At 70.1% G+C, this 55,373-nt stretch carries 55 protein-coding genes (2 of these 55 only partly in view); 19 read left to right on the top strand and 36 right to left on the bottom strand.

The genetic code is table 11. The features are described from left to right. A protein-coding gene (locus tag EV670_RS04645; RefSeq protein WP_130430612.1) for an FKBP-type peptidyl-prolyl cis-trans isomerase crosses the window boundary here: on the bottom strand, window positions 1-352 show its 5' portion. The gene continues 101 nt to the left of window position 1, outside the view; only the first 352 of its 453 coding nucleotides appear in the window; it begins with the start codon at window positions 350-352; its stop codon lies off the left edge, out of view. Window positions 353-599: 247 nt separating this feature from the next. Here EV670_RS04645 and radC point away from each other — a divergent pair, with 247 nt between their 5' ends. Further along, a complete protein-coding gene (gene radC, locus EV670_RS04640; RefSeq protein ID WP_130430611.1) occupies window positions 600-1,274 on the top strand; it encodes a RadC family protein in 675 nt (224 codons plus the stop codon). Next, window positions 1,271-1,921: a Smr/MutS family protein gene (locus tag EV670_RS04635; RefSeq protein ID WP_207224994.1), complete on the top strand. Its 651-nt coding sequence runs from the start codon at window positions 1,271-1,273 to the stop codon at window positions 1,919-1,921. Before radC ends, EV670_RS04635 begins: the two co-directional genes overlap by 4 nt. Here EV670_RS04635 and EV670_RS04630 read toward each other — a convergent pair. The 6 genes from EV670_RS04630 to EV670_RS04605 all read right to left on the bottom strand — a co-directional run bounded on the left by EV670_RS04630 (window position 1,918) and on the right by EV670_RS04605 (window position 7,070). Next, the gene (locus EV670_RS04630; protein ID WP_130430609.1) at window positions 1,918-2,325 is read right to left on the bottom strand and encodes a group II truncated hemoglobin; all 408 of its coding nucleotides are present in this window, start codon (window positions 2,323-2,325) and stop codon (window positions 1,918-1,920) included. The two genes, EV670_RS04635 and EV670_RS04630, sit on opposite strands and share 4 nt — an antisense overlap. Beyond that, a complete protein-coding gene (hemW, locus tag EV670_RS04625) occupies window positions 2,322-3,563 on the bottom strand; it encodes a radical SAM family heme chaperone HemW (RefSeq protein WP_130430608.1) in 1,242 nt (413 codons plus the stop codon). The genes EV670_RS04630 and hemW overlap by 4 nt, the downstream gene beginning before the upstream one ends. Further along, window positions 3,553-4,200, bottom strand: coding sequence for an RdgB/HAM1 family non-canonical purine NTP pyrophosphatase (gene rdgB, locus EV670_RS04620; RefSeq protein WP_130430607.1), 648 nt, complete (start codon window positions 4,198-4,200; stop codon window positions 3,553-3,555). The genes hemW and rdgB overlap by 11 nt, the downstream gene beginning before the upstream one ends. Window positions 4,201-4,214: 14 nt before the next feature. After that, window positions 4,215-4,940, bottom strand: a complete 726-nt coding sequence (gene rph, locus EV670_RS04615) for a ribonuclease PH (RefSeq protein ID WP_130430606.1) — start codon at window positions 4,938-4,940, stop codon at window positions 4,215-4,217. Between the two features lie 160 nt (window positions 4,941-5,100). Continuing rightward, window positions 5,101-6,021, bottom strand: a complete 921-nt coding sequence (locus EV670_RS04610; protein WP_130430605.1) for a PP2C family protein-serine/threonine phosphatase — start codon at window positions 6,019-6,021, stop codon at window positions 5,101-5,103. An 80-nt stretch (window positions 6,022-6,101) separates the two neighbouring features. Continuing rightward, window positions 6,102-7,070, bottom strand: coding sequence for a serine/threonine protein kinase (locus EV670_RS04605; RefSeq protein WP_130430604.1), 969 nt, complete (start codon window positions 7,068-7,070; stop codon window positions 6,102-6,104). Between the two features lie 25 nt (window positions 7,071-7,095). Between EV670_RS04605 and EV670_RS04600 the strand changes: the two genes are divergently transcribed. Then, window positions 7,096-8,016, top strand: a complete 921-nt coding sequence (locus tag EV670_RS04600) for a YicC/YloC family endoribonuclease (protein ID WP_130430603.1) — start codon at window positions 7,096-7,098, stop codon at window positions 8,014-8,016. 1 nt (window position 8,017) lies between these two features. Here EV670_RS04600 and EV670_RS04595 read toward each other — a convergent pair whose 3' ends face one another. From EV670_RS04595 to EV670_RS04565, 7 genes are all read right to left on the bottom strand, one after another. Continuing rightward, a complete protein-coding gene (locus EV670_RS04595; protein WP_130430602.1) occupies window positions 8,018-8,278 on the bottom strand; it encodes a hypothetical protein in 261 nt (86 codons plus the stop codon). Next, window positions 8,275-8,760 (bottom strand): TspO/MBR family protein, encoded by a 486-nt coding sequence (locus EV670_RS04590; RefSeq protein ID WP_130430601.1) that lies wholly within the window; start codon window positions 8,758-8,760, stop codon window positions 8,275-8,277. The genes EV670_RS04595 and EV670_RS04590 overlap by 4 nt, the downstream gene beginning before the upstream one ends. Window positions 8,761-8,814: 54 nt before the next feature. Next, a complete protein-coding gene (locus tag EV670_RS04585) occupies window positions 8,815-10,008 on the bottom strand; it encodes a geranylgeranyl diphosphate reductase (protein WP_130430600.1) in 1,194 nt (397 codons plus the stop codon). Next, window positions 10,005-11,375, bottom strand: coding sequence for a BCD family MFS transporter (locus EV670_RS04580; protein ID WP_130430599.1), 1,371 nt, complete (start codon window positions 11,373-11,375; stop codon window positions 10,005-10,007). Before EV670_RS04580 ends, EV670_RS04585 begins: the two co-directional genes overlap by 4 nt. Beyond that, window positions 11,372-12,259: a chlorophyll synthase ChlG gene (chlG, locus tag EV670_RS04575; protein ID WP_130430598.1), complete on the bottom strand. Its 888-nt coding sequence runs from the start codon at window positions 12,257-12,259 to the stop codon at window positions 11,372-11,374. Before chlG ends, EV670_RS04580 begins: the two co-directional genes overlap by 4 nt. 88 nt (window positions 12,260-12,347) lie before the next feature. After that, a complete protein-coding gene (gene ppsR / locus EV670_RS04570; RefSeq protein ID WP_130430597.1) occupies window positions 12,348-13,766 on the bottom strand; it encodes a transcriptional regulator PpsR in 1,419 nt (472 codons plus the stop codon). Window positions 13,767-13,843: 77 nt separating this feature from the next. Next, window positions 13,844-14,773, bottom strand: a complete 930-nt coding sequence (locus EV670_RS04565; RefSeq protein ID WP_130430596.1) for a cobalamin B12-binding domain-containing protein — start codon at window positions 14,771-14,773, stop codon at window positions 13,844-13,846. A gap of 322 nt (window positions 14,774-15,095) precedes the next feature. Here EV670_RS04565 and bchF point away from each other — a divergent pair, with 322 nt between their 5' ends. From bchF to EV670_RS04500, 13 genes are all read left to right on the top strand, one after another. Beyond that, entirely contained in the window at window positions 15,096-15,599 is a 504-nt protein-coding gene (bchF, locus tag EV670_RS04560; RefSeq protein WP_242616835.1) for a 2-vinyl bacteriochlorophyllide hydratase, read from the top strand. Further along, entirely contained in the window at window positions 15,596-16,876 is a 1,281-nt protein-coding gene (locus EV670_RS04555) for a ferredoxin:protochlorophyllide reductase (ATP-dependent) subunit N (protein ID WP_130430594.1), read from the top strand. Before bchF ends, EV670_RS04555 begins: the two co-directional genes overlap by 4 nt. A 23-nt stretch (window positions 16,877-16,899) precedes the next feature. Beyond that, complete coding sequence (bchB, locus tag EV670_RS04550) at window positions 16,900-18,528, top strand: ferredoxin:protochlorophyllide reductase (ATP-dependent) subunit B (protein WP_130430593.1); 1,629 nt, start codon at window positions 16,900-16,902, stop codon at window positions 18,526-18,528. 19 nt (window positions 18,529-18,547) lie between these two features. Continuing rightward, window positions 18,548-22,357 (top strand): magnesium chelatase subunit H, encoded by a 3,810-nt coding sequence (locus EV670_RS04545; protein WP_242616834.1) that lies wholly within the window; start codon window positions 18,548-18,550, stop codon window positions 22,355-22,357. Window positions 22,358-22,544: 187 nt separating this feature from the next. Next, window positions 22,545-23,468 carry a ferredoxin:protochlorophyllide reductase (ATP-dependent) iron-sulfur ATP-binding protein gene (gene bchL, locus EV670_RS04540; protein WP_130430591.1) on the top strand — a complete coding sequence of 308 codons (924 nt, stop codon included), beginning with the start codon at window positions 22,545-22,547 and terminating at the stop codon, window positions 23,466-23,468. Between the two features lie 17 nt (window positions 23,469-23,485). Further along, entirely contained in the window at window positions 23,486-24,187 is a 702-nt protein-coding gene (bchM, locus tag EV670_RS04535; RefSeq protein WP_130430590.1) for a magnesium protoporphyrin IX methyltransferase, read from the top strand. Then, complete coding sequence (locus EV670_RS04530; RefSeq protein WP_130430589.1) at window positions 24,184-25,656, top strand: BCD family MFS transporter; 1,473 nt, start codon at window positions 24,184-24,186, stop codon at window positions 25,654-25,656. The genes bchM and EV670_RS04530 overlap by 4 nt, the downstream gene beginning before the upstream one ends. A gap of 53 nt (window positions 25,657-25,709) precedes the next feature. Continuing rightward, window positions 25,710-26,489, top strand: coding sequence for a photosynthetic reaction center subunit H (gene puhA, locus EV670_RS04525; RefSeq protein WP_130430588.1), 780 nt, complete (start codon window positions 25,710-25,712; stop codon window positions 26,487-26,489). After that, window positions 26,486-27,172 carry a photosynthetic complex putative assembly protein PuhB gene (gene puhB, locus EV670_RS04520; protein WP_130430587.1) on the top strand — a complete coding sequence of 229 codons (687 nt, stop codon included), beginning with the start codon at window positions 26,486-26,488 and terminating at the stop codon, window positions 27,170-27,172. The genes puhA and puhB overlap by 4 nt, the downstream gene beginning before the upstream one ends. Window positions 27,173-27,186: 14 nt before the next feature. Beyond that, entirely contained in the window at window positions 27,187-27,636 is a 450-nt protein-coding gene (puhC, locus tag EV670_RS04515; RefSeq protein ID WP_130430586.1) for a photosynthetic complex assembly protein PuhC, read from the top strand. A gap of 19 nt (window positions 27,637-27,655) precedes the next feature. Beyond that, window positions 27,656-28,753, top strand: coding sequence for a magnesium-protoporphyrin IX monomethyl ester (oxidative) cyclase (acsF, locus tag EV670_RS04510; protein ID WP_130430585.1), 1,098 nt, complete (start codon window positions 27,656-27,658; stop codon window positions 28,751-28,753). Between the two features lie 39 nt (window positions 28,754-28,792). Further along, window positions 28,793-29,566, top strand: coding sequence for a putative photosynthetic complex assembly protein PuhE (puhE, locus tag EV670_RS04505; RefSeq protein ID WP_130430584.1), 774 nt, complete (start codon window positions 28,793-28,795; stop codon window positions 29,564-29,566). A gap of 132 nt (window positions 29,567-29,698) precedes the next feature. Further along, window positions 29,699-30,976: a DEAD/DEAH box helicase gene (locus EV670_RS04500; RefSeq protein WP_130430583.1), complete on the top strand. Its 1,278-nt coding sequence runs from the start codon at window positions 29,699-29,701 to the stop codon at window positions 30,974-30,976. On the opposite strand, the gene EV670_RS04495 is transcribed toward EV670_RS04500, so the two are convergent. From EV670_RS04495 to EV670_RS04430, 14 genes are all read right to left on the bottom strand, one after another. Beyond that, the gene (locus EV670_RS04495; RefSeq protein ID WP_130430582.1) at window positions 30,955-32,043 is read right to left on the bottom strand and encodes a WD40/YVTN/BNR-like repeat-containing protein; all 1,089 of its coding nucleotides are present in this window, start codon (window positions 32,041-32,043) and stop codon (window positions 30,955-30,957) included. The two genes, EV670_RS04500 and EV670_RS04495, sit on opposite strands and share 22 nt — an antisense overlap. A 3-nt stretch (window positions 32,044-32,046) precedes the next feature. Further along, on the bottom strand, window positions 32,047-32,316 hold the full coding sequence (locus EV670_RS04490) for a MoaD/ThiS family protein (protein ID WP_130430581.1): 270 nt from the start codon (window positions 32,314-32,316) through the stop codon (window positions 32,047-32,049). A gap of 129 nt (window positions 32,317-32,445) precedes the next feature. Then, window positions 32,446-33,828, bottom strand: a complete 1,383-nt coding sequence (pufC, locus tag EV670_RS04485) for a photosynthetic reaction center cytochrome PufC (RefSeq protein ID WP_165393235.1) — start codon at window positions 33,826-33,828, stop codon at window positions 32,446-32,448. A gap of 29 nt (window positions 33,829-33,857) precedes the next feature. After that, window positions 33,858-34,838 carry a photosynthetic reaction center subunit M gene (pufM, locus tag EV670_RS04480; RefSeq protein WP_130430580.1) on the bottom strand — a complete coding sequence of 327 codons (981 nt, stop codon included), beginning with the start codon at window positions 34,836-34,838 and terminating at the stop codon, window positions 33,858-33,860. 51 nt (window positions 34,839-34,889) lie between these two features. Beyond that, a complete protein-coding gene (gene pufL / locus EV670_RS04475; RefSeq protein WP_242616833.1) occupies window positions 34,890-35,708 on the bottom strand; it encodes a photosynthetic reaction center subunit L in 819 nt (272 codons plus the stop codon). A 117-nt stretch (window positions 35,709-35,825) separates the two neighbouring features. After that, window positions 35,826-36,020 carry a light-harvesting antenna LH1, alpha subunit gene (gene pufA / locus EV670_RS04470; protein ID WP_130430578.1) on the bottom strand — a complete coding sequence of 65 codons (195 nt, stop codon included), beginning with the start codon at window positions 36,018-36,020 and terminating at the stop codon, window positions 35,826-35,828. 12 nt (window positions 36,021-36,032) lie between these two features. Beyond that, on the bottom strand, window positions 36,033-36,257 hold the full coding sequence (locus EV670_RS04465) for a light-harvesting protein (RefSeq protein WP_242616832.1): 225 nt from the start codon (window positions 36,255-36,257) through the stop codon (window positions 36,033-36,035). Between the two features lie 18 nt (window positions 36,258-36,275). Beyond that, complete coding sequence (gene pufB, locus EV670_RS04460; RefSeq protein WP_130430577.1) at window positions 36,276-36,425, bottom strand: light-harvesting antenna LH1, beta subunit; 150 nt, start codon at window positions 36,423-36,425, stop codon at window positions 36,276-36,278. A 137-nt stretch (window positions 36,426-36,562) separates the two neighbouring features. Then, complete coding sequence (gene bchZ, locus EV670_RS04455) at window positions 36,563-38,020, bottom strand: chlorophyllide a reductase subunit Z (RefSeq protein WP_130430576.1); 1,458 nt, start codon at window positions 38,018-38,020, stop codon at window positions 36,563-36,565. A 73-nt stretch (window positions 38,021-38,093) separates the two neighbouring features. Further along, window positions 38,094-39,653 carry a chlorophyllide a reductase subunit Y gene (gene bchY, locus EV670_RS04450; protein ID WP_130430575.1) on the bottom strand — a complete coding sequence of 520 codons (1,560 nt, stop codon included), beginning with the start codon at window positions 39,651-39,653 and terminating at the stop codon, window positions 38,094-38,096. Window positions 39,654-39,672: 19 nt separating this feature from the next. Next, entirely contained in the window at window positions 39,673-40,698 is a 1,026-nt protein-coding gene (locus tag EV670_RS04445; RefSeq protein ID WP_242616831.1) for a chlorophyllide a reductase iron protein subunit X, read from the bottom strand. Continuing rightward, window positions 40,695-41,648, bottom strand: a complete 954-nt coding sequence (gene bchC, locus EV670_RS04440) for a chlorophyll synthesis pathway protein BchC (RefSeq protein WP_130430574.1) — start codon at window positions 41,646-41,648, stop codon at window positions 40,695-40,697. The genes EV670_RS04445 and bchC overlap by 4 nt, the downstream gene beginning before the upstream one ends. Before the next feature lie 128 nt (window positions 41,649-41,776). Further along, the gene (locus EV670_RS04435; protein ID WP_130430573.1) at window positions 41,777-42,961 is read right to left on the bottom strand and encodes a methyltransferase; all 1,185 of its coding nucleotides are present in this window, start codon (window positions 42,959-42,961) and stop codon (window positions 41,777-41,779) included. A gap of 26 nt (window positions 42,962-42,987) precedes the next feature. After that, window positions 42,988-43,866: a polyprenyl synthetase family protein gene (locus EV670_RS04430; RefSeq protein WP_130430572.1), complete on the bottom strand. Its 879-nt coding sequence runs from the start codon at window positions 43,864-43,866 to the stop codon at window positions 42,988-42,990. A 135-nt stretch (window positions 43,867-44,001) separates the two neighbouring features. Between EV670_RS04430 and crtD the strand changes: the two genes are divergently transcribed. Together crtD and EV670_RS04420 are read left to right on the top strand one after the other, a co-directional pair. After that, a complete protein-coding gene (gene crtD, locus EV670_RS04425; protein WP_130430571.1) occupies window positions 44,002-45,564 on the top strand; it encodes a 1-hydroxycarotenoid 3,4-desaturase CrtD in 1,563 nt (520 codons plus the stop codon). After that, a complete protein-coding gene (locus EV670_RS04420; protein WP_130430570.1) occupies window positions 45,522-46,448 on the top strand; it encodes a carotenoid 1,2-hydratase in 927 nt (308 codons plus the stop codon). Before crtD ends, EV670_RS04420 begins: the two co-directional genes overlap by 43 nt. On the opposite strand, the gene EV670_RS04415 is transcribed toward EV670_RS04420, so the two are convergent. The 8 genes from EV670_RS04415 to EV670_RS04380 form a co-directional block, all read right to left on the bottom strand. Next, entirely contained in the window at window positions 46,445-46,639 is a 195-nt protein-coding gene (locus tag EV670_RS04415) for a hypothetical protein (protein ID WP_130430569.1), read from the bottom strand. The two genes, EV670_RS04420 and EV670_RS04415, sit on opposite strands and share 4 nt — an antisense overlap. Further along, complete coding sequence (locus EV670_RS04410) at window positions 46,636-47,754, bottom strand: phytoene/squalene synthase family protein (protein WP_130430568.1); 1,119 nt, start codon at window positions 47,752-47,754, stop codon at window positions 46,636-46,638. The genes EV670_RS04415 and EV670_RS04410 overlap by 4 nt, the downstream gene beginning before the upstream one ends. After that, a complete protein-coding gene (locus tag EV670_RS04405; RefSeq protein WP_130430567.1) occupies window positions 47,711-49,264 on the bottom strand; it encodes a phytoene desaturase in 1,554 nt (517 codons plus the stop codon). The genes EV670_RS04410 and EV670_RS04405 overlap by 44 nt, the downstream gene beginning before the upstream one ends. A gap of 133 nt (window positions 49,265-49,397) precedes the next feature. Continuing rightward, on the bottom strand, window positions 49,398-50,306 hold the full coding sequence (gene bchO, locus EV670_RS04400; RefSeq protein ID WP_130430566.1) for an alpha/beta fold hydrolase BchO: 909 nt from the start codon (window positions 50,304-50,306) through the stop codon (window positions 49,398-49,400). Window positions 50,307-50,468: 162 nt separating this feature from the next. Next, window positions 50,469-52,238: a magnesium chelatase subunit D gene (locus tag EV670_RS04395; protein ID WP_130430565.1), complete on the bottom strand. Its 1,770-nt coding sequence runs from the start codon at window positions 52,236-52,238 to the stop codon at window positions 50,469-50,471. Between the two features lie 23 nt (window positions 52,239-52,261). Continuing rightward, window positions 52,262-53,278 (bottom strand): magnesium chelatase ATPase subunit I, encoded by a 1,017-nt coding sequence (bchI, locus tag EV670_RS04390; protein WP_130430564.1) that lies wholly within the window; start codon window positions 53,276-53,278, stop codon window positions 52,262-52,264. A gap of 17 nt (window positions 53,279-53,295) precedes the next feature. Continuing rightward, the gene (locus tag EV670_RS04385; RefSeq protein WP_130430563.1) at window positions 53,296-54,591 is read right to left on the bottom strand and encodes a DUF3422 family protein; all 1,296 of its coding nucleotides are present in this window, start codon (window positions 54,589-54,591) and stop codon (window positions 53,296-53,298) included. Between the two features lie 51 nt (window positions 54,592-54,642). Continuing rightward, entirely contained in the window at window positions 54,643-54,948 is a 306-nt protein-coding gene (locus EV670_RS04380; RefSeq protein WP_130430562.1) for a high-potential iron-sulfur protein, read from the bottom strand. Window positions 54,949-55,182: 234 nt separating this feature from the next. Here EV670_RS04380 and gmk point away from each other — a divergent pair, with 234 nt between their 5' ends. Continuing rightward, window positions 55,183-55,373, top strand: the beginning of a protein-coding gene (gene gmk / locus EV670_RS04375) for a guanylate kinase (RefSeq protein WP_130430561.1). It continues 430 nt past the right edge of the window; 191 of the gene's 621 nt are visible here — the first part of the coding sequence; the start codon lies at window positions 55,183-55,185; its stop codon lies beyond the right edge, outside the window.

Below are 55,373 nucleotides of genomic sequence, written 5' to 3'. Positions count from 1 at the left end.
CGCGCACCACGCCGGCGTAGCTGCCGGCGCCGTCGGGCGTCGGGAACTGCACCACGTCGCCGACGCTGTAGCGTTCGTCGGGATCGCCCAGCTCGCGCAGCAGCGCGAGCTTCACGCGCTGCAGCAGTTCGGGGTTGCGCTCGCCGAAGGCCTCGCCGGCGGCCAGTTCGAAGGCGCTGCGCGTGCCCTCCTCCAGGCCGATCAGGCGCGCCTCGATCGCCGGCGCCAACTCGCCGGCGCCGAGCGAGAGCGTGGCCGGCGGACCGCCGAAGGTATTGACCACGTCGACGCCGTCGCGGCTGGCAAGGCGGTAGTGGAGGGTCAGGAAGGATCCTGGCTGGACGGTGGGCACGGCGGGGGCAAAGGCTTGGCTAGACTGGTGCCGATTGTAGTTTTTGCACCGTGTGTGCTGTTCCGTGGGTAGCTGCACACGATGAAGACGATGCGTTTCGGGTCAGGGCAAGGCGCAAACCGCAGCGATACCGTTGCGTATCGCGAGGATTTGCAACGCCGCCATGGCCCGAAAGGCGCGCCTTCATGTGCAGATACCCACGGGACAGCACACTAACCTTCCGCCGCGCCGGGAAGGCGCCGCCGCCATGAGCCTCAAAGACCTGCCTGCCGCCCTGCGACCGCGCGAGAAACTGCTCGCGCTCGGCCCCGCCGCGCTGGCCGACGCCGAGTTGCTGGCGCTGCTGCTGCGCACCGGCAGCCAGGGCCAGGACGTGCTGCAACTGGCGCAGGCGCTGCTCGATCGCAGCGGCGGCGTCGCCGGCCTGCTGGCCACGCCTGCGGCGGCGCTCGAAGGCGTCAAGGGCCTGGGTCCGGCCAAGCGAGCGGAATTGTCGGCGGTGATCGAACTGGCCCGGCGCGCGCTTGCCGCGACGCTGCGCGAGCGGCCGGTGTTCGAGTCGCCGGCCGCGGTCAAGGACTACCTGCAGCTGCAGTTGAGCCAGCTCACGCGCGAAGTCTTCTCGGTGCTATTCCTCGATCACCAGCAGCGGCTGCTGGCCTTCGAGACGCTGTTCCAGGGCACGCTGAGCCAGACCAGCGTCTACCCGCGCGAGGTGGTGCAACGCGCGCTGGCGCTCAACGCCTCGGCGGTGATCCTGGCCCACAATCATCCTTCCGGGATGGCCGAGCCCTCGCGCGCCGACGAGTTCCTCACGCGCTCGCTCAAGGAGGCGCTGGCGCTGGTCGACGTGCGCGTGCTCGACCACATCGTGGTCGGCAGCGGTTGCACCGTCTCGTTTGCGGAACGGGGGCTGCTGTGAGCAAGCCGCTGCACGGACTCGAGGGCCTGCGGGTGCTGAAGAAGCAGATCGACGCGCGCACCCGCGAAGCGGAGCGGCTGGCCGCCGAGGCGCGCGAGCGCGAGGCGGCCGCCCGGCGCGAACGCGAGGCCTTCGCGCTGGCGGTCGGTCCGGTCACGCGGCTGCCCGAGCGCGGCCGCGCCACCCCGCAGCGGCCGCGTCCGCCGGCGCAGCCGCTGCAGCGACAGCGCGACGAACAGGCGGTGCTGAAGGAGTCGATCTCCGACGAGATGGACATCGAGTCGCTGCTCGAAACCGATGCCGCGCTCGCCTTTCGCCGGCCCGGCATCGGGCCCGACGTGGTGCTCAAGCTGCGGCGCGGCGCCTGGGTGATCCAGGCCCAGATCGACTTGCACGGCCTGCGCCGCGACGAGGCGCGCGAACAGCTCGGCGCCTTCCTGCGCGACGCCAGCCGCCACGGCCTGCGCTGCGTGCGCGTGGTGCACGGCAAGGGCAACGGCTCGCCCGGCCGGCAGGCGGTGCTCAAGGACGTGGTGCGGCGCTGGCTGGTGCAGAAGGCCGAGGTGATGGCCTTCGTGCAGGCGCGTGCGGCCGAAGGTGGCGCGGGCGCTCTGGTGGTGCTGCTGGGCGCAGTGCCCGCGGCCTAGGCGCCCTTGTTGCGCATCCAGTTTGCCGTGCCGGCGAAGGACTCGGCCAGCCGCGTGCGGATCGCCTGTTCGATGCCCGTCTCCGCCATCGCCTGCTCCATGCAGGCCAGCCACTGGTCGCGCTCGCGGATGCCGATCGGGTACGGCAGGTGGCGCGCGCGCAGCATCGGGTGACCGAAGCGCGAGATGTAGTGGTCCGGCCCGCCGAGCCAGCCGCTGAGGAACCAGTAGAGCTTATCGCGCGCCGATTGCAGCGCCGGCGGATGCACGGCGCGCAGCGCGGCGTAGGCCGGCTCGAGATCCATCAGGTCGTAGAAGCGCTCGACCAGCGCGTGCACCACCTCGTCGCCGCCGAGCAACTCGTAGGCGGTTGGTTGTTCGGTCTGGGTGTCTTCTTCACTCATTCCGCTACCTCCAGGAACAGCGCCTGCAGATCGGACAGGAAATCAAAGCCGCGCGCGGTGGGCCGCACCTGCAGGCCGTCGAAGTCGACGAGGCCCTTGGCGCGTGCGGTCTCGAGTGCGCCGAGCACCGCGCCGGCCGGCAGTCCGGTGCGCTCGACGAACAGCGAGAGTTCGAAGCCCTCGCGCAACCTCAGCAGGTTGAGCATGAACTCGAAGGGCAGTTCGGCCGCCGCGACCTCGTGCTCGTTGCTCACCGCCTGGCCCGCGCGGGCCTTCTGCATGTAGGCCGCCGGCTCGCGCCAGCGCACCTGGCGCAGGATGCGCTCGGCAAAACTGAGCTTGCTGTGGGCGCCGGCGCCAATGCCGAGGTAGTCGCCGAAGCCCCAGTAGTTGAGGTTGTGGCGGCAGCGGTGGCCGGTCCGCGCGAAGGCCGAGACCTCGTAACGCTCGAGGCCGGCGAGCGCCGTGCGCTCGGTGACGCGGTCGAGCATCTCGCTGGCGAGGTCGTCGTCGGGCAGGCCGGGCGGCGGCCTGGAGCCGAACACGGTGTTGGGCTCCATCGTCAGGTGGTAGAGGCTCAGGTGCGGCGGCGCGAAGGCCAGCGCCTGGCCCAGATCGGCATCGAGCTGGGCGAGGTCCTGGCCCGGCAGCGCGTACATCAGGTCGAGATTGAAGGTGTCGAAGGAGGCCGCGGCCTCCTCCACCGCGGCGATCGCCTGGGCGCGGTCGTGCACGCGGCCGAGGATCTTGAGCTTGGCGTCGTCGAAGCTCTGCACGCCGACCGACAGTCGCGTGACGCCGGCCGCGCGAAAGGCACGAAAGCGCGCGCGCTCGAAGGTGCCCGGGTTTGCCTCGAGGGTGATCTCGCAGCCGGGCTGCAGCGGCAACCGTGCGCGCACGTCGGCCAGCAGGCGCTCGATGGCCTCGGGCGAGAACAGGCTCGGCGTGCCGCCGCCGACGAAGACGCTGACGACCGGCCGGCCCCAGACCAGCGGCAGCGCGGCTTCGAGATCGGCGAGCAGCGCGTCGAGGTAGGTCGCCTCCGGCAAGGTGCCATCGGCACCTCGGAGCTCATGCGAATTGAAGTCGCAGTAGGGGCACTTCTTAAGGCACCACGGCAGGTGCACGTAGAGCGAGAGCGGCGGCAACGCGCTCAGGCGCAGCGCGCCGGGCTGCTGGTGCAGCCTCAGCGGCTTCTGCGTGAGGGACGCCGCACGGATGGGGATCTCAGTGGCCATCGCCCCGCACCAGCGACCAGCCGTCGCGCATCAGGCCAAACATCTGGGCCGCGGCGCGGGCGCGGTGGCTCATCGCGTTCTTCACCTCGGCATCGAGTTCGGCCACGCTGGCATGCAGCGAGGCGATCCAGACCAGCGGGTCGTAGCCGAAGCCGCCGCTGCCGCGCGGCGCGTCGAGAATCTCGGCCTCCCAGCGGCCGACCGCCACCAGCGGCTCCGGATCGTCGGCATGGCGCACCGCGACCAGCACGCTGACGAAGCGCGCGCGGCGATCCGAAACGCCCTGCAGGCGCTCGAGCAGCAACGTGTTGTTCGCAGCGTCCTGCAGCGCGCGCAATTGCTCTCGGTTGCCATCGACCGGCGCTGGCAATGGCGCGAACACCGCCGAAGCGACGCCGGGCGCGCCGTCGAGCGCGTCGACGCAGAGGCCGGAGTCGTCGGCGATCGCCGGCAACCCGCTGGCGCGCGCGGCATGGCGCGCCTTGGCCAGCGCGTTCTCGATGAAGGTCAGATGCGGCTCCTCGGCCTCGGCGATGCCGAGCGCGCCCTGCGTCACCAGTTCCAGCGGCAAGGACGCGAACAGCGTGCGCAACTCCGCCAGCTTCTTGGCGTTGTTGGAGGCGAGGACAAGCTTCATGGTGCGCGCGTCGATCAGGCGCTCAGCGCGGCCTTCTGCGTCTGCACCAAGCTCGCAATGCCGGCCTCGGCCAGCATCAGCAGGCGGTCCATCTCGGCCCGCGTGAACGCCACGCCCTCGGCGGTGCCCTGCACTTCCACGTAGTGGCCGGCGCCGGTCATCACGACATTCATGTCGGTGTCGCAGGCCGCGTCTTCGACGTACTCCAGATCGAGCAGGGGCGCACCGTCGAGGATGCCGACGCTGATCGCCGCCACGTGGTCCTTGAGCGGGCTGGCGGCCAGCTTGCCCTCGGCCAGCAGCCGGTTGACGGCATCGGCCGCCGCCACCCAGGCGCCGGTGATCGCTGCCGTGCGGGTACCACCGTCGGCCTGCAACACGTCGCAGTCGAGGTGGATCGTGCGCTCGCCGAGCGCCTTGAGGTCGAAGACCGCCCGCAGCGAGCGCCCGATCAGGCGCTGGATCTCCTGCGTGCGGCCACTCTGCTTGCCCTTTGCGGCCTCGCGGTCGCTGCGCGTGTGGGTGGCGCGCGGCAGCATGCCGTACTCGGCCGTGACCCAGCCCTCGCCCGAGCCGCGCTTGTGCGGCGGCACCTTCTCCTCGACCGAGGCGGTGCAGAGGACCTTGGTGTCGCCAAAGGCGATCAGCACCGAGCCCTCGGCATGCTTGGTGTAGTGGCGCGTGATCGTGACGGCGCGCAGCGAATCGGCGGCGCGGTTGCCGGGACGGGGAGAAGTCATCTGCGAAGGCCTCGTGGAATTGCGACGGGGCCTGATGCGGCCCCGTTCTCTTGCTCTGCGGTGGCGACGATTGTCGCGCGCTTCGGCCTCATGCCGCTCGCAGAGCTCGACGGCCTTCGTCCCGTCCCAGGCCGAACTATCGGCCCGTGAGCCGCCGTCCTCAGCTCTTCTTCTGCTGAGAAGAACGCTGGATCGCCTCGTTGATCTCGCGGATCGAGCGCTCGATCTCGGCCTCGTCGAGTTCGTCGAAGTCGGTGCTGCCGGCACCGACGCTGGCCTGGATGGTCGAGGCAAAGACCTCCTCGCCCAGGGTCTGGGTCGAGATGCCGCGGTTGGTGTCGGTGTCTTCGGCCGATTCCCATTCGACTGCGAGCACGGTCACGTTGTCGCTCTTGGCGCCGCCGTTGCGCAGCGCGGTCTCGACCAGTTCCGGTACCGCATCCGAGATCGGGCGCGCCGCGAGCTGGGCCGTGATCTCGTCGTCCTCGACCGTGCCCCAGAGGCCGTCGGAGCACAGCAGCAGCTTATCGCCGCTCTGCATGATCATCGGCCCGACGGTGTCGACCACCGGCTTGCCGGGGCTGCCGAGGCAGGTGAACAGCACGTTGCGATTGAAGCGCTCGCCCATCGGCACCACCTGCGCCAGCGTTTCCTGCAGCTCGGAATAGCTGTGGTCGCGGGTGCGGGCGATCAGCTTGTCGCCGCGCACCAGGTACAGCCGCGAGTCGCCGCAATGGGCCCAGTAGGCCGCATTGCCCTGCAGCACGCAGGCGATGATGGTGGTGCGCGGAGTGTCGATCAGCGCCTTCTCGGTGGCGTAGCGGAGCAACTGGTGGTGGCCGGCGATCACCGAGTCGTGCAGGAAGCGCGTCGGGTCCTTGAGCACCGGCTTGGCATCGCGCTGGAACATCGCGGCCAGGGTCTGCAGCGCAAGCTGAGAGGCGACCTCGCCCTCGGGATGGCCGCCCATGCCGTCGGCGAGCGCGAACAGGCCGCAGTCCCGCGTGTAGCAATAGCCCATGCGGTCTTCGTTCTTCTCGCGGCCGCCCTTGCGGCTGACCTGGTAAACAGAGAAACGCATCTCAGTACCGCCCGGCCGCCCGAAGGTACTGAGACGCCCCCTCGGGGGGCAGCGAGCGAAGAGAGTGTGGGGGCTGCATTTCAGGCCTTGGCGCCGGTCTTGATGTTTTCGAGCTGCAGCTTCAGCCTTTCGCTGAAGCTGAGCTTGGTATAGCGGCGCTCGGTCTCGCGCGCGAGTTCCTTCTGCAGCGCAAACACGCTCTGCGGACGCGACAGCGGATCGATCGACATGCACCACTCGGTGACCTCGATCAGGTTGTCCGAGTAGACGTTGCGCAGGCGCGAGAGCGACAGGCCGAGCCGGTCCTTCTCGAGCCGCTGCGGAGCGTCGTTTGGCGGGTAGCCCTGCATGCAGGCGTAGATGCAGGCGCCGATCGCGTAGATGTCGGTCCAGGGGCCGAGGGTGCCGTCGCGGCGGTACATCTCGGGCGCCGCGAAACCCGGCGTGTACATCGGGCGGATGAAGTTGCCTTCCTTGCTCAGCACCTCGCGCGCGGCGCCGAAGTCGAGCATCACCGCCTTGTTCTCGTTGGTGATGAAGATGTTGGCCGGCTTGATGTCCAGGTGCAGCATCTTGTGCTGGTGGACGATGCGCAGGCCGCGCAGGATCTCGTCGAAGAGGCTGCGGATCGTGCTCTCGCGGAACACCTTGTCGCGCTTCAAGTCGCGCGCGGTGACGATGAAGTCCTGCAGGGTGTCGCCCTGCAGGTAGTTCATCACCATGTAGACGGTTTCGTTCTCGCGGAAGAAGTTCAGCACCGAGACCACGCTCGGGTGGCTGATCTGGGCCAGCGAGCGCCCTTCCTCGAAGAAGCTCTTCAGCCCCAGCCGGTACAGCGGCTGCTTCTCCGGCTTGACGCGCGGCGTCAACTCACCCGGCGACCTTTCGGCGAGCGAGGCGGGGAGATATTCCTTGAGCGCGATCAGACGCCGCTCGTTGTCTTCGGCCAGATAGACAACGCCGAAACCACCAGCCGCCAACTTCTTGACGATCTGGTAGCCCCCCACCACGGTGCCTGCCGGCAATGGAGCGGGCTTGGCCTTTGACATAATCGAATTTTGCAATGCGATAACGATGCCAGTCTACAGCATGACCGGCTACGCCCAGGCCCTGGGTGAGCCCTCTTCCACAGTGGAAAGTGGCGCGCGGAACACAGGCGCAGCGGCCGCGGTGGCGGTTGAACTGCGATCGGTCAACAGCCGATTCCTGGACCTCGCATTTCGCATGCCTGACGAAATGCGCGCGCTCGAGCCGGCGCTTCGTGAACTGCTTGGCACCCAGCTCAAGCGCGGCAAGGTCGAAATCCGGCTGTCGCTGCGCGACGGCGTCGATGCGGCCTGGCCGCAGCCCCAGCCTGGGCAACTGGCGGCGCTGGCGCTGCTGCAGGCCGGCGTGCAGCAGCAGTTGCCGACCGCGCAGGGCCTGTCGGTCAACGAGGTACTGCACTGGTGTCGATCGGGCGCGGCCACCCCGAAGGTCGACGAGTTGCTGATGGAGACCGCACGGCGCGCGATCGATGCGCTCAACGAGGCGCGCGCGCGCGAGGGCGCCAAGCTGGTCGAGGTGCTGATGCAGCGTGTCGCCCGCCTGCGCGAGCTCAAGGCCCTGGCCGAACCGCTGGTGCCGCAGGTCGTCGCGCGCCAGCGCGAACGCTTTCTCGAGCGCTGGCAGGCCGCGCTCGAGGCCAGCGGCGCCAGCAGCAGCGTGCCGGCCGAGGCGCTGCAGGAGCGCGCACTCAATGAGGCCGCGGCCTTTGCGATCCGCATCGACGTGGCCGAGGAACTGGCGCGCCTGGACAGCCACCTCGACGAGATCGCCCGCCTGCTCGGCAAGGGTGGCGAGGTCGGCAAGCGGCTCGATTTCCTGATCCAGGAGCTGCTGCGCGAGGCCAACACACTGGCCTCGAAGGCGGCCGCGATCGAACTGACCCAGATCGCGGTCGAGATGAAGGTCGCGATCGAGCAGATGCGCGAGCAGGTGCAGAACCTGGAGTGATTCAGCCCCGCGGCCAGCGGGCGATCAGGTCCGCGGCGTGCGCCACGCCGGCGATTGCGAGGCAGGCCCCAACCCACGGCCAGCGCATGCCGAGCGCTGCCGCCAGCAGTGCCAGCAGCAGGCCGGCACCGGCCAGCACGAAGGGCAACCACTGTCCGACGGCCAGCCCGCGCCGGCGGCGACCCCAGAGCAACGCGCTTTCGATGGCCAGCACCATGAGCGCCGTCAACGCCAGCACCACCACGATGGCCGGGTCGCTCATGGTGCAAACGGGCCGTTGAGCCGCACGACGGCAAGGTTGAGCGTGGCCGCCAAGCTCACCCACAGCAGGTAGGGCAGCAGCAACCAGGCCGCGGCGCGCGACCAGCGGCCGAGCACCACCATCAGCAGCAGGATCGAAGCCCACAGGAAGCCGACCTCGACCAGCGCCCAGTCCGGCCGCTGCAGGCGAAAGAACAGCAGGCTCCACAGCACGTTGAGCAGAGCATTGAGCGCAAACAGCGCGAGGATCCACTGGCGCGCCGTGCGGTCTGGCGCGGCCTCCCAGGCCTTGATGCCGGCCATCGCGGCCAGTGCGTAGATCAGCGTCCAGGCCGGGCCGAACAGGGCGTCGGGGGGCTTCCAGGCCGGTTGCTGCAGGCTGCGATACCAAGGTCCTAGTTCGGTCGACAGCGCCCCGAGCAGGGCCACCGCGAGCGCGGCGAGTGCAGCTAACAGCACGGCCTTGCGGCGGCGCGGCGCCATCAGCTCACGCAGCCTCGCCGCAGAGCGCGCCGGGCGCGCCGATCAGGGCCGCGCTCACACCCGCGCCAGCCCCAGCAGATGCGCCATGTCCTTGAAGAAGATCCGCACCTGCTGCATCGGCTTCTTGCGCGTCAGCTTCTTGTTCATGTAGGACTCGAAGGTCATCTGCTGCACGTCCTTGTCCTTGCAGATGCTGACGAATCGCTCGCGCCGCTTGTCGTTGACGTACCAGAAGCGCTGCATGACGCCGAGCACCAGGAACACCGTGCCGTGCTCCTTCATGAAGCGCTTGCGCGCCTGCGCCAGCGCGCGGCCCTGGCCCGTGACCAGCAACTGCTCCACGGCCTGGGCGGCAAGTTGGCCGCCGACCATCGCGTAGTAGATGCCTTCGCCCGAGGCCGGTGCCACCACGCCGGCCGCGTCGCCGGCGAGCACGATGTCGCGCCCGTTGTCCCAGCGCCTGAGCGGCTTCATCGGCAGCGGCGCGCCCTCGCGTCGCACCGTCTCGGCACCCTCCAGTCCGGCGGCTCGACGCAGCGTGCCGGTGGCAGCGCGCAGCGAGAAGCCCTTGTCGGCGCTGCCGGTGCCGATGCTGAGCGTGTCGCCGTGCGGAAAGACCCAGCCGTAGAAGTCGGGCGAGAGTTCACCGCGGTAGTAGACGTCGCAGCGCGAACCGTCGTAGCCGGCCGGCACGAGCGCTGGCGTCCGCACGATCTCGTGGTACGCGAACACATGCCTCACGCGCTCGGCGCCGGGAACCGCCTGCCGCGCGACGGCCGAGTTGGCGCCGTCGGCGCCGATCACGCTGCGCGCACGCACGCAGTCATCGCGTTCGGCCTCGCCCGCGTCGCGCCGCCTGTAGTGAATCAAGGCGGCGCCCTCGGCGTCGCGCTCGAGTTTCTCGAAGCGGCCGTTGCGGCGCACCGCGCCGGCCACGCCGGCGCGCTCACGCAGCCACTCGTCGAACACCTCGCGGTCGACCATGCCGACGAAGCCGCTCTCGATCGGGATGTCGACCCGCACATCGGCCGGCGACACCATGCGCGCCGACGTGGCGCGCGCCACCAGCAGGTGATCGGGAATCTCGAAGTCCTTGATCAGGCGCGGCGGGATCGCACCGCCACACGGCTTGACGCGGCCGGCGCGGTCGAGCAGCAGCACCGAGCGGCCCAGGCGCGCGAGTTCGTGGGCCGCGGTCGCACCGGCCGGACCACCGCCGATGACGACCACGTCGAAACACTCGCTCATGGCGATCTCCGGGGTTCGAGGGCCGCGCCGTAGCTCAAGCCGCGTGCAGGTTGCGCAGCGCGCGACGCGGCGGTGGATGGGCCGCATCCGATGCCGGCCGCCAGTCGCGCCGAGGCCAGGAACAGCAGCGCCTCGAGCCCGAACACCGCGGCGTAGGCGGTGCCCGGATGGACGATCAACCAGTGCGCCACGTCACTGGCAGCGGTGCCGAGCACACCGCCGAGGCCGAAGGCAGTGGCCTGAGCGGCACCCCACAGGCCCATGCGAACACCCTCGCGCGCGCCGCGACCCTCGCCGGCCAAGCGCATCATCGAGGCGATCGCGGCAATCGAGAACGCGCCGTTGGCGGCGCCGAGCAGGAACACGTTGGGCTTGAGCGGCCAGCCGGGACCGACCAGGCCGCCCAGCGTGAGTCCCAACAGCGCCAGCGCCGAGGCGATGCAGCCACCGATGGTCCAGACGCGCAGCGAACGTAGTTGCTGGCCAAGCCAGCCGCTGCCGGCGAGCGCGACGACGACCATTCCGAGCAGGACGCCACTGTGCTGCACCGCCGACAACTGGGTCGAGGCACCGGGCGTGAAACCGAACACGCTGCCGGCAAAGGGCTCGAGGATCAGGTCCTGCGCGCTGTAGGCCAGCATCGCGATGAACACGAAGATCGTGAACTGGCGCGCCGCCCGCTCGGCCCAGACTTCGGCCAGCGCCACGCGAAACGCCGGCTTTGGGGCACCCGCAGTCACCGCGGTCGCAAGCGACCCGGCCGCACCTTCGAGGCGATGCATCGCCACCAGCGTCAGCACGAACGCGGCCAGCGCGACCCCGGCCGTCACCGCCACCAGCCGTGCCGGCGAGTAGGGATCGAGCAGCGCGCCGGCGCTCGCCGCGGTGACGATGAAGCCGACGATCATCATCATCCAGACGATCGTCGCTGCCGCTGCGCGGCGGCTCGCATCGACCCGCTTGGCCATCAGCACCAGCAAAGAGGTGCCGGCCGCGCCGACACCAATGCCGATCAGCGCGAAGGCCACCACGGCTGCGGCGATCCCGCCGATCCGGTTGCTGCCCATCCATGCCGTCGCCAGCGCAGCGCCGACGCCGCCGAGTGCCAGCGCCAGCATGCCGCCGACGATCCACGGCGTGCTGCGGCCACCGACATCCGCGCCGTGGCCAAGCCGCGGCCGCACGACTTGGACCGCGTAGTGCAGCGCCACCAGCAAGCCCGGCAGCAGCGCCGGCAGCGCGAGTTCGACCACCATCACGCGATTCAGCGTCGAGGTGGTCAACACCACGACGGCGCCCAGCGAGGCCTGGACCAGGCCGAGGCGGACGATCTGCAACCAGCCGAAGCCCTCTGCTGGCGGGTTCATGCCATCCCCATCGAGCGCAGCGCAAAGGCGCTGATCAGCATGCCGATCACATAGAGGGTGACGCCGCCGCCGCTGTACCAGATCGCGCGTTCGCGCGGCGAGGCGATGAAGCGGCCCATCATCAGCAACTGCAGCGCCAGCAGCAGCGCAACCGCGGCCGCGTGCCAGGGCCGTTGCCAGCCGATCAGCACCGCGATAACGATCGCCTGCGGCAGCGCCATCATCCAGCAGGCCACGCGTGCCGCGCGATCGATGCCAAGCCGCACCGGCAGCGAGCCGATGCCCATCTGGCGGTCGCCCTCCACGCTCTTGAAATCGTTGAGCGTCATGATTCCGTGGGCGCCGAAGCTGTAGAGCCCGGCCAGCAGCAACGAGCGCGCGTCGGGCATCGCGCCGCCGGCCATCACCGCCGCACCCGTCACCCAGGCGAGACCCTCGTAGCACAGGCCGCAGGCGGCGTTACCCCACCAGCCGTTGCGCTTGAGGCGCAGCGGCGGCGCGCTGTAGGCCCAGGCCAGCGCCAGGCCGAACATCGCCGCACCAAAACCCCAGGGTCCCAGCGTGGCCGCGACCAGCAGCGACACCACGGTCCAGATCAACGCGATGTAGAGCCCCCAGCGGCCGGGCATGCGTCCGGAAGGGATCGGCCGCTGCGGCTCGTTGATCGCGTCGACGTGGCGATCGAACCAGTCATTGACGGCCTGGCTGGTGGCGCAGACGAGCGGGCCAGCCAGCGCAACGCCGACGATCACCACCGGCCACATGCCGTTGGCCGTGACCGGGATGCCCGAGGCCACGACGCCACAGCCAAAGGCCCACATCGGAGGAAACCAGGTGATCGGCTTGAACAGCTCGGTCACCGCGGACAACGCGGGGCGTGACATGCAGTATTTCTACTGCTGACACTCATTACCGTCAACCGAGATTTACACGCTGCGGCGGCGCCGTTCACGCCGCGCACCTCGAGCCGAACTACTTGCCGCCGTCTCCGCCCGAGTCGCCGAGGTTGTAGCGGCGCAGCTTGACGTACAGGCTCTGGCGCGAAAGACCCAGCATCTCGGAGGCCGAGGCGCGGTTGTTGCGCGTGAGCTCGAGCGCCGCCTCGATGCAGAGCTGCTCGATCAGGTCGGTGGTCTCGCCAACGATGTCCTTGAGCGGCATGCGGCCCACCAGTTCGGTGAGTTGTGCCACCGAACGCGGCAACTCGCGTCGCTGCCGCGGCGGCGTCTCGCCGAGGCGGCGACCGACGTCGCGGAGCGTGAACCCGAAGCAGGACCGCTCGCCGTCTGAGAAGGCCGCAGCCGAGATCTCGGCCTCGATGCTCGAGCCGTACTGGTTGCTGACGGTGGTCGCAAACAGGCGTACCGCGCCATGCTGGCGCAGGTTGGCCAGCAGCACGCTGAGATCGACGCCGGATCGGCCCAGCCAGCGCTCCAGCGACTGGCCCACCAACTGCTCCGAGGCGGCGAGTTGCGTCATCTCGACGAAAGCCGAGTTGGCGGCCAGGACCCGGCCTTCGGCGTCGGTGACGACAAAGCCGTCGGGCACTCTTTCGATGGCTCGCGCCAGCAGGGTCTGGGCATTGGGGGCCGGCGCCGCGCCAAGCTCGCGTGCCGCATGCAGCCTCACGAGGAACAAGGCACCGCCCTCCTGGCGGAACGATGATGCCGACACGCTCAGTTCGCGCTGCTCGGCCCCGAGGCTGATGGTGACCTGCTGCGCGCGTCCGACAGCGCGCACGCCGCCCAGCAGCGTCAGCAAGGCTCGACCACCGGCCGCATCGAAAAATTCGGGTAGCGCCCGGCCGACGATGCGCTTGGACGTGTCGCCGATCAACTGGCAGGCGGCAGGGTTGACCTCCAGGACCTTCTGCGACGCGCCATCGACCACCAGCACCGCCTCCAAGGCCGACTCGAAGAGGTGGCGGTACCGCGTCTCCATGTGGCGAAGTCGCAGGTAGTCGCGCTCCATCGACTGCTGCGCGTCGACCAGGCGCTGCTGCAACGCGGCCACGGCACTGAGGTCGCGCCCGAGCGCCACGACGCTGCCTTCCTTGCCGACCTGGATGGTCGAGTACAGCAGCGGAACGTCGGCACCGTGCGGCGAGGGATGGTTGATGTGGCGCCACTTGCGCGCCGCTGCGGCCCCGGCCTCCTTGAGCAGCGCGGCCACTTTGGGCCGGCTTTCGACCGTCACCGTCTCGGCCCACGAGCGACCGACCCACTTGCGATAGCCATCGAGCGCGAGTTGCTTGTTGCCCACGGAGACGTCGCGGATCACGCCCTCGCCGTCGAGCATCAGCGCCACGTCGGCCGCCACAGCGATCACCGAAGCGGCCGCTTCGCCATCGAGACCAGCCAGGCTGAAGGTGGGCGAATCGAAAGCACTCACGCCAACCACTCCTGCATCGGGTTCGCGACCGAGGGCCTCATCGTCATCTCGCTCTAGCGTCAAGGGCGGCTCCTGGCTCAACAGCGCACGTCAGATCGCGCCGCCACCAGTTGCTCAGCCAAGCGAACGGCCTCGGGCGCGTTTGCGGCGGTCAGATCCGCACCAACCCGGGTGACGTACTCCGGATGGCCGACCATCGCTGCACCGCCGATCGTCACGATGATCTGCGGATTGCACGAGGCCTTGCGCAGCGCAAGGATAACCGAGTCAAGATTCTCGATATGGCGGTCAATGGCCACCGAGAAGCCGATCAGGTCGAACCATTCGCTCTGCACCGCTTCGACCAGATCGAACAGGGTCACGGACGGCTGCGTCCAGACGCTCCAACCGGCCCGCCTGAAGAATTCGGCCACCATCAGCAGCCCGAAGGTGTGCTGGGAACCCGGCACCGGTGCCAGCAGCGCATGGTGCCGGCGCTGGCCAGACTCGCCGTCGCGCTGGAAGGCCGGACTGAGGTCGTACATCAAGTGCTGCAACCGCCACAAGGCGGTAGTGACAGCGGTGAAGTCACACAGGTCGGCCACCCACAACTCACCCAGGTAGCGCGCGGTCGGCGCGAGCAGGCCGAGGTAGATGCGCTCCAGGGACTCACCCGAGGCCCGCAGGCTCTCGACATGCGCCGCCGCCGCCGTGTCGTCGACACCCATCACGAGCCGCGCAAAGGCCTCGATCTCCACCACCGAGGCGTCGAGGAAAGGCGCTTGCCTGTCCGAACTGCCGACCGGTGGCGGACGGTGGGCCAGCATCAGCCGCGGAATGATCTCGCCTTCGATCGTGCTGGCCAGCCAAGCCATGCGCTCGCGGGCCGAAATCGTGTCGGCGTTGGCCGCCACCCCGAGCGGCAACAAGCTCTGGCCGGGGAGTTCAACCTCGGCCACGGGCGTGCGGGGCGCCAACTCGGCATCCCAGTCGTCCCCCAGCAGGCACTCGCGTGTCAACCGATCCATCGGACGTCTCCTCGCGCAGGTGGCCCACCGGCAGCGCCCGGCGTCTGGGGGCGCTTGCCGTTCCCGCCTGAGAACGAAACCAGCGGGCCTTGCGTCATCTCATGGGTTCACTGACCTGACTTCCGGCCCTGTTCTTCGACTTCTGGGGTGGCCGGATTTGCGCGCCACCCATGCTCAGGGTCAAGTCAGTGTTAACACCCCTCCGCTCAAAGTTAATGTCAGTCTTTATGTACGTCAAGTTCAATTGACACTCGTTCGAGAGAGGTCTAGATTCGCCGACATGGGCAGCCGGACCTCAGCCAGTTCGACGCAGCGCGCGGCTGTGAACGATGTCGCTCGTCGCCCGCTGTACACCGCCGACGAGCGCCGGCGCCGGGATGCCAGCGGCTGGACCCTGGTGCAGGGCGTGCTGGCGCCGATCCAGTTCCTGGTCTTCCTGGTCAGCCTCGGGCTGGTGCTGCGCTTCCTCGCCACCGGCGAGGGCCACGTGGCCGCGACGATCTCGGTCGTGACCAAGACGCTGCTGCTCTACACCATCATGGTCACCGGCTGCATCTGGGAGAAGGTGGTCTTCGGCCGCTACCTCTTTGCACCGGCCTTCTACTGGGAAGACGTGTTCAGCATGCTGGTGCTGGCGCTGCACACGGCCTATCTGGTGGCGCTCTTCACGGGCGCGCTCGGCGCGCGCGGCCAGATGCTGCTGGCGCTGGCGGCCTACGCGGCCTACGCGATCAATGCGACGCAGTTCCTGCTCAAGTTGCGGGCGGCGCGACTCGACCAGGCGCGCCTGGGCGGCGCGCCGGCACGGCCGGAGCTACTGGCATGAGCCCGGTGATCCCGATCCGTGCCGGCAGCGGCTGCAGCGACGCCCCTGTGCGGCGCGAGCGCGGGCAGCGCGAGGTCTTCTGCGGCCTGACCGGCATCATCTGGCTGCACCGCAAGATCCAGGATGCGTTCTTCCTGGTAGTGGGCTCGCGCACCTGCGCCCACCTGATCCAGTCGGCCGCCGGCGTGATGATCTTCGCCGAGCCGCGTTTTGCGACCGCGATCCTCGACGAGCGCGACCTGGCCGGCCTGGCCGACGCGCAGGACGAACTCGACCGCGTCGTCACCCGCCTGCTGCAACGCCGGCCCGAGATCAGGCTGCTGTTCCTCGTGGGTTCGTGCCCGTCCGAGGTCATCAAGCTCGATCTCGCGCGCGCCGCGCAGCGCCTGTCGGCGCAGTTCTCGCCGGCGGTGCGGGTCCTCAACTATTCGGGCAGCGGCATCGAGACCACCTTCACCCAGGGCGAGGACGCGTGCCTGGCGGCGCTGGTGCCGCAACTCGCCGCCGCGAGCGACGACGCACCCGCACTGATGGTCGTCGGAGCGCTCGCCGACGTCGTCGAAGACCAGTTCGCGCGGCTGTTTGCCGAACTCGGCATCGGGTCGGTCAGCTTCCTGCCGGCGCGCCGCGCGGCTCGGATGCCAGCGATCAGCGCCGGCACCCGCTTCCTGCTGGCGCAGCCCTTCCTCGCCGACACCGCACGCGCGCTCGAAGCACGCGGCGCACGGCGGTTGGCGGCGCCCTTCCCACTTGGCGCCGAAGGCACGACCGCGTGGCTGCGGGCGGCCGCCGACGCCTTCGGCGTCTCGGCAGCGCGCTTCGAGCGCGTCACCGCCCCCGGCCGCGAACGCGCAGCCCGCGCGCTCGCACGCCACCGTCTCCTGCTCGGCGGCAAGCGCATCTTCTTCTTCCCCGACTCGCAGCTCGAGATCCCGCTCGCACGCTTTCTCTCGCGTGAGCTGCAGGTCGAACTGGTCGAGGTCGGCACGCCCTACCTGCACCGCCAGCACCTGGCCGAGGAGCTGGCGCTGCTGCCCGAAGGCACCGCACTCAGCGAGGGCCAGCATCTGGAGCAGCAACTCGACCGCTGCCGCGCCGCGCGGCCCGACCTGGTGGTCTGCGGCCTCGGCCTGGCCAACCCGCTCGAAGCCGAAGGGCTGACGACCAAGTGGTCGATCGAGCTGGTCTTCACGCCGGTCCAGGGCTACGAGCAGGCCGGCGACCTGGCCGAGCTGTTCACGCGCCCGCTGCTGCGGCGCGAGAAGCTGGTCGCCTAGCGGGTCCCTCGCGGAGCGACACGATGCAACTCACGCTCTGGACCTACGAAGGCCCGCCGCATGTTGGCGCGATGCGCGTGGCCACGGCGATGAAGGACGTGCACTACGTGCTGCACGCGCCGCAGGGCGACACCTACGCCGACCTGCTGTTCACGATGATCGAGCGGCTGCCGCGTCGGCCGCCGGTGACCTACACCACCTTCCAGGCACGTGACCTCGGCAGCGATACGGCCGAGCTGTTCAAGACCGCGGCACGCGATGCCTTCGAGCGCTTCAAGCCGGCCGCCATGCTGGTCGGCGCCTCGTGCACCGCCGAGCTGATCCAGGACGATCCGGGCGGACTGGCCCGCGCGCTGGAGTTACCGATACCGGTGGTCGCGCTCGAACTGCCGGCCTACCAGCGCAAGGAAAACTGGGGCGCGGCCGAGACCTTCTATCAGCTGGTGCGTACGCTCGCCGGACCCAAGGTTGCGACTCCTGCCGTGCCGCGCCCGACGCGCGCCGAAGGTGCCAGGCCGCGCTGCAATCTGCTCGGGCCTACCGCCCTCGGCTTTCGCCACCGCGACGACCTGCGCGAGATCCGCGCGCTGGTCGAGCGCATGGGCATCGAGATCAACGTCACCGCGCCGCTCGACGCGACGCCGGCCGACATCGCGCGGCTGGGCGACGCCGATTTCAACGTCGTGCTCTACCCCGAGACCGCGTCGCAGGCCGCCCACTGGCTCAAGCGCAGCTTCGGCCAGCCGTTCACTAGGACGATCCCGATCGGCGCCGGCGCCACCCGCGAGTTCATCGCCGAAGTCGCGCAACTGGCCGGCATCGAAGCGCCCGCGCTCGAGGACGAGCGCTCACACGCGCCCTGGTACGCGCGCTCGGTCGACTCGACCTACCTCACCGGCAAGCGCGTCTTCGTCTTCGGCGACGCCACCCACGCGGTGGCCGCGGCACGGGTGGCGAGCCGCGAGATGGGCTTCACGGTGGTCGGCATCGGCACCTACAGCCGCGAGTTCGCGCGCGAGATCCGCGAGGCCGCCGCTCTCTACGGCGTCGAGCCGCTCATCACCGACGACTATCTGGAGGTCGAGGCCAGGGTCGCCGAGCTGCAACCCGAGCTGGTACTCGGCACCCAGATGGAGCGCCACATCGCCAAGCGCCTGGGCGTGCCGTGCGCGGTGATCTCGGCGCCGGTGCATGTGCAGGACTTCCCGGCCCGCCACTCGCCACAGATGGGTTTCGAAGGCGCCAACGTGCTGTTCGACACCTGGGTCCATCCGCTGATGATGGGCCTCGAGGAGCACCTGATCGGCATGTTCCGCGGCGACTTCGAGTTCCATGAAGACGCGGCGCCCTCGCACCTCGGTGGCCATGTTGGCACGCCGGCCGGCGTAGAGACGCCCACCCTGATCGAGATCGTCAAGGAACAGGCGCCGGCCGCCACGGCGCCCGAGATCGTCATCGACCGCCACGCAGAAGGCCCACCGGCAGGGATCACGGCAATGTGGGCCCCGGACGCGGAGAAGGAGCTGCGCAAGATCCCGTTCTTCGTGCGCGGCAAGGCGCGCCGCAACACCGAGCGCTATGCGCAAGACCATGGCGTGCCGGTGATCACCATCGAGACACTCTACGATGCAAAAGCGCACTTCAGCCGCTAGTGCCGCGACCGCCGGCGTCGTGAACCTTCACCCCGCGATGCGGGTCGTGATCGTCACCATGGACAGCCACCTGGCCAGCGCCGCCGAACGCGCCAGCCGCACGCTGGCGCGCGCGATGCCGGGGCTCAAGCTGGTGGTGCATGCCGCCGCCGAATGGGGCGGCAACGCCGAGGCACTCGAGCGTTGCAAGGCCGACATCGCGCAGGGCGACATCGTCATCGCGACGATGCTGTTCATGGAAGACCATTTCCTCCCGGTGCTGCCCGCGCTGCAGGCGCGCCGCGATCATTGCGACGCGATGGTCTGCGCCATGTCCGCGGCCGAGGTGATGAAGCTAACGCGCATGGGCAGGTTCGACATGGGCGTGCCGGCCAGCGGCCCGCTGGCGCTGCTCAAGCGGCTGCGTGGCAAGCCCGAGGCCAAGGGCAACGAGTCGGGTGTCAAGGCCACCGCCGGCGCCCAGCAGATGAAGATGCTGCGCCGCCTGCCCAAGATCCTGCGCTTCATCCCCGGCACCGCGCAGGACGTGCGGGCCTACTTCATCACGCTGCAGTACTGGCTCGCGGGCTCCGAGGCCAACGTCGCCAACATGGTGCAGTTCCTGGTCGATCGCTACGCCGACGGGCCGCGCAAGGCGCTGCGCGGCATTGCCCGGCCACAGGCGCCGGTCGAGTATCCGGAGGTCGGCGTCTACCACACGCGCATGCCCGGCCGCATGTCGGAGCAGTTGTCCGCACTGCCGCGCGTGGCCACCACCGGCAAGCGCGGCACGGTTGGCCTGCTGCTGATGCGCTCATACCTCCTGGCCGGCAACACCGACCACTACGACGGCGTCATCACCGCGATGGAAGCACGCGGCCTGCGCGTGGTGCCGGCCTTTGCCACCGGTCTCGACTCGCGCCCTGCGATCGACGCGTTCTTCCTGGCCGACGGTCGGCCGACGATCGACGCCGTGGTCTCGCTGACCGGCTTCTCGCTGGTCGGTGGCCCGGCCTACAACGATGCCAAGGCGGCCGAGGACATCCTGGCCCGGCTCGACGTGCCCTATCTCGCGGTCACGCCGGTCGAGTTCCAGACCCTCGATCAATGGGGCGGCTCGCCGCGCGGCCTGTTGCCGGTCGAGGCAACGATGATGGTCGCGATCCCCGAGCTGGATGGCGCAACCGGCTCGATGGTCTTCGGCGGCCGCGGCAGCGCCGAGCACATTGCCTGCACCGGCTGCGCGCACGGCTGCACCTTCAGGAACGTCGCCGCCGGCCCCGGCATCGACGCCCACAACATGCACAGCTGCATCGAGCGCGCCGACCTGCTGGCCGCGCGCGTCGGCAAGCTGGTCGACCTGCGCCGCTCGCAGCGCGCCGAGCGCAAGGTCGCGGCGGTCGTCTTCAACTTCCCGCCCAACGCCGGCAACACCGGCACCGCGGCCTTCCTCTCGGTCTTCGAGTCGCTGTTCAACACGATGACGGCGATGCAGCGCGAAGGCTACACGGTCGAGCTGCCGAAGTCGGTGGATGATCTGCGCGATCGCGTCATCAACGGCAACGCCGCGCGCCATGGCGCGCAGGCCAACGTGCACGTGCGCATCGCCACCGACGACCATGTGCGGCGCGAGAAGCACCTCAAGGAGATCGAGGCCCAGTGGGGTCCGGCGCCGGGTCGCCAGCAAAGCGACGGCAGCAGCCTGTTCGTCTACGGCGAGCGCTTCGGCAATGTCTTCGTCGGCGTGCAGCCGGCCTTCGGCTACGAAGGCGACCCGATGCGGCTGCTGTTCGAGAAGGGCTTCGCACCCACGCATGCCTTCTCGGCTTTCTACCGCTGGTTGCGCGAGGACTTCGGCGCCCACGCGGTGCTGCACTTCGGCACCCACGGCGCGCTCGAGTTCATGCCCGGCAAGCAAAACGGCATGTCCTCGGCCTGCTGGCCCGACCGCCTGATCGGCGACCTGCCGAACCTCTACCTCTACGCCTCGAACAACCCCTCAGAAGGCACCATCGCCAAGCGCCGTGCGGCGGCCACGCTGATCAGCTACCTGACGCCGCCGGTGGCCCAGGCCGGGCTCTACAAGGGACTGATCGACCTGAAGGCGCTGCTCGAACTCTTCCGTGGCCTCGAGCCCGAAGCCACGCACGAGGCCGCCGAGTTGGCCACGCTGATCCAGGCCCAGGCCGCCGAACTCGAACTGGCGAGCCTCGAGCCTGCCTGGGCCGGCGCAGCCGTGCCGCAGATCGCCCGTCTCAACGAGGCCGTTCTCGAGCTGGAGTACACGCTGATCCCGCACGGCCTGCACGTGGTCGGCCAGGCGCCGACATCGGTCGAGCGCGTCGACCTGCTGCTGTCGCTGGCCGAGGCCTCGCACGGTGCGCGGCCGGCGCGCGAAGTCGTCGCCGCGCTGGTGGCCGGCAGCACGCCAGAGGCCGCGCTCGCCCAGGCGCCGATCGGCACCGACGACAAGACCCTCGCGCTGCTGCGCGAGCTCGCCGCCGCCGATGCCCTGATGGCCGAAGACCACGAGATCGCCGGCATCCTGCACGCGCTCGACGGCAGGTTCCTGCGCCCGGCCCCGGGCGGCGACCTGCTGCGCACGCCGGCGATCCTGCCGACCGGGCGCAACCTGCATGGCTTCGATCCCTTCCGCATCCCGAGCGCCTACGCGGTGCAGGATGGCGCGCGCCAGGCCGAGCGCCTGCTACAGCGGCACATGGCCGACGGCCACGCCTTCCCCGAGTCGATCGCGCTGGTGCTGTGGGGCACCGACAACCTCAAGAGCGAGGGCGGCCCGATCGGCCAGGCACTCGCGCTGATGGGTGCGAAACCGCGCTTCGACAGCTACGGCCGGCTGGCCGGCGCGCAGTTGATGACGCTGGCCGAACTCGGGCGCCCGCGCGTGGACGTGCTCATCTCCCTCTCAGGCATCTTCCGCGACCTGTTGCCCCTGCAGATCAAGCTGCTGGCCGAGGCCGCGTTCCTGGCCGCCAGCGCCGAGGACGAACCGCTCGAGCGGAACTTCATCCGCAAGCATGCGTTGGCCTACCAGGCCGAGCATGGCGGCGATCTGGAAACCGCCTCGCTGCGCGTGTTCGGCAATGCCGAGGGCGCCTATGGCGCCAACGTCGGCAGTCTGGTCGACAACAGCCGCTGGGACGATGCCGACGAACTGGCCGAGACCTACACCCGCCGCAAGGGCTTTGCCTACGGCCGCAGCGGTCGACCGGTGCAGCAGACGCAACTGCTCGACAGCGCGCTCAGGGGCATCGAGCTGGCCTACCAGAATCTCGACTCGGTCGAGCTCGGCGTCACCACGATCGACACCTACTTCGACACGCTCGGTGGCATCAGCCGTGCCGTCAAGCGGGCCAAGGGCAAGGACGCCGAAGTGGCCCCGGTCTACATCGGCGACCAGACCCGTGACGCCAACGGCGGCGGCAGCGTGCGCACGCTGAGCGAGCAGGTCGCACTCGAAACCCGCACCCGCATGCTCAACCCGAAGTGGTACGAAGGCATGCTGCAGCATGGCTACGAGGGCGTGCGCCAGATCGAGGTGCACGTGACCAACACCATGGGCTGGTCGGCCACCACCGGCCAGGTCCAGCCCTGGGTCTACCAGCAGCTGAGCGAGACCTTCATGCTCGATCCAGCCATGCGCGAGCGCCTGGCCAGGCTCAACCCGACCGCCTCGGCGCGCGTCGCGAGCCGCCTGCTCGAGGCCTGCGACCGCAAGTTCTGGAAGCCCGACGCCGCGGTGCTCGAGGCGCTGCGACGGGCCGGCGAAGAGCTCGAAGACCGGCTCGAAGGCGTCTACACGAACTCACTCGAAGGAACGACGGCATGAGACACCTTCAGGCACTTCAGTGGCGGGCCGAGCGCCGGACCGCTCGCAAGCCGGCCCGCGTCCCCTCGGGGGCCGAGCCCGGACACGAACAGTCCTGTGGACAGTTCGTGCCTGGCGCGGGGCTGGGCCTCCCGGCCCAGCGCGGGCTGCAAGACCAGCCGACGTACTCGTCGGACCTGGGGTGGTCATGAGCACGACCACGGTTCCTTTCCCCGACATCAAGAGCCCGGGCCTGCGCAAGAACCTGCGCCTCGACGGCGAGGGCAGCGTGCAGGTCGATCTCGACCCCAACCTGAAGATCGGCACCGCCAAGGTCTTTGCGATCTACGGCAAGGGCGGCATCGGCAAGAGCACCACCTCGAGCAACCTCTCGGCGGCCTTCTCCAAGCTCGGCAAGCGAGTGCTGCAGATCGGCTGCGACCCCAAGCACGACAGCACCTTCACGCTCACCAAGAAGATGCTGCCGACCGTGATCGACGTGCTCGAGACGGTCGACTTCCACGCCGAGGAGCTGCGGCCCGAGGACTTCGTCTTCGAGGGCTACAACGGCGTGATGTGCGTGGAGGCCGGCGGCCCGCCGGCCGGCACCGGCTGCGGCGGCTACGTGGTCGGCCAGACCGTCAAGCTGCTCAAGGAGCACCACCTGCTCGAGGACACCGACGTCGTCATCTTCGACGTGCTGGGGGATGTTGTCTGCGGTGGCTTTGCGGCGCCGCTGCAGCATGCCGACCGTGCGCTAATCGTCACCGCCAACGACTTCGACTCGATCTTCGCGATGAACCGCATCGTGCAGGCGATCGGCGCCAAGGCCAAGAACTACAACGTGCGGCTCGGTGGCGTGATCGCCAACCGCAGCGCGGCCACCGACCAGATCGACAAGTACAACGATCGCATCGGCCTCAAGCTCGCGGCGCACTTTCCGGACCTCGACGTGATCCGCCGCAGCCGGCTCAAGAAGTCGACGCTGTTCGAGATGGAGCCCTCGCCCGAGTTGGAAGCGGTGCAGAAGGAGTACATGCGCCTGGCCGCCTCGCTGTGGCTTGGCGTCGAGCCGATGAACGCGGTGCCAATGAAGGACCGCGACATCTTCGACCTGCTCGGATTCGACTGAGCCCGGCGCGCAGCACCATGGACTCCGCCACCTACGAAGCCCGGCGCGGTCGCATCGAGACCTACTTCGACCGCACCGCCGTGCAGGCCTGGGCCCGACTGACCTCGGCGGCGCCGGTCGGCAGCATCCGCGCCACGGTCCGCGCCGGCCGCGACCGCATGCGCGCCACCTTGCTCGACTGGCTGCCGGCCGACCTGAGCGGCACTCGCTTGCTCGATGCCGGTTGCGGCACAGGCGCGCTCGCGGTCGAGGCGGCGCGCCGGGGTGCGGCGGTGGTTGCCATCGATCTGTCGCCGACCCTGGTCGAGCTGGCCCGCGAGCGGCTGCCGCACGACCTCGGCCCCGGCAGCGTCGAGTTCCGCTCGGGCGACATGCTCGATCCCGCGCTCGGCCGCTTCGATCACGTGGTCGGCATGGACTCGCTGATCCACTACCGGCGCGACGACGTGATCCGGGTGCTGGCTGAACTGAGCGCACGCACCGAGCGTTCGCTGCTGTTCACCTTCGCGCCGAGCAACCCGCTGCTGGCGGCGATGCTCGGCGTCGGCCGCCTGTTTCCGCGCGGCGACCGGGCTCCGTTCATCGAGCCGGTTGCCGAGACGACGCTGCGGCGTGCGATTGCCGAGGCGCCGGCGCTGGCCGCCTGGCAGGCGAGCCGCACGCTGCGGGTCGCCAGCGGCTTCTACACCTCGCAGGCGCTGGAGCTCGTGCGCTCATGAACCCGGCCGCCAACCTCCAGCAACTCAACGCCAGGCTCAGCCGTGGCTGGATGCTGCTGGGGCCGCGCTTCCTGCCCTTTGCCGACGCAGCCACCGACGAGCTGCCGCTGTCGCGCCTGCTGCGGCTGTCGCTGTTCCAGGTCTCGGTCGGCATGGCCAGCGTACTGCTGCTGGGCACGCTCAACCGGGTCATGATCGTCGAGCTCGGCATGTCGGCCTGGCTGGTGGCGCTGATGGTGGCGCTGCCGGTGCTGCTGGCACCGCTGCGGGCGCTGGTCGGATTCAGGTCCGACTTCCACGTCTCGGCGCTCGGCTGGCGCCGCGTGCCCTATCTCTGGTTCGGCTCGCTGATGCAGTTTGGCGGCCTGGCGATCATGCCCTTCGCGCTGGTCGTGCTCGGTGGCGCGCTGTCCGGAGAGATCGAGGCCGGCAAGGCCTGGATCGGCCATTGCGCCGCGGCGCTGGCCTTCCTGCTGGTCGGCGCCGGGCTGCAGACCACGCAGACCGCCGGGCTCGCGCTGGCGACCGACCTCGCGCCGGAGCCCGCCCGACCGCGCGTGGTGGCGCTGATGTACGTGATGCTGCTGCTCGGCATGGTCGGCAGCAGCCTGCTGTTCGGCCTGCTGCTGCGCGACTTCAGCGCCACGCGACTGGTGCAGGTCGTGCAAGGGGCGGCGGTGGTGACGATGGTCATCAACAGCATCGCGCTGTGGAAGCAGGAGCCGCGGCGCCATCTCCCGCCCGAGGCCCGCAGCAACCGGCCCGGCTTCGGCCAGCAGTGGCGCAGCTTCGCCGCACTGCCCGGCACGCGCCGCTTCCTGGTCACGGTGGCACTCGGCAGCGCGGCCTTCAGCATGCAGGACATCATCCTCGAGCCCTACGGCGGAGAGATTCTCAAGCTCGGTGTCGGCGCCACCACGGTGCTGACCGCGCTGATGGCCGGCGGCGCACTGTGCGCCTTCGCGCTGTCGGCGCGCTGGCTGCAACGCGGCCACGACCCGTACCGCATCGCCGCGGCGGGGCTGCTGTTCGGACTGGTTGCCTTCTCGGCGGTGATCTTTGCCGAGCCGCTGCAGTCGGCCACGCTGTTCCGCATCGGTGTCGCGCTGATCGGCTTCGGTAGTGGCTTGTTCTCGGTCAGCACGCTGGTCGCAGCGATGAGCCTCGATGCCAGCGGTCGCACCGGCGCCGGCCTGGTCCTCGGCGCCTGGGGTGCCGTGCAGGCCTTCAGCTCGGGGACCGCCATCGCCACCGGTGGCGCGCTGCGCGACCTGGTGTCGGGCCTGGCGATCGAGGGCCGGCTCGGCAGCGCGCTGGCTCAGCCTGCCACCGGCTACAGCTTCGTCTATCACCTCGAGTTGTACCTGCTGTTTGCCACGCTGATCGCGGTCGGGCCGCTGGTGCGGTCCGCGCGGCGGCTTCCCGCATCCGCGCCGGGCAAGTTCGGCCTCGCGGACTTCCCCGGCTAGATGTCCTTGTCCCACCACCCCTCTATCGCTCCCTTCACGTCAGGAGGCATGCCATGTCCACCGCCACCGGAGCCATCACGGCCTACATCGATGTCGCGCAGATCGCGCTGTACCTGTTCTGGGTCTTCTTTGCCGGGCTGATCTACTACCTGCACCGCGAGAACAAGCGAGAGGGCTACCCGCTCGAGGCCGAAGGCACCGCGGGACGCACCTGGTCGCAGGGCTTTCCGGCCGTGCCCCGGCCCAAGAGCTACCTGCTCGCCGACGGCAGCACCGTCACCGCACCGCATGGCCGTGTCTCGCTGCAGCCACTGGCCGCCGTGCCAAGCGGCAACTTCCCCGGCGCACCGCTCGATCCGATCGGCGATCCGCTGCTGGCCGGCGTCGGTCCCGGCTCCTGGACCGAGCGCGCCGACATCGTCGAGCTGACCTTCGAGGGCAAGAACAAGATCGTGCCGCTGCGGGTGGCGCCGGGCTTCGGCGTCGCCGAAGGCGACCGCGATCCGCGCGGCCTGCCGGTGGTCGGCGCCGATGGCCGGGTCGCCGGCACCGTGCGCGAGCTCTGGGTCGACCGCAGCGAAGCCCTGTTCCGCTACATCGAGCTCAACCTGCCGAATGCGGCGCACGGACCGCAGGTGCTGCTGCCGCTGAACTTCGCGCGCATCGAGCAGCGCCGGGTCGTCGTCAACGCGTTGCTGGGTGCGCAACTGGCCAACGTGCCGCGCACGCGCCATCCCGACCAGGTCACGCGCCTCGAGGAAGAGAAGATCGTCGCCTACTACGGCGCCGGCACGCTCTACGCCACGCCGCAGCGCAAGGAGCCGCTGCTGTGAAGCCCGACTTCGAACAGCCCGAGCACGAGCACGAGTTCGAGGCCGCCCCCGGCCTGCCCGAGCCGCTGCCGGCCGGCGAGCGCCTGCTGTGGCAGGGCGCGCCCGACTGGCGTCGGCTGGCGGTGCATGCCTTCCACGTGCGCAAGCTGGCGCTCTATTTCGCACTGCTGCTGGCACTGCACGCGACCGGCTCGATCGCCGACGGGCGCTCCCCGGCCGACACCTTGGCGGCGATGCTGGTCGTGCTGCCGCTGCCACTGCTGGCCATCGCCATCGCGCTCGGCCTGGCCTGGCTCTCGGCCCGCACCACGCTCTACACCCTCACCGACCGCCGCGTCGTGCTGCGCGTCGGCATCGTGCTGAGCCTCACGTTCAACCTGCCGTACCGGTGCATCGAGTCGGCCGGCCTGCGCAGCCTTGCCGGCGGCCATGGCGACATCCCGCTGGTGCTGAAGGCGCCCGATCGCATCGCCTGGCTGCACCTGTGGCCGCACGCCCGGCCATGGCAGTTGGCGCGGCCGCAGCCGATGCTGCGCTGCGTGGCCGAGGCGAGCCAGGTCGCGCGGCTGCTGAGCCAAGCCTGGGCCGCGAGCAACGGACTGGCGTCGGCCCCGAGCGGTGCCGAGGCACCAGCGTCCGCCATCCCCGCGCGAACCGCCCATCCGGCACTGGCCACCCCTTGAGCGGGAGCGCGACCATGAGCGATCACGCCACCCGTGCCAGCCACACCGTGCCGCCGCTGCCGGCGCTGGCGATCGGCGTCCTGCTGGCCACGGCACTGCTGGCAGCGGCTGGCATGCGGCTGGCCGGCGTCGACATCAGCGCCCCCGACGCGCCGGCGGCGGCGACGCGCGCGCTCAACTTTCTCGACCAGGCCGACGGCAGCATCCTCGTCGTCGACGCCGGCAGCAAGACGACCGTCGAGCACATCGTCGGCCAGCAGGGTTTCATCCGCGGCACGCTGCGAGGGCTGGCGCGTGAACGCAAGCGCATGGGCATCGGCCCCGAGGCGCCCTTCGAACTGGTGGCGCGCACCGATGGCCGGCTGACCTTGCTCGATCCGGCCACCGGGCGCCGGGTCGACCTCGAATCCTTCGGTCCCGTCAACGCGGCCGAATTCGCGCGCCTGATCGGACCCGCGCGCTGAGAGCAACAGGAGCAAGACGATGGACAGCAGCAGCACCCAGGGCATCGGCGCCCCGGCGATCCGCAACGCCGACGACGCCAACAGCGCGGCCAAGGCCAGCACGCTGCTGAGCCCGCGCTTCTACAGCACCGACTACGCGGCGATGAACCGCATCGATGTCAGCCCGCTGCGCGCCGAGTGGGACGCGATGCTGGCCGAGTACGAGGGTGACAACAACCACGACCACTTCCAGCGCACACCCGAGTTCGCAGCCGAGGTGGCCGAGCTCGAGCCGAAGATGAGCCCCGAGCTGCGCCAGGAGTTCATCGACTTCCTGGTCAGCTCGATCACCTCCGAGTTCTCGGGCTGCGTGCTCTACAACGAGATCCAGAAGAACGTCGACAACCCCGACATCAAGCAGTTGATGCGCTTCATGACGCGCGACGAGTCGCGCCATGCCGGCTTCATCAACCAGTCGCTCAAGGACTTCGGGCTCGGCATCGACCTCGGCAACCTCAAGCGCACCAAGGCCTACACCTACTTCAAGCCGAAGTACATCTTCTACGCAACCTACCTCAGCGAGAAGATCGGCTACGCGCGCTACATCACGATCTACCGCCAACTCGAGCGCCACCCGGAGCTGCGCTTCCATCCGATCTTTCGCTGGTTCGAGCGCTGGTGCAACGACGAATTCCGCCATGGCGAATCCTTCGCGCTGATCATGCGTGCCAACCCCAAGCTGCTCGAAGGCGGCAACGTGCTGTGGATCCGCTTCTTCCTGCTCGCGGTCTACGCCACCATGTACGTGCGCGACCATGCCCGACCGGCGCTCAAGAACGCGATGGGGCTCGATGCCACCGCCTACGACCACGAGGTGTTCCGCATCACCTCCGAGATCTCGAAGCAGGTGTTCCCGGTTTCGCTCGACACCGACCACCCGCGCTTCCGGGCGGGCCTCGAACGGTTGTGCATCGTCGCGGCCGGTGTCGAACGGGCCAAGGCGCGCGGCGGCGTGATCGGCCGCCTGCGCCAGGCCGGCTGGGCCGCGGCCGGCGCCGCCACCTTTGCCCGGCTCTACCTGATGCCGGTCAGGCGCCACGCGCTGCCGCAACAGGTGCGGCTGCAGCCGGCCTGGTAGGCGCGCGGCGCGTCTCGGGCATCGAGCCGGCCGCGCAGCATGCTCGACGTCGTGCTGCCACTGCTGTTTGCGGTGTTCGTCTGGTGGTTCAGCACCGGGCTGATCCTGTGGCTGGTCGGCATGCCGCGCCGCCTCCATCGCCGCGCCCTGTTCGGCGCCACGCTGGTGCTGGTGCTGGCGCTGATCGGGCTGGCGGGCAGCAGCCGCGTCAGCAGCGTGGCGGCCGCGTACTGCGCCTTCAGTTGCGCGCTGCTGGTCTGGGGTTGGCAGGAGCTGGCCTTCTTGCTCGGCGTCGTCACCGGCCCGCGGCGACTGCCTTGTCCGCCCGGCGTGGCCGGTTGGCGGCGCGCCTGGCTGGCACTGCAGACGCTGCTGCACCACGAGGCGGCGCTGATCGTGCTCGGCCTGGCGGTGCTCGCGACCAGCTGGGATCAACCCAACCAGACCGGCTGGTGGACCTACCTGATCCTCTGGGTCATGCGCCAGAGCGCCAAGCTCAACGTCTTTCTCGGCGTGCGCAACCTCAACGAGCACTTTCTGCCGCAGCACCTGCAGTACCTGCAGACCTACTTCACGCGGCGACCGATGAACGCCCTGTTGCCGATCTCGCTGCTGCTGGCCACGCTGGCCGTGATTCCGATGTGGCAGCACGTCTCGGCGGCCGCCGACGGCAGCTTCGAGGCCACCTCCTGGGCTTTGGCAGCCTCGCTGCTCAGCCTGGCAATCCTCGAGCATGTGCTGCTGGTGCTGCCGCTCAACGCCGATGCGCTCTGGCGCTGGGCACTGCGGACCGATGGCGTGACGCGCGGTTGATCGCAGCGTCGACACGCCCCGCGCCTAAACTCGGCGTCCCCGGCCACGGCGGCGCCAGCGGGCACGCTCGCCACGGCGGACCTCGCTGTGCCGCCCTCCACCGCTTCGCCCCTGCCTCTACGGCGCCAACTGATGTCCTTTGCCCTGCTGGGCCTCGCGCCCGCCCTGCTGCGCGCCGTCGACGAACGCGGCTACCAGGAGCCGACGCCGATCCAGGCCGCGGCCATCCCGGCCATCCTCGGCGGCCGCGACATGCTGGGGCGCGCCCGGACCGGCTCCGGCAAGACCGCCGCCTTCGCGTTGCCGCTGCTGCAGCAACAGGCAAGCGCGCACCCGGTGGCAAGACCAACGACCGAGCGCCGCGGCACGGCGCGCAGGCTGCACACGCTGGTGCTGGTACCGACCCGCGAACTGGCGCTGCAGGTCGGCGAGAGTTTTCGGCTGCTGGCGCGGCACCTGGCGCCGCCGCTGAAGGTGGTCACGGCCTTCGGTGGCGTCTCGATCAATCCGCAGATGATGGGCCTGCGTGGTGGCGCCGACATCGTGGTGGCCACGCCGGGCCGACTGCTCGACCTGATCGAGCACAACGCCCTGCGGCTCGACGGCGTTGCCGCGCTGGTGCTCGACGAGGCCGACCGCCTGCTCGACCTCGGCTTTGCCGATGAACTGCAGCGCCTGCTGGCGCTGCTGCCGGCGCGACGCCAGAGCCTGTTCTTCTCGGCCAGCTTTCCGCCCGCCGTCAAGGCGCTGGCAGAGGCCATGCTGAATGACCCGGTCCAGCTCGACGCCGATGCGCCGCCCGTGCCCCATCTGGCGATCCGGCAGCGCGTCATCGAGGTCGATGCCGTCCGCCGTACCCAGCTGTTGCGCCATCTGGCGCAGCAGCACGCCGGGCAGCGCATGCTGGTGTTCGTCGCCACCCGCTATGGCTGCGAGCTGGTTGCCGACAAGCTGGGGCGCGCGGGCATTGCCGCCACGGCGCTGCACGGCGACCTGAGCCAGGGCGCGCGCACCCAGGCGCTGGCCGCCTTCAAGGCCGACGCGCTGCAGGTGCTGGTGGCCACAGACGTGGCGGCGCGCGGCATCGACATCGCCGAGTTGCCGATCGTCCTCAACTACGACCTGCCGCGCTCAGCGGTGGACTACCTGCACCGCATCGGCCGCACCGGTCGCGCGGGACAGGACGGGCTGGCGATCAGCTTCGTCAGCGCCGAGTCGGAGGCCCACTGGCGGCTGATCGAGAAGCGCCATGGCCTGCGCCTGGAGCGCGAGCGGATCGAGGGCTTCGAGCCCGCCGAGGACGCCGCCACGGCCGCGGCGCCGACCGGCGGCATCAAGGGCCGCCGCAAGAGCAAGAAGGACAAGCTGCGCGAGGCTGCGGCCGCCCTTCAGCCGAAGCGAACGGCGTAGATCGGCGGCAGCGTCAGCGAGACCTCGGCCCAGTGCTCGCCGCCGTCGGCGCTGGCCCACAGGCCGCCGGTGGTGCTGCCCATCAGCAGGTGCTCGCCGTCGTCGGCGACCGCCAGTCCATGGCGGTAGACCAGGTCGTAGCAATGCTGCTGCGGCAGGCCGGCACGAAAGGTCTCGAAGCCGGCACCGCCGTCGCGCGTGCGATTGACGGCGAGCGCGGCATCCACCGGCAGCCGCCGCTCGTCGGCCTGGCCCGGCGCGAACCAGGCGCGCTGCGGATCGGTGGGGTGCACCGCGACCGCAAAGCCGAAGCTCGACAGCGGCGCGGTCGTCACTTCCTGCCACGAGGCGGCGTTGTCGCCCGAGCGCCAGATGCCACCATGGTGCTGGCACCAGAGAACGTCGGGCGCGGCCGGGCAGCGCACGACGCGATGCGGATCCTGGATGTTCTGGTCGTCGGCACCCTCGGGCGGCATGTAGGGCGCGCGCATGCCGCTGGCCTGCAGGGACCAGCTCGCGCCGTCGTCGCGCGTGACCCAGACGCCGCCGCAGCTGATCGCCACCAGCAGCTCGCCGTCACGCTGCGGGTGCGGGCAGATCGAGTGGATGCCGGGCACGTCGTAGCCACCGCCGAACCACTGGTGGCGCTCGGGTCGCGCCCACAGCGACTCGACCAGGCTCCAGCTGCGGCCGAAGTCGCTCGAGCGGAACAGCGCGCCCGGCAGCGTGCCGGCCCAGACGGTGCCGCGCTCGGCCTCGAGCGCCCAGATCTGCACCAGCTTCCAGGGCACGCCCTCGGCACCCTCGGGCTGCGGCGGAAAAGCCGGCGTGGCGACCTCCTGCCAGCTCGCGCCGGCGTCATCCGAGGCGTGGACCTTGGCGCCGAAGTGGCCGAGGTTCAACGCCGCCAGCATGCGACCGTCGGCCTGCGGCGGCAGCAGCATGCTGACCGGATCGCCAAGAAAGTTGAGCCGCGCGATGCGCCAGTCGGCACCCTTGCGCTGCAGCTCGAACAGGCCCTTGCGGGTCGCGACCCAGGCGCGATCGCTGCGTGTCGACGAACTCATGGCTCAGCCTCCTGAAAGTGCCTGCAGGACGAAGACGCGGCTTTCGGCTCGCAACACGTCGGCCAGGGCGATGCGGTCGACGCTGCGCACGCCGTCGACGAAGACGACCACGTTGGCCCGCAGGTGCCCCTGGTCGTCGAGCACGTAGCCGCGCAGCTGCGGGTTGAGCGCGAAGGCGTCCTCGAGCGCGGCGCGCAGCACCAGCGCCTCGCTGTGCACTTCGGGCACGGCGAGAAAGCGGTTCAGGTGCGGGGTGAACGCGAGTTGGGGCATGCGGGGCGCACTGGCGGGCGGGCGGGCGGGCGCGCGCACCTTAGCTCCAAATGCCTCGGCGCGCAGCCCCTGCCGCGCGAGCCTTCGGGCTTGCCAGGGCGGCGGCCTGGGCCGTCGAAGGCGCGCCCCCTACTTCATCGTCACCTCGACCCGGCGCGCCTGCGGATCCTCGCCGCTGAGGTTGGCCTCGGCCGACATCGGCTTGTCGAGTTCCACCCGGTCGGCACCGATGCCGGCCGCGGTCAGCGCGTCGCGCACCGCCTTGGCCCGGCTCTTCGCCAACTCCTGGTTCTGCTCCAGGTTGCCAGCGGCCGAGTGAAAGCCGGAAATCGCGGCCTTGACCTCGGGGCGCGCCTTCAGCGCGGCCACCAGGTTGGCCAGGCGGCTGATGGCATCGTCAGGCAGGGTGGCCGAGTTGACGGCGAAGAACAGCACCGTGACGCCGGAAGCCGTGGTCGTCATCGCCGCGGTGGCGTTGACGGTGGTCGCCGCCGGTGCCGCGGCGGCGCCGCGCACGCCGGCCAGCTCCGGATGGTCCTTGAGCATGCTCGCGCCGTAGAGCGGCTTGTAGGCGCCCTGGTGACAGGTGGCGCAGTTGGCCTTGGCCACGTCGCCCTGGGGGCCGAGGCGATCGGCCGGGAACACGCCGGCCAGCGACTTCAGGTAGTCCTCGTTGATCTCGCGCGTCATGCGGATGCCGTACCAGGCGGCGCCGCGCTGCGGCGTGCTGGCGTCCCAGGCCGCGAACGATCTCGTGTTGTGGCAGAAGGTGCAGTTGACCCCGAGCGACTGGCTCATGTGCATCATCAGGCTGTAGGTCCACTCGGCCTGCTTGGTCGACTGCCGGTTGTAGGTCGGCAGCGCGGTGGTGCCGATCACGCGGATCTCGGCCGCATCGGCCGCGAGGAAGGGCTTGAAGGGGTCGCCGGGCAGCGAGGAGAACGCGGCCTCGATCGCCGGCGCGTTCTGGCCGGCGCGGTCGCCGAGCATGCCAGCGACTGGCGCATCGGCGCCTGCCGTCTTGAACCAGGTGTTGGCCGGGATCGGTTGCCCGCGATGGCAGGTGTAGCAGGTGACGCCGGTGTCGGCCACATGGTTCTTCCAGTTGCCGTTGATGTTCTGCGTCATCTGCAGCATGCGGCGCGCGACGACCTTGGTGTGAAGCGAGTCGTCGGCGAAGTTCTGCGGGTTGTGGCAGTAGGCGCAGCCCTGGTTCGGCGCGACCCAGTTGGTGATCGCCACCATGTTGCGCGCGAACTCGCCGACGCTGAGGTCGCCCAGCACCTTGACGTTCTGATAGACCTGTCCGGCCTTGGGGCCGTCGGGCGAGGCCGGCGCCGGTGACTCCGGCGCCTTGTTCTGGTCGGCCTGGGCAACCAGGATGCGCGGGTTGTAGACCTGCTCCATGCCGGTGCCGCGGTAGCCGCTCTGCACAGAATCGACCGGCGGCCGTTCACAGCCCGCCAGCAGCGCGACCGCGGCCAGCAGGATCAGGTGGGTGGCGCTGCGCATGATGCTGGGGCTCCTGCTCGGGTGCTGGCTCATGGCTTGCCCCCCCCTGCCAGCGAGGCGGGATCGACGACGGGCGGGAACATCGCCGGATAGCTTGGTGCCACACCATGCTTGACCGCCCACAGGTACCAGTTGTCGACCACGGTGCCGGTCAGCAGGATGCCGATGCCACCCACCAGCGGGCACAGCACCGCGAACCACCAGGCCCAGCGGTGGATCGACTCCATCGTCGCGTTGAAGCCCATGGTCCAGCGCCAGAACAGCGCGGCGCGCTCGCTGGCGGTGCCGCGATCGACGATCTGCTCGATCTCGCGCTCGCCGCCGAAGCGGCTCACCGCCAGGATCGTCGCGCCATGCATCGCGAACAGCAGCGCCGAGCCGTAGAGGAAGGCGATGCTCAGCATGTGGAAGGGGTTGTAGAACAGGTTGCCGTAGCGGATCGAGAAGGCCGCGGTCCAGTCGAGGTGCGGGAAGATGCCGAAGGGCACCGCCTCGCCCCAGCTGCCCATCAGCACGGGACGGATGAAGCCGAGCACCAGGTAGAGCCAGATCGCCGCGGCGAAGGCCCATGCCACGTGGGTGCCCATGCCGAGGGCCTTGGCGCGCCGGTACATGCGGACCCACCACAGCAGGATCGAGGCGGTCAGGAAGAAGCCGGCCATCAGCCACCAGCCGCCACGGTTGAGTGCCGGCCAGCGCAGGCCGTCGCCCGGTGGCGGTGGTTCGAGGGCGAGCCAGAACAGCTGGCGCACGAACTGGATCGGATCCCAGTTCACCGAGGCCAGCATGTTGAGTCCGATGATCTCGATCGCGATGAAGCCGCACAGCAGCGAGGCGAGGCCGAACCAGCCGAGGTAGATCGGCCCGATCTGGGCGTCGCCGAGGCGCCCCAGCAGGTGCACGTGGGCGGGCTTGCCGGCGCGCTCGACGCCGCCGCGATCGACCCCGACCCCGGGGTAGGACGGTGCGGCAACCTGCACGCTCGTGAACAGGTTCAGATACTCGGCCATGTCGGTCTCCTCGACGGCTTTCGTTATCGGATCAGCACAGCTGCGAGGGGCTCAGCTCCAGATCGGCAGGTTCAGCCACCAGGTCCACCACTCGGGCCAGCCGCGGGTCCAGAACGGGCCGCTGATGACGATGCAGACCGCGCTGAAGAACACCGCCGCCAGCGCCAGGAACAGGCCAAGCCGGTGGATGCCGAGGGTGCCGATCGAGTAGCCGATCGTGTCGCGGAAGAAGGTGTTCTCGTGCTCGGGGGTCTTGACCTCGTGGCCCTTGGCCGGGTTGGTCGACGAGAGGATCAGTGCCCCGTGCAGGCTCAGCGCGAAGGTGGTGGCGAAGAAGAAGCTCACCGCCAGCATGTGCGCCGGGTTGTAGTGGAAGTGCAGGTACTGGTAGCCGGTGTTCGACACCCAGTCGAGGTGGCTCATGATCCCGTACGGGAAGCCATGTCCCCACGCGCCCATCAGCAGCGGGCGGATCACGACCAGCGTCACGTAGGCCAGGATCGCGAACGAGAACGCGACCGGCACGTGGTAGCCGATGCCGAGCTTGCGGCAGATCTCGACCTCGCGCAGCGCCCAGCTGACGAAGGAGCCGATCGCACAGATCGTGATCAGTTGCCAGAGCCCGCCCTCCATCAGAGGCGCCATGCCCAGGCCATAGCTCAGGTCCGGCGGCGCGATGCTGATCTGCCAGAGGTTCCAGGTTGGCCCCTGCGATGCGCCCCAGACGATCAGCAGCGTTCCGACCGAGGCAAAGAACAGGGTCGTGACGCCGAAGAAGCCGACGAAGAACGGCCCGACCCAGAAGTCGAAGAGATCGCCTCCGACCAGGGTGCCGCCGCGCACGCGGTACTTGCGTTCAAAGCTGAGCATCGCCATCTTGTTTCCCCCGTTCCGAAGACGCGCTGGTGCGTGGTCCTCGCATGCATCGGGTCGGCGAACGGGGCCGGGGGCGAGCCCGGATCCCGTTCGCCGGGTGCCGGAACAACGCTATTGCTTCGGTGCTGGGACCGCGGCCGGCATCGACGATGCCTGCCCGGCCCTGGCCTTGTGGGGGCCATCCAGCCAGTTGAAGCGCTCGGTGCTGAGCAGGATGAAATGAATCACCAGCGCCAGCGCGAACAGGAACGTGAACAACGCGACCAGCGCTCGGCGCGGGTCGAACAACAGCCAAATTCTCCACATGCTTCTTCTCTCCTAAGTGAGGTAGGACATGAAGGTGTAGACCGCCGACTTGACGTCGCCGACCAACGACTTCTCTGCCTCGGCCCCGGGCAGCCAGGGACGCCACGACCAGGTCAGCAACTGGGCAATCAGGGCGATCGCCAGAAGGACGACGAAGCTCGCGATGAAGATTCCCCTGAACGTCCTGGAGTCGTTCGGGGGCACCGCGTGCATCGTTGCGCTGGAGTAGTCAGTCATGACACGCCCCTTTGTTGCCTAGAGCCAGGGGCGCCAGGTCCAGACCAGGAAGTGAGCCACGACGGCAACCACCGTGAACGCAATGAAGCTGCTCACGAAGACACCGTGGAACTCTCTCGCTTCCTGGTCCGTCAGCCCGGACAACGAACCCTTTCTTTCGTCAGCCATAGGACTTCTCCTCTAGTTGGCCTTGCGGCCTTCACCGCGCACGTCCCGCGCGGCAGGGACTCCCAGGCCGCGGCTGCGACATGGCAAGTGGGTGGCCCGCGGCGCGAGCGATTCGTTCAAGTCCATCGGCAGCGTCTTCATGCCGGCACGCCATGCGCCTGCGCGACGCGTTCGGCGCTGACGCGCGCCTCGCCGGCCTGGCGCGCCTGCTGTTCGGCGCGGTCGCGCATGCGCTTGGCCGCCGAAATGCGCACCAGTACCGGCTGCGCCTCGACCAGTTCGTCGAGCAGTTCGCGCGCCGCGTCGTCCCAGGGCAGCGAGCCTTGGTGGCGGGCCGGCGTGGCCTCGACCTTGTCGAGTTCGGTGCCGAGCGGCAGGATGTGGAACAGCGCGTCGAACAGCGCGTTGCACACCTCCTGGATCACGTAGGTGGCGCCGGCGTAGCCCATGAACGGGGTGCCGGTGGCGCGACGGATGATGGCGCCGGGGAACGAGGCAGCGATGAACGAGGGCTTCATCGGCCCGGCAGCGCTGCACTCGGCTAGGTACATGCGCTCGTTGAAGCTGCCGAACATCACCAGCGGCGGCGTCTCGCGCACCATCTTTCGAACCGCCGCGTTGTCGGTCTTGGCGCCGGCAATGCGCGAAACCGCGAAGTTGCACGGCAGGCCCATCTCGTCTTCGAGGAAGTGACGCAGCCCGCGCGCGTAGGTTTCGCCGGCAACCACGGCGAAGGTCGCGGTGCCGAAGAAGTCCTGCGTCACCGAGCGCCAAAGGTCCCAGATCGGCTTGATCGTGGTGTGCTTCTCGCGCTCGATGAAGGGTTCAGGATCGAGGCCGAGCAGTTCGCCGAGCGAGCGCAGGAAGGCGGTCGTGCTGTGGAGTCCGATCGGCGCCTGCAGGTAGGGCCGCTCGAGCGCCTCGCACAGCATGCGACCGAACTCGCGGTACATGCAGATGTTCACGTCCGCCTCGACCAGCCTCGACACGTCGGCCAGGTGGCTGCCGAGCGGGAACACCATGTTGACCTCGGCCCCGATGCCCTGCACCAGGCGCCGGATCTCGGCCAGGTCGCTCGGCGAATTGAAGGTGCCGTAGCAGGGGCCGATGATGTTGACGCGCGGCCTCTCGCCTACAGGGCGCTCCGCAAGCGGCGTGCGCGCCGGCACCTTCTTCAACCCGTGCTCGCTCCAGAGCCAGTACATCGCGCGATTGGCGCATTGCCACTGGTCTTCGTCGATGGTGCGCGGCAGGAAGCGCTGCAGGTTGGTGCCCGAGGGCGTGACGCCGCCGCCGATCATCTCGGCGATTGAGCCGGTCACCACCACCGACGGCAGGTCGGGGTCGAGCACGGCATGGGCGCGGCGCATCGAACCCTCGGTGCCTTCGCGACCGAGCTGCTCTTCGGCGAGGCCGGTGACGACGATCGGCAGTTCGTGCGGCGGCAGCGCGTCGGTGTAGTGCAGCACCGAGGTGACCGGCAGGTTCTCGCAGCCGACCGGCCCGTCGATCACCACCTGCAGGCCCTTGATCGCGGTGAACACGTACACCGCGCCCCAGTAGCCACCCGCGCGATCGTGATCCAGAACTAGCATCGCGCCCCCTCGGCGCTGCTCGCCGTCGCCCCAAGGGGGAGCGATCGCCTTTGGACCGGCCGTGCGGCGATCATCAGATCATCTCCTCGGCCTTGCGCTTCTTGGCCAGCTTGATGGCCTGGCGGCGCTGGTCGGCCTTGAAGTCGGGGCGGTCCTGCGGCACGCCGTTGCCGGCTTCCCAGACGCCGGTCGCATGACCGGTGCCGGTGCTGCCGAAGAAGTCGCTCATCTGGTCGAAGCGCGCCTTGTTGGCGATCGCCGCGTTGATCACGGTGGCCAGCGAGCCGGCACCGGCCGGGCCCATCAGCGGCCGCGCCGAGATCAGGTTGGTGAAATAGAGCGAGGGGATCCTCAGTTCCTTGGCCGCCTGCACCACCGGCGTGGTGCCGATCGCCACATCGGGCTTGAACTCGTGCACCGCCGCCATGTCCTGCTCGAGCGAGGCGCGGAACTGCACCTGCACACCCTTGGCCTGCAGCCACTGGCAATCGGCCTCGTTCCACGCCGTGCGCGGGCAGGCACTGCCGACGTAGCGCAGGTCGGCGCCGCTCTCGACCAGCAACCGGCCGACCAGCAACTCCGAGCCCTCGTAGCCGCTGAGCGTGACGCGACCCTTGATCGGCATCTTCGCCAGCGCGCCCTTGATGGCGGGCAGGAAGCGGTTCTTGGCGGCGTCGATCCGCTCCTGCGGGACGCCGGCGGCGATGCCGACCGCCTGCAGCCAAGCCTCGGTGCCGTCATGGCCGACCGGGGCCGAGCCGACGATCGTGCGGCCGGCGGCATCGAACTCGCGGATGCTGGCGGTGTAGAAGGGATGGATCGCGGCGACCGCGACGCAGTCGAGCGCCGCATACAGCTCGCGCCATTCGCGGGTCGGCACCACCGGACCGGCGGCCAGCCCCATCGGCTCGAGCATCATGCCGATGATCACCGGGTCGGCCGGGAACATCTCGCCGAGCAGCGCGATGGTGGGCTTGTCGGCGACGCCGCCTCTGGGCGCCTGCACCGGGCCGGCCTGCGCCTCGCCGCGCGCGTACTTGAGCATCGCGCCGGCCAGCACGTCCTTGGCCTCGGCATGCGTGGGAACGCCGAAGCCGGGCACGTCGATGCCGATGATGCGCACGCCGTTGATCTCGCGCGGCAGGATCTGCAGCGGCACGCCACTGGCGGTCGGCACGCACAGGTTGATGATGACGATCGCGTCGAGCTGGGCCGGATCGGCCTGCGCGTGCACCGCCTCGCGGATGTCCTCGAACAGCTTGCCGGTGACCAGCGATTCGCTGTTGAACGGCACGTAGCCGACGCTGCGCCTGGCGCCATAGAAGTGCGAGGTGAAGCTCAGGCCGTAGACGCAGCAGGCCGAGCCCGAGAGGATGGTCGCGGTGCGCCGCATGCGCAGCCCCACGCGCAGCGAGCCGAAGGCCGGGCACATGCTCTGCGGCTGGTCGTGCGGACCGGCCTTGGGATCCTTGGGATAGTCCTTGGCGTACTGGTCGAGCGTGTCCGACTTGCCGGCCGCCTTGGCCGCCGCGAGCATCGCCGCGCCGCCGGAATGGCAACCCATGCCGTCGCCTTCCAGCGCGGTCGGCACCGGCACGCTGGACACGGGGACGATGGGGATGGTCGCGTTCATGACGATCGATCGGTCGAACTCAGGCGGCGTCGTAGACCACTTCGAGGGTCTGCTTGACGACTTCCCTCTTGCCGCACATGTCGAAGGTGGTGGCCGGCTCGAGCACCACGTCGCGGCCGACCGAGGCGGCCGAGAACAGGCCGAGCAACTGGTCCTGCGTCATCGGCTTCGGGCGCATCGGGGTCGAGGTGCCGACGTTCTCGGCAAGCTCGGCAAACATCGGGCCCCAGGGCGAGTCGGGCCGGCCGATGATTTCGTAGCTGGCGCTCTTGCGGCGGATGTCTTCGTTGGCGGGAATCGTCGACAGCACGGGGATGCCGACCGCGGTGGCAAAGGCTGCCGCCTCGCCGGTGCCGTCGTCGCGGTTGATCACCATGCCGGCCACGCCGACGTTGCCGCCGAGCTTGCGGAAGTACTCGACCGCGCTGCAGACGTTGTTGGCGACGTAGAGCGACTGCAGGTCGTTGCTGGCGACGACGATGACCTTCTGGCACATGTCGCGCGCGATCGGCAGGCCGAAGCCGCCGCACACCACGTCGCCCAGGAAGTCGAGCAGCACGTAGTCGAAGCCCCAGTCGTGGAAGCCGAGCTTCTCGAGCAACTCGAAGCCGTGGATGATCCCGCGCCCGCCGCAGCCGCGGCCGACCTCGGGGCCGCCGAGCTCCATCGCGTAGACGCCGTCGCGCTTGAAGCAGACATCGCCGATGGCGACCGCTTCACCCGCGAGCTTCTTCTTCGACGAGGTCTCGATGATGGTCGGGCAGGCACGCCCGCCGAACAGCAGGCTCGTGGTGTCGCTCTTCGGATCGCAGCCGATGAGCAGCACCTTCTTGCCCTGCTGCGCCATCATGTAGCTGAGGTTGGCCAGCGTGAAGCTCTTGCCGATGCCGCCCTTGCCGTAGATCGCGATGATCTGCGTCTCCTTGGTCACCGGACCGGTGGCGGGAGCGTCGGGCTCGACGGCGGCCTCGGCGCGCAGCACGTCCTTCATCGAGTCCTTGCTCATGAACTGCACCGTCGCGCTCGCGGGAATCGGATGGTTCATTGGCAAGTTCTCCAGTCGAGAATCATCTTCAGGCAGCCCGCGTCGCCGAAGGCGGTGCGGTAGGCCGCATCGGCCTGCATGGCCTGTTCGCGATGCGTGATCAGGCCCTCGAGCGACAGGCGGCCGCTCTCGGCCAGTTCCTTGACTGCCAGCAGATCCGGGCGCTGCCATTCGGCGGCCGTGCGAATCTGTGCCTCGCGCATGAAGGCTGGCGCGAAGGCAAAGTGCAGTGGCTCGCTGTAGAAGCCGGCCAGCACCACCTCGCCGCCCGGCGCCAGGCGCGCGATCAACTGGTCGAGGATCTGCGCATCGCCGCTGACGTCGTAGATGGCGTGGTAGTTGCGGCGCGGATCGTCGTCGGGCCGGATGACCTGGTAGCCCTCGGCGCCCTCGGTGCGCACCGGATTGAGTTCCCACACGGTGGGCGGCGGGTAGCCGGCCACGACGGTCATGCGTGCCAGCAGGCGGCCCAGCACGCCGTGGCCGACGATCAGGTCGGGCGCCACGATCGCCTGCCGCTTGCCGCCACCGGCCACGGCGTGGTACGCAGTGGCGGCCAGCGCCAGCAGCACCGCCTGCTCGCCGAGTTCGTCGGCGACGGGAACAGCGCGCGCACCCGGCAACACCACCCGCGAGGCGGCGCCGCCGAACAGGCCGCGCACTTCGCCGTAGCAGCGCGCGCCCGGCACGAAGACCCGGTCGCCCTCGCGCAGCCCTGAATGCGCGCCGGCCGCGCGCACCCGGCCGACCGACTCGTAGCCCGGTACCAGCGGGTAGCCCATGCCGGGAAACATCGGCATCTTGCCGGTCCACAACAGGCGTTCGGTGCCGGTGCTGATGCCGCTCCACTCGATGTCGACGACCACGTCCTCGTCGGTCGGCGCACTCAACTCGAGGCGGCTCAGGTGGAGCCGTTCAGGCTGCTCCAGGACCACCGCCGTGGTGTTCACGCGTTGCCCCCCTGCCGCGAGCGCGAGCAGGCGCGTTCGGGCTGTAGCGGTGCGGGGATCGAGGCCATGGGCATCTGCTTGATCGGTGGTGTCATCTTATGCTTACTGTTAAGTGCGTCAATCTTGGTTTACATCTTTGATGCGGTATTTACCCTTGCCTGCAGCAGCCGCGTCTGCAACGGCATGGCGGTCGGCAGCTCTCGCACGGCCCCGAATCCCGCCGCATGCAGCATCGACCGCAACTCGCCTTGGCTGCGCGGTCGACCGCGCCCCATCGCCAACAGGTAGAAGCCGAAATAGGCCGCGCCCATCGGCTCGGCGCCGACGGTGCCTGCCATCGGCTCGGCCAGCAGCAGCGTGCCGCCGACCGGCAAGGCCCGGTGCACGGCGCGCAGGATTGCCATTGCGCGGGCGTCGTCGTGGTCGTGGATCACCCGCACCAGGCTGGCCAGGTCGGCCCCCTGGGGCAAGGCGTCGGACAGGAAGTCACCGCCATGAACTTCGACCCGTGCCTGCAGGCCCTGCCGTTGCAAGGCACTGCGGGCGCGCGCCGCCACCGCCGGCAGGTCGAACAGCATCAGCCGCAAGCGTGGCGCCTGCGCGGCGACGCTGGCAATGAAGGCGCCTTCGCCACCGCCCACGTCGAGCAGACAACGGTGACGTCCGAAGTCATAGGCCGCGAGCACCTGCTCGGCCACCAGCGGCTGCGAGGCACTCATCAGCGCCGAGTAGGCAGCGACCCGCTCGTCGGCCACCGCGGCGGGCAGCGTGGCGCCGGCATAGGGCCAGTAGGCGGCCAGCGCGGCGCCGTCCGTTTCGCCGCGCAGCAGCGCCACCGGGTCGCGCAGGTCGGCGTACAGCGCGGCATGGTGCTCGACCATCGCCGCCAGGCCGGCATTGCCGACCATCGGCGCGCCGAGCGGACCGAGGCCGAATCGATCGTTGGCACGCCGCTCGACCAGTCGCAGCGATACCGCCGCCTCGAGCAGGCGCAGCGCGGCGTCGGGCGCGAGCCCGAGGCGTGGCGCCAGCGTCGAGATCTGCTGCGGGCCTTCGGCCAGCAACTCGAAGACACGCAGCCTGACGCAGGCCAGCAGCACCTGCGAGTAGACGAAGCCGGCGACCAGGTCGAACAGCTCGCGCGAGCGTCGGCGGGCGATCGGTCGCGTCAACACAAAGGCGGCCGCGCGGCGGCGGAAGCCCGGCGTCGCGACCAACCTGTCGCGCCAGAGGAGCCAGCGATCGCGCCAGGTCGAGAGCGCCGACGAGTCAGCAGGCGTGACGGGCTCGTGCAGCAACTGCGGGCTCTTCATCGCAGGCGGCGCAGCTGCAGGTGCGCTCAGGCTGCGACGCGCACCACGTCCTCGCTCAGCGCCAGCGGGACCAGTCGTTCGGCCTCGCGGCGCACCAGTGCGCGCAACTGGGCGCCACCGCGGCAGGGCGGAATCGAGGCCACGGCCGCGGCCACCAGCCGATCGAAGCTCTGGATCGCACCCTCCAGCCCGAGCTCGATGGCCGAGCTTGGCCGGCCAAGCGCAAGGTCTCGCCCGATCGGCTTGCCGAGCAGTTGCGGGTCGGCGACCACGTCGCGGATGTCGTCCGCCACCTGGTAGGCCTCGCCGAGCCACTCGCCAAAGATGCGCCAAGGCGCCGGTTCCGCGCCCGCCGCCTCGGCGCCGGCCGCGGTTGCGGCAGCGAACAGCGCGCCGGTCTTGGCCCGCTGGTAGTCACCCAGCGCGACCCGTGGCTCGCACTCGAGCGCCTGGCCGACGACGATGCCCTGCGGCATGCCGACTCCGCGGGTGACGGTCAGCAGCAGCGGCGCCAGCCGCTGCGGCGAGCGCTGGGCCGCGCGCGCCAGCGTCTCGAAGGCGAGCACGATCAGCGCGTCGCCCGCCAGCACGGCGAGCCGCTCGCCGAAGGCGCAGTGCACCGACGGCTGGCCGCGGCGAGTCGGTGCGTTGTCGAAGCACGGCAGGTCATCGTGGACGAGCGAGGCGCAATGCAGCAGTTCGATGGCCGCAGCGGCGCCATCGGCAAGCGCAGGGTCGTCGTCACCGCAGGCCATGCCGACCGCCAGGCACAACTGTGGCCGGATGCGCGCTCCGCCGGGAAACACGGCGTGGCGCACCGCCGCCGCGAGCCGCGGCGGACAGCCCGTCTCGACTCGGCTGAGTGCGGCCAGCAAGGCGTGCTCGACGCGTGTCATGGACTGCATGCGCTGTCTCCGGTGAACTGGGACTCAGGCAGCGGCGTCATGCTAGCGTGACACTCTTATTTGTCATTTAATGTAGACATCTCGTCCGAATGCGTCAACCAGCATGCCCCCCGCCTTGCGCGCCAGAGTCCTCGCATGAACGCCAATCCGCAGGTCATCGTGGTCGGCGCCGGCATCGGCGGCCTCGTCAGCGCGATCGAGCTGGCCCGCGGCGGCGCGCGGGTGCTTTTGCTCGAGCGCGCGGCCCAGCCCGGCGGCAAGCTGCGCGAGATCGAGATCGAGGGCCAGCGGCTCGACGCCGGCCCGACCGTGCTGACGATGCGCTGGGTCTTCGACGAGCTGTTCGCGCGCGCCGGCAGTTCGCTCGAGCGGCACTTGCGGCTGCGGCCGGCGCGCACGCTCGCGCGCCACGCCTGGAGCGCCGAAGAGCGCCTCGATCTGCATGCCGACGTCGAGGCCTCGGTCGACGCGATCGGCCGCTTCGCCGGTGCGGCGGAGGCGCAGCGCTACCGCGAGTTCTGTGCGCGCGCCCGACGCACCTACCGCGCACTCGAAAAGCCGTTCCTGCGCGCCAGCCGGCCCAACCCGATCAGCCTGGTGGCGCGCAGCGGCCTGCGCGGGCTGCCGGAGTTGCTGCGCATCTCGCCGTTTGGCACGCTGTGGAACGCGCTCGGCCAGCATTTCCATGATCCCCGACTACGCCAGCTCTTTGGCCGCTACGCCACCTATTGCGGCTCGTCGCCGTTCCAGGCACCGGCCACGCTGATGCTGGTGGCCCACGCGGAGCAGCAGGGCGTCTGGCTGGTCGACGGCGGCATGCAGCGCCTGGCGCAGGCGTTGACGGCGCTGGCGCGAGGGCTGGGCGTGCAGTTGCGCTGCTCGACCGAGGTGACCGGCCTGGTGCTCGAACGCGAGCGAGTTGCCGGCGTTCTGGTCGCGGACGCAACGACCGGCGACGGCGGCGAGCGCATCGCGGCCGACGCCGTGGTCTTCAACGGCGATGCGAGCGCGTTGGCCGCCGGCCTGCTCGGGGCCGGGCTGCGCGGCGCGGCGCGCGCCACCCGGCCGCAGGCTCGCTCGCTGTCGGCCATGACCTGGAACCTGCTGGCCGACGCACGCGATTCGTTCCCGCTGCAACGCCACAACGTCTTCTTCTCGACCGACTATGCGGCCGAGTTCAAGGCACTGCGCAACGGCCACATGCCCGCCGAGCCGACCGTCTATGTCTGTGCCCAGGACCGCGATGAACGGGGCCTGGCGGCTAGCCATGGTGTCGAGCGCCTGCTGTGCCTGATCAACGCGCCGGCCGGCGGCGACCGGCAGGAGTTCGAGCCCGAGGAGATCGCACGATGCGAACAACGCTGCTTCCACAGGCTCTCGGACTGCGGACTGCGCCTGCAGCGCGACCCGGCGCTAACGCGGATCACGCGCCCGAGCGACTTCAATCGCCTGTTTCCTGCGACCGGGGGAGCGCTCTACGGCCCGGCCTCGCACGGCTGGATGGCCTCGTTCACCCGGCCCGGTTCACGCAGCCGGATTGCGGGCCTGTACCTGGCCGGTGGCAGCGTGCATCCCGGGCCGGGCCTGCCGATGGCGGCACTGTCGGGCCACCAGGCCGCGGCGAGCCTGCTGCAAGACCTGGCTTCGACGCGCCGGTGGCACCCGGTGGCTATGCCTGGTGGTATCTCGACGCGCTGAGCGACGACGGCCGCCACGCACTCACGCTGATCGCCTTCATCGGCAGCGTCTTCTCGCCCTACTACGCGTGGGCGAGGCGCTCGGGTGCCGGTGCCGATCCGCTCGACCACTGTGCGCTCAACGTCGCCCTCTACCGGCTCGACGGCGGTCGCGGCCGCTGGGCGATGACCGAGCGCGGTCGCGGCGCGGTGCAGCGCGAGGCCGGCTCGCTGCAGATCGGGCCGAGTGCGCTGCACTGGGACGGCGACACGCTTTGCATCCGCATCGACGAGGTCGCCGTGCCCTGGCCCGCGCGGGTGCGCGGCGAGATCCGCGTCACGCCGGAGCTGCTGGCCGAGCGCCGTTTCGCGCTCGATCCGCTCGCGCGCCACCATTGGCAGCCGATCGCGCCCCGGGCGCGGGTCGAGTTGCGGCTGGGCGAGCCGGCGCTGCGCTGGCAGGGCCGCGGCTACCTCGACGCCAACTTCGGCACCGAGCCGCTCGAGGCCGGCTTCGCGCGCTGGCAATGGTCACGCGCGGACCTGGGTCAAGGGCACGGCGGCGTGATCTACGAGCTCGAACCCCGCGGCTCGCCGCCGATGAAGCTGGCGCTGCGCTTTGCGCGCGACGGCGGCGTGCAGCCCTTCGATCCACCGCCGGCGGCTGCACTGCGACGCACCGGCTGGCGCATCGATCGCCGCATCGGAAGCGAAGCTCCCTGCTCGCCGGCGTTGCGACGGACGCTCGAAGACACGCCGTTCTACGCCCGCTCGCTTGTGCGGGCGCAATGGCTCGGCGAGCCGGTGGACGTGGTCCACGAAAGCCTGTCGCTCGATCGCTTCCGCGCACCGCTGGTACAGGCGATGCTGCCGTTGCGGATGCCGCGCCGCGGCAGCTGGCGCTAGTCGCTCGCGGGCGGCGGCGGCGTGCGCTGCGCCGCGGCCTTCTCCTGCGCGGCCCGCTCGGCCGCACGCCGGTTCTCGCGTCGCAGATCGATCAGCTGCCACACGCCCCAGGCGATCGGCACCCCGAAGCCGAGCACGATCTCGATGGCGAGCAGCGGCGTGGATTCCATGCTCGCCGCGGGCGCGCTCATGCGCTCGCGCGCAGGGGTGGCTGGCGCTCGAGTCGCTCGAGCCGGTCGAAGAGCTCGATCATCCACACCGCGCGCGCGCCGAGGTGCCACCAGGGTGGCGTCGTCGCATCGGCCGCGGACGGCAGCGACGCCATCTCGCTCACCGCATCCACCAGGAAGCGGTTGGCCGCCAGCACCGGCGCATTGGCCGCGCGCGCGTCGGGCGCCAGCACGACCAGCGCGCGCAGCAGCAGCCGCGCCTTGCGCGCGACCGGCACTACGGCACGCCGGTCCACCGAATTGAGTCCCTGGCGCTCGACCTCGTGCCCGATCTCGGCGTAGAGGAATCGCGCGGCGTTGATGCCGGGCCGGCAACCGAGCGGCAGCGCGGCCACGCCGGCGTCGACGCGGGCATAGAGTCGCTCCGCTTCGTTCAGCACGCGCTTGACCACCGAGGCCAGCGCCGCGTCGAACACCGGCCGGGCCAGCCACGCATCGGGCTCGATGCCGGCCTCGCGCAGCCACTGCAGCGGCAGGTAGACGCGGCCCATGCGAGCATCCTCGCCGACATCGCGCGCGATGTTGGAGAGCTGCATCGCCACGCCGAGGTCGCAGGCCCGCGCCAGCGCCGCCGGGCTGCGCACGCCCATCAGCAGCGCCATCATCGCGCCGACCGCACCGGCCACGCGCGCGGCGTAGTCGTGCAAGGCTTCGATCGTCTCGTAGCGTCGCCCCTGCGCGTCCCATTCCAGGCCCTCGATCAGGGCCTCGGGCAACGCGCGCGGAATCGCGTGGCGCGCGATCACCACCGCCAGCGCGCGATCGGCCGGTGCATCGAGCGGCTGGCCGGCGCAGGCGCACGCCAGGCGCTCGCGCAGCAACGCAATCGCGGCCATCGCGCCGCCCTCGACATCGACCGCGTCGTCGGCGAGCCGGCAGAAGCCGTAGAGCACCGAGGCCGGCTCGCGCACCGCGCGCGGCAGCAGCAGCGAAGCGGCATGGAAGGTGCGCGAGTTGTGCTCGAGCAGTTCGCGGCAGGCGGCCACGTCGGCCGCGTGCAGCCTGCGCTCTGGCGGCGCCGGTGCCGCGCCTTCAGGCGCGAACGAGGGACGCGCGGGCAACAAGCTCGTCTGCATGGGGCACCACCGAATCAAGCACCTTGGCCGAAGACAGCACACCGGGCAGGCCGGCGCCGGGGTGCGTGCCGGCGCCAACCAGGTAGAGACGATCGATCTCCTCGCTCTTGTTGTGCGGCCGGAACCACGCGCTTTGCGTCAACACCGGCTCGAGGCCGAAGGCCGCACCGCGGAACGAGCTCAGCCGGTTCTGGAAGTCCAGTGGCGTCAGCAGGCGCGACGTCGCGATCTCGTCGGCCAGGCCGGGCAGCAGCGTCTGCTCGAGGCGCTGCTGCAGCGCCAGCCGGTAAGGCTCGGCCTGGGTCTTCCAGTCGGTGCCGCTTTGCAGGTGCGGCACCGGCGACAGCACGTAGAAAGCGTCGCAGCCGGGTGGCGCCAGCGCGGGGTCTGTGGCGGTGGGCCGGTGCAGGTAGAGGCTGAAGTCCCGGGCCAGCAGCTTGCGATCGAAGATGTCGCGCAGCAGTTCGCGGTAGCGTGGTCCGAGCAGGATGGTGTGGTGCGCCACGTCCGGGTACTTGCGGCGGGTGCCGAAGTACCAGACGAACAGGCTCATCGAGTAGCGCGATTTCTCGATCTTGCGGTCGGTCCAGCGCTTGCGGTGCTCGGGCGCGAGCAGGCGCTTGTAGGTGAAGGCCGAATCGGCGTTCGACACCACCACGTCGGCCGCGATCGTCTCGCCGGTGCTCAGCCGCACACCGCAGGCAGCGCCCTTGTGTACGAGGATCTGGCTCACCGTCTGCTGGCAGCGCAGCTCGCCGCCCTGCCCTTCGATCAGGCACACGAGCCCCCGGACGAGGCTGCCGGTGCCGCCCATCGCGAAGTGCACGCCGAAGCGCCGTTCGAGAAAGGCGATCAGGCAATAGACCGAGGTCGTCGCGAAGGGATTGCCGCCGACCAGCAGCGACTGGAAGGTGAGCACCACGCGCAGCTTGGGATCGCGCACATGCTTGCAGGCCAGCGAGTAGACGGTTCTGTAGCCCTCGAGCTTGAGCAGTTCGGGCAGCACCCGCGCCATGTCGGCGAACTTGCTGAACGGCACGTGGCCGAGTTGCTCGAAGCCGACCTTGTAGATCGCCTGGCTGGCCGCGAGAAAGCGCTCGTAGCCGGCCACGTCGCCCGGCGCCAGGCGTTCGACCTCGGCGCGCATCGCACCGGCGTCGCCGCTGTAGTCGAAGCTGGTGCCGTCGTCGAAGCGGATCCGGTAGAAGGGGCTGACCGGACGCAGTTCCACGTCGTCGGACAAGGTTCTGCCGCACAGCGCCCACAGCTCCTCGAGCAGGAACGGCGCGGTGATCACGGTCGGGCCGGCGTCGAAGGTGAAGCCGTCCTGGCGGTAGACGTAGGCGCGGCCGCCGGGCGCGTCGAGTTGCTCCAGCACGGTGACGCGATAGCCACGCGCGCCGAGCCGCACCGCCGCCGCCAACCCGCCAAAACCGCTGCCGATGACCACCGCGTGCGGCCGCTCGCGGGTGACAACCCGAGGGAGCTCCGGCACGCTGACTGTCAACATTCGCACATCCTAGGCGCGTCAATCAAACATGACAACTGTCGCCAAACCCTGATGCGCGCGGCTCCAGGGCTGCGGCTGCGCGCCTGGACGGAACCAAGGCCATGAGCGCTGCGAGCGACTTGGGGCGCTCGCCTCAAGCCGCGGCGGTCGAAGCCGCCTGCACCACGGCCAACACCTGTTGCACCACCCGCACCGGCTGCTCCTCGTGCGCGAGGTGGCCCAGGCCAGGCAGCATGATCAGCGTCGACGCCGGCAGCAGCGCATGCACCTGTTGCGCCTGCCGCGGTGGCACGGTGTGGTCGTTGGCGCCGACGATCAGGTGCAGCGGCACGCGCAGCGCCGGCAACTCGCGTCGCAGCGGCTGCAGGTCCCAGTTCGCCATCATCGACAGCGCGCCGGCCGCGTGCGCCGGGCTGCGCACCAGACGGCCATAGAGGGCCATGCCTTCGGCATCGAGCGTCGAGCCGGTGGCGTCGAGCAGGCCCTGCAGCACCGCAGGCCTGGCGGCACGCCGGGCAAAGAGCCGCGGCACCCAGGGCTGGGCTGCCAGCAGCCGCGCGGCCGGGCCGAAGATCCGTCCTGGCAGGCCGCCAAAGGGCAGCAGCGCCGGGTTGACCGCGGCGATCGCCGCCGGCTCGATCAACCGATCGAGGCTCATGCGGATCGCGATCGCGGCGCCGGCCGAATGGCCGAGCACGAAGTTCGGTCGCGCATCGAGCGTCGCCAGCAGCGCTGCCAGCGCACGCGCCATGCCGGGCAAGGACATCTGCGCGCCCGAGGCTGGTGTCGCGCTGAAGGCATGGCCCGGCAAGTCGGGCGCGATCAGATGAAAGCGTGGCGCCAGCAACGGCAGCAGCCCGCGCCACGAATGGGTCGAGGCGCCGGTACCGTGCAGCAGCAGCAGCGTCGGACCCTCGCCTTGCGCCAGCCCCATCTGCTGCACATGCCAGCGCAGCCCGTCGGCCAGCACGAAGCGGCTTGCTACGGCATGCGGCCAGCTCGGGCCGTCGAGCGCCCAGTCGAGCGCCGGGGCGGGATTCATCGTGTCAGCCGGACGCAGCGCGGCCAGCCGCCGGGATCGGCTGGCGCTCGTGCCGTCCGTGCGCGCGCTGGCGGGCACGGAGCCGCGGCACACTCTCCAAAGCCGGGCTGCGCCACCGCGGGGAGCCGCGCTGACGCGATGCGCCAAGCGTGGGGGCAGTCGTCACGGCAGCGCCGTCCGCACCGCCTGCGACAGCAGGTTCGCCTGCGCCTGCGGCAACGCCAGGTAGCTGGCCCCCATCGCCAGCGCCAGCGCGCGCGCGCTGGCCTGCGGTTGCGGTGCCGTGTCGATCAGCAGGCAACCAAACCCGCCGGCCCGCAGCGCGCGAGCCGAGGCTTGCGCGTCTGCGTCGGCACGGGCACGACCGGGGCTGCCGTCGCGCGCGATGTTGGCGCGGCCGTCGGTCAGCAACACCAGCAACGGCGTCTCGCCGCGGCGGCGAATCGCGTCGGCCAGTTGCGCCGCGGCGTCGAGTCCGGCCGCCAGCGGCGTGCCGCCGCCGCCCGGCAGCCCGGCCAGGCTGCGCTTGGCGCGCACCAGCGAGCGGGTCGGCGGCAGCAGCAGTTCGGCGCCAAGACCGCGAAAACCGAGCACCGCGACACGGTCGCGCCGCACGTAGCAGTCGGCGAGCAGAAGCTCGACCGCGCCCTTGGCCTCGGCCAGGCGATGCAGCGCCTGTGAGCCCGAAGCGTCGATCACGAACACGGTGGTGCTGCGGACGCGCTGGCGAAAGCGGGTGGTGCGGAAATCGTCGCTGCGCAGCTGAAGTCGGCCGCTGGCCGCAGGCTGCTCGCGCCGTCGAAGCGCCTGCCAGGGCGCGGCGGCGCGCAGGGTCTCGATCAGGTTGAGCCGTGCGCCGCGCTGCGGTGGGCCGCGCCGCACGCCGACCGGGCGACCGCGCGAACCGCCGGTCTGCAGGGCACCGCTGCGGCCACGCTGACGCGCGCGCGACGCGCCCTGTTCGAGTTGCAGGCGGGCCAGCAGGCCAGCCGGGATTGCGGCCCGGGCCGCGGCCAGCACCAGATCGTCGAGTGCGGTCTCGGTGTCGGCGGGTGACTCCGGGCTCTCAGCCTGAGGCTCGGCGGGCGGCGAAGCCTGCGGCTCGGCGGCTTCCTCGTCAGGGGCTTGCTGCTCGGCCTCGCTCGGCGGCAGCCGCGTCGCACGCGGCGCGAGCACCAGCCGCGCAGCAAGCGCCGTGTCTGCGGCCTGCACGGCGCCGCGCCCGTCCAGCGCGGCGGCTGCGCATGCGCAGCGCAGCGCGAGCCAGGGCGCGCGCAAGGAGTCGATGCCGAGCGCCAGCGCGGCCGCGCACAAGGCCTCGATGCTGGCTTCATCGACGCTGACCGACGCCAGCCGTGCACGTGCAGCTGCGACGTCGCAGGCTACATCGGCACCCGCATCGAAGGCATCGCGCAGCGCCACCTCGCCCAGATCGATGTGGAACGCGAGCCGATCGACCAGCGCCGCCGGTGGTTGCTCCTCGCCGGCGCCTTCGTCGAGCGCGACCAGACCGAAGCGACTCGGGTGGACCTGATGCAAGCCATCGCGCGCCGTGACCACCTCGCCCCTGTCCATCGCCGCGGCGATCCGGGCCGCGGTGCCGGCCTCGAGCCGCTCGGCCATCGCCGCGACCAGGATGCCGCCGTCGACCTCGGCCAACAGGCCGCGCTGGGCAACCGGGCGGCCGGCGCGCAGCGTGGCGGCGAGATCGAGGCCACCGAGCAGGCGCTCGTCGGCGGTGTTCAGCGGCAGCCGGCGCCACGCCACGTCTGCCGGCAGCAGCGCCCGCAGGCTGGCAAGCCACTGGTCGCGCACCGGGCCGGCGCCGGCGCGCAACACCGCGCCACCGCAGCCGACCGGATCGATGGCCAGGATCGCGGCCGCGCTGAGCGCGTCGGACCAGGGAGTGCCGTCTGTGCCCGCGTCGAGCATTGGAGCCAGCCTTGGCGGCGCGCTCAGGCGCCGAATATCTCGACCAGCGCGCGCTCGACGCGCACGCCGGAGCCGGCATCGTCGAGCGGGTTGCGCCGCAGCCGGTGGCGCAACGCCGACGGCGCCACGCGCCGCAACTGCGCGTCGCCCACCGCGGCCTTGCCCTCGAGCGCCGCCAGGGCGCGGGCGGCGCGGATCAGCGTCAGCTCGCCGCGCAGGCCGTCGGTGCCCAGCGCCACGCAGAGTTGCGCGGCGCGCTCGAGTGCAGCGTCGGCCACCGCCACCGAGGGCAGGCGCTCGCGCGCGCCAACGATGCGCTTGCGCAACTTGGCCTCGGCCTTGCTCCAGGCCTCGATGAAGGCGACCGGATCGCGCTCGAAGGCGTCACGGCGCTTGACCACCTCGACCCGCGAGGCGATGTCGCCCGGCGTGCGCACCTCGACCGAAAGCCCGAAGCGGTCGAGCAATTGCGGCCGCAACTCGCCCTCTTCGGGGTTACCGCTGCCGACCAGCACGAAACGCGCCGGATGACGCACCGACAGGCCTTCGCGCTCGACCACGTTCTCGCCCGAGGCGGCGACGTCGATCAGCAGGTCGACCAGGTGGTCCTCGAGCAGATTGACCTCGTCGATGTATAGAAAGCCGCGATGCGCGCGCGCCAGCAGGCCGGGCTCGAAGGCCTTGACGCCCTGTCCGAGCGCGCGCTCGAGGTCGAGCGCGCCGACGACCCGGTCTTCGGTGGCGCCGAGCGGCAGGTCGACCACCGGCACCGGCACCAGGTGCGTCTTGACGCCGGCGCCCTGCTTGCGCGCGGCGCATTCGTCGCAGCCAGTGGCCACCAGTGGATCGCAGCCGTAGCGGCAGCCGACCACCGCGCGCATCTTCGGCAGCAGCGCGGCCAGCGCGCGCACCGCGGTCGACTTGCCGGTGCCGCGATCGCCGAACACCAGCACGCCGCCGACCGACGGATCGACGGCCGCGATCTGGATCGCGAGCTTCATCTCGTCCTGGCCGACGATGGCAGCGAAGGGAAAGTTCATGTGTCGGCAGGCCCTCGTCAATAGTCGTTGTCGGCTTCGTCGTGACGACGGCGCGCGCGCTTGAGCGCCAGCAGGATGAGTACCAGCAGGATCGGGATCGACAGCCCGACCGCGAGGTCCGGATTGATCGCCACGCCACCGGCCTTGAGCGCCTTGGCCAGGTAGCCGACCAGGCCCGCGCAGTAGTAGACGATCGCCGCCACCGACAGCCCCTCGACCGTCTGCTGCAGCCGCAACTGCAGGCGCGCGCGCCGGTTCATCGAGGCCAGCAGCGCCTGGTTCTGGCGCTCGCGCGCGATCTCCACGCGGGTCGACAACAGGCTGCCGGTCTGCGCCACGCGCTCGGACAACGCCTGCATGCGTTGCTCGACGCTGGCCACCGTGGCGACCGCCGGCGTGAAGCGACGCGACATGAACTCGCCGATGGTCTGCAGGCCCGGCAAGCGCTGCTCGCGCAGCTCGGCGATGCGGGTTCGCACCAGTTCGGCATAGGCACGACAGGCACCGAAACGGAACTGACTCGCCGCCAGCCCGCTCTCGATCTCGACGGCCATGCGGGTCAGTTGCTGCTGCAGCGCCTCGTCGTCGCCGCCCTCGGCGGCGATCGCGCCGGTCAGCGCGGCCAGCGATGCTTCGATCGCCTGGATGCATGGCGATTGCCCGCGTGCCACCGGCAGCGCCAGCAGCGCCATCATGTGATAGGACTCGATCTCGAACAGGCGCTGCAACATGCGCCCAGCCTGGCGCGCCGTGAAGCCGCGATCGAGGATCAGGAAGCGCCCGAAGCCGTCGCCGTGGATGCGGAAGTCGGTGAAGACCAGGCCCGCCCCGTCGCCAATCTCGGAGCCGACCACGAGGTTGCTGCCAAAGTGCTCGGCCAGCGACGCCGCGTCGGGCGCTTCGGCACGGCTCGACGTCGACGCCAGCTTGGCATGGGCGGCGTAGACCGTGGTGCCGGGCAGCGCCGCCAGCCAGCCGGGCGGCAAGAAGCCGGCCGCCGGCTCGCTGAACGGTCGTGGGCTGAGCCCCGGCACGACAAAGGTGTAGCCAGAGAACTCGCCGTGGCGTTCCCACTTCAGGCGTAACGGACCGAGCGCGGCGCTGAACTGCGTGAGGCCAGCCGCCGGCGCTTCGACGCCATGAGCCGTGCACAAGGCGGCGAGGTGCGCCAACTCGCGCTCGCGCTGCTCGGGCTCGATCACCAACGCGACGTAGGAGGCGCGCGACGGCACATCCAGCGGCTCCGCCGGGCGGGCGTGCACCTCCTCGGCGAGGGTCAGGCGTTCCGGATGGTCGCGGGGCAACAGCGGCATGCGGTCAGGGCGCGCCTGGCAGGCCGATCACGGGCGACGCGCCAACCCGGATCAGGCCTTCTTGGCCCAGGCGCTGCACCAGCCCTTGCCAGCCACCTGCTTGCCGGCAAACAGCGGGCACATGCCCGCGGCGGCGCCGGCCTTGCCCTGGAACAGGGTGCAGTTGGCGCAGTTCTGGTCGGCCGCGAACTTCGGGAATTTGGCCTTGTCGACGCGCGCGGCGTCGGCCACGTAGCCCAGGGCCGCGGCGGTGGGATCCTTCTCGTCGAGCATCGGGGCCTGCGCCATGGCGCGGCTCCCGACCAGCACTGCGCCGGCAACCGGCAGGATGGTGATGAAACCACGGCGTGAGGTCATGCTTGTCTCCACAGGTATCGACAAACCGTGGGCCGACGAGCTCACGGGCGCGGGGCTGTCTGGCTGCTGGGCAGTTGGATGGCGGCACCGTGGCGCGCAGCTTAGCTCCGTCGCCCCCAGCGACACCCGGTCAAAACCCGAGTGGCTTGCTCGGTGGTAGCCGCGCGGCCACGGTCGCGGCGAGCCGTCGGCGGCCGACCCTAGAATTTCGGCTGGCGCGACCGGGCACGGAACATGGACACCCCAGGCAACCTCTTCATCATCGCGGCCCCGAGCGGGGCCGGGAAATCCAGCCTCGTCAAGGCGCTGCTCGAACTCGACGGCCATCTGGCGGTCTCGATCTCGCACACCACCCGTGCGCCGCGCGGTCAGGAGCAGCATGGCCGCGAGTACTGGTTCGTCGACGAGCCCGAGTTCCGCGCGAT

It is taken from the genome of Rivibacter subsaxonicus (assembly GCF_004217215.1).
GTDB lineage: Bacteria > Pseudomonadota > Gammaproteobacteria > Burkholderiales > Burkholderiaceae_C > Rivibacter > Rivibacter subsaxonicus.
The sequence above is the reverse complement of the archived record's forward strand: the minus strand, read 5'-3'. Positions and strand labels throughout refer to the sequence as shown.

What these genes read in the sequence shown, in the direction of transcription:
- radC (WP_130430611.1), top strand. Translation starts at nt 600, where the DNA reads ATGAGCCTCAAAGACCTGCCTGCCGCCCTGCGACCGCGCGAGAAACTG.
- EV670_RS04630 (WP_130430609.1), bottom strand. Translation starts at nt 2,325, where the DNA reads ATGAGTGAAGAAGACACCCAGACCGAACAACCAACCGCCTACGAGTTG.
- hemW (WP_130430608.1), bottom strand. Translation starts at nt 3,563, where the DNA reads ATGGCCACTGAGATCCCCATCCGTGCGGCGTCCCTCACGCAGAAGCCG.
- rdgB (WP_130430607.1), bottom strand. Translation starts at nt 4,200, where the DNA reads ATGAAGCTTGTCCTCGCCTCCAACAACGCCAAGAAGCTGGCGGAGTTG.
- rph (WP_130430606.1), bottom strand. Translation starts at nt 4,940, where the DNA reads ATGACTTCTCCCCGTCCCGGCAACCGCGCCGCCGATTCGCTGCGCGCC.
- EV670_RS04610 (WP_130430605.1), bottom strand. Translation starts at nt 6,021, where the DNA reads ATGCGTTTCTCTGTTTACCAGGTCAGCCGCAAGGGCGGCCGCGAGAAG.
- EV670_RS04605 (WP_130430604.1), bottom strand. Translation starts at nt 7,070, where the DNA reads ATGTCAAAGGCCAAGCCCGCTCCATTGCCGGCAGGCACCGTGGTGGGG.
- EV670_RS04600 (WP_130430603.1), top strand. Translation starts at nt 7,096, where the DNA reads ATGCCAGTCTACAGCATGACCGGCTACGCCCAGGCCCTGGGTGAGCCC.
- EV670_RS04595 (WP_130430602.1), bottom strand. Translation starts at nt 8,278, where the DNA reads ATGAGCGACCCGGCCATCGTGGTGGTGCTGGCGTTGACGGCGCTCATG.
- EV670_RS04590 (WP_130430601.1), bottom strand. Translation starts at nt 8,760, where the DNA reads ATGGCGCCGCGCCGCCGCAAGGCCGTGCTGTTAGCTGCACTCGCCGCG.
- EV670_RS04585 (WP_130430600.1), bottom strand. Translation starts at nt 10,008, where the DNA reads ATGAGCGAGTGTTTCGACGTGGTCGTCATCGGCGGTGGTCCGGCCGGT.
- EV670_RS04580 (WP_130430599.1), bottom strand. Translation starts at nt 11,375, where the DNA reads ATGAACCCGCCAGCAGAGGGCTTCGGCTGGTTGCAGATCGTCCGCCTC.
- chlG (WP_130430598.1), bottom strand. Translation starts at nt 12,259, where the DNA reads ATGTCACGCCCCGCGTTGTCCGCGGTGACCGAGCTGTTCAAGCCGATC.
- EV670_RS04565 (WP_130430596.1), bottom strand. Translation starts at nt 14,773, where the DNA reads ATGGATCGGTTGACACGCGAGTGCCTGCTGGGGGACGACTGGGATGCC.
- EV670_RS04555 (WP_130430594.1), top strand. Translation starts at nt 15,596, where the DNA reads ATGAGCCCGGTGATCCCGATCCGTGCCGGCAGCGGCTGCAGCGACGCC.
- bchB (WP_130430593.1), top strand. Translation starts at nt 16,900, where the DNA reads ATGCAACTCACGCTCTGGACCTACGAAGGCCCGCCGCATGTTGGCGCG.
- bchL (WP_130430591.1), top strand. Translation starts at nt 22,545, where the DNA reads ATGAGCACGACCACGGTTCCTTTCCCCGACATCAAGAGCCCGGGCCTG.
- bchM (WP_130430590.1), top strand. Translation starts at nt 23,486, where the DNA reads ATGGACTCCGCCACCTACGAAGCCCGGCGCGGTCGCATCGAGACCTAC.
- EV670_RS04530 (WP_130430589.1), top strand. Translation starts at nt 24,184, where the DNA reads ATGAACCCGGCCGCCAACCTCCAGCAACTCAACGCCAGGCTCAGCCGT.
- puhA (WP_130430588.1), top strand. Translation starts at nt 25,710, where the DNA reads ATGTCCACCGCCACCGGAGCCATCACGGCCTACATCGATGTCGCGCAG.
- puhC (WP_130430586.1), top strand. Translation starts at nt 27,187, where the DNA reads ATGAGCGATCACGCCACCCGTGCCAGCCACACCGTGCCGCCGCTGCCG.
- acsF (WP_130430585.1), top strand. Translation starts at nt 27,656, where the DNA reads ATGGACAGCAGCAGCACCCAGGGCATCGGCGCCCCGGCGATCCGCAAC.
- puhE (WP_130430584.1), top strand. Translation starts at nt 28,793, where the DNA reads ATGCTCGACGTCGTGCTGCCACTGCTGTTTGCGGTGTTCGTCTGGTGG.
- EV670_RS04500 (WP_130430583.1), top strand. Translation starts at nt 29,699, where the DNA reads ATGTCCTTTGCCCTGCTGGGCCTCGCGCCCGCCCTGCTGCGCGCCGTC.
- EV670_RS04495 (WP_130430582.1), bottom strand. Translation starts at nt 32,043, where the DNA reads ATGAGTTCGTCGACACGCAGCGATCGCGCCTGGGTCGCGACCCGCAAG.
- EV670_RS04490 (WP_130430581.1), bottom strand. Translation starts at nt 32,316, where the DNA reads ATGCCCCAACTCGCGTTCACCCCGCACCTGAACCGCTTTCTCGCCGTG.
- pufC (WP_165393235.1), bottom strand. Translation starts at nt 33,828, where the DNA reads ATGCGCAGCGCCACCCACCTGATCCTGCTGGCCGCGGTCGCGCTGCTG.
- pufM (WP_130430580.1), bottom strand. Translation starts at nt 34,838, where the DNA reads ATGGCCGAGTATCTGAACCTGTTCACGAGCGTGCAGGTTGCCGCACCG.
- pufL (WP_242616833.1), bottom strand. Translation starts at nt 35,708, where the DNA reads ATGCTCAGCTTTGAACGCAAGTACCGCGTGCGCGGCGGCACCCTGGTC.
- pufA (WP_130430578.1), bottom strand. Translation starts at nt 36,020, where the DNA reads ATGTGGAGAATTTGGCTGTTGTTCGACCCGCGCCGAGCGCTGGTCGCG.
- EV670_RS04465 (WP_242616832.1), bottom strand. Translation starts at nt 36,257, where the DNA reads ATGACTGACTACTCCAGCGCAACGATGCACGCGGTGCCCCCGAACGAC.
- pufB (WP_130430577.1), bottom strand. Translation starts at nt 36,425, where the DNA reads ATGGCTGACGAAAGAAAGGGTTCGTTGTCCGGGCTGACGGACCAGGAA.
- bchZ (WP_130430576.1), bottom strand. Translation starts at nt 38,020, where the DNA reads ATGCTAGTTCTGGATCACGATCGCGCGGGTGGCTACTGGGGCGCGGTG.
- bchY (WP_130430575.1), bottom strand. Translation starts at nt 39,653, where the DNA reads ATGAACGCGACCATCCCCATCGTCCCCGTGTCCAGCGTGCCGGTGCCG.
- EV670_RS04445 (WP_242616831.1), bottom strand. Translation starts at nt 40,698, where the DNA reads ATGAACCATCCGATTCCCGCGAGCGCGACGGTGCAGTTCATGAGCAAG.
- EV670_RS04435 (WP_130430573.1), bottom strand. Translation starts at nt 42,961, where the DNA reads ATGAAGAGCCCGCAGTTGCTGCACGAGCCCGTCACGCCTGCTGACTCG.
- EV670_RS04430 (WP_130430572.1), bottom strand. Translation starts at nt 43,866, where the DNA reads ATGCAGTCCATGACACGCGTCGAGCACGCCTTGCTGGCCGCACTCAGC.
- crtD (WP_130430571.1), top strand. Translation starts at nt 44,002, where the DNA reads ATGAACGCCAATCCGCAGGTCATCGTGGTCGGCGCCGGCATCGGCGGC.
- EV670_RS04415 (WP_130430569.1), bottom strand. Translation starts at nt 46,639, where the DNA reads ATGAGCGCGCCCGCGGCGAGCATGGAATCCACGCCGCTGCTCGCCATC.
- EV670_RS04410 (WP_130430568.1), bottom strand. Translation starts at nt 47,754, where the DNA reads ATGCAGACGAGCTTGTTGCCCGCGCGTCCCTCGTTCGCGCCTGAAGGC.
- EV670_RS04405 (WP_130430567.1), bottom strand. Translation starts at nt 49,264, where the DNA reads ATGTTGACAGTCAGCGTGCCGGAGCTCCCTCGGGTTGTCACCCGCGAG.
- bchO (WP_130430566.1), bottom strand. Translation starts at nt 50,306, where the DNA reads ATGAATCCCGCCCCGGCGCTCGACTGGGCGCTCGACGGCCCGAGCTGG.
- EV670_RS04395 (WP_130430565.1), bottom strand. Translation starts at nt 52,238, where the DNA reads ATGCTCGACGCGGGCACAGACGGCACTCCCTGGTCCGACGCGCTCAGC.
- bchI (WP_130430564.1), bottom strand. Translation starts at nt 53,278, where the DNA reads ATGAACTTTCCCTTCGCTGCCATCGTCGGCCAGGACGAGATGAAGCTC.
- EV670_RS04385 (WP_130430563.1), bottom strand. Translation starts at nt 54,591, where the DNA reads ATGCCGCTGTTGCCCCGCGACCATCCGGAACGCCTGACCCTCGCCGAG.
- EV670_RS04380 (WP_130430562.1), bottom strand. Translation starts at nt 54,948, where the DNA reads ATGACCTCACGCCGTGGTTTCATCACCATCCTGCCGGTTGCCGGCGCA.